Origin of the sequence: Moritella viscosa, assembly GCF_900120065.1 — a bacterium.
Taxonomy (GTDB): Bacteria; Pseudomonadota; Gammaproteobacteria; order Enterobacterales; family Moritellaceae; genus Moritella; species Moritella viscosa.
This window is the reverse complement of record NZ_FPLG01000082.1, coordinates 1-57,671: the sequence shown is the minus strand read 5'-3', so window position 1 is coordinate 57,671 and position 57,671 is coordinate 1. Positions and strand designations below refer to the sequence as shown.

Genomic DNA, 57,671 nt, shown 5'->3' with positions numbered 1-57,671 from the left:
TGCTGTTGGTAATTATACCCAATGGCATAAGCAGCCCAAGCAGCATTGTTCGTGAGTGGGGTCTGGGCACCATATTGTTCAGCTTCGCGAAACAGTTGCATTGATTCTTCGTAATCATTGAGCTTTAACGCAATCTCACCTGCAATAATTTTGAGTGCAAAAGAGCCATTAGCAGTCGGATTATAAGTATTGTCATTAATGCTATCGATGACTTTGTTAATGGTTTCTTGTGCAAGTTGGAAGTTAGCAAGCGTATTCGATTGTGCAAGAATGTGGCTTTTGATTAATAAGCTTTGCTGTTTTAAATGCAGTGGTACGGAATTCGATTTTTCAGCGAGCATTTTATCGAGCGTAACAACGGCTTGACCGATATTATTTGCATAGAAATAGCAGAGTGCTTTTTGTTGTTTGACGAGCGCAAGATCTGAAGGTGTTACCGATTTTTCTCTGATTTTACTCATACGAGAGACTTCAGTGATAATGTCTTGTTTTTGTGTTTGCAAAAATTCATCAATAATTTGAATACATTGATAAGGTTGGCTGTATTGTACAGACTGACTGCGCTTGAGTTCATTCGGTAAGATCAGCTGATCAAACAAACTTGCAGCTGCAGTAGTGCTAAAGAGAAGAAATACAAGAGCATAAACAAAACGTAAAATCATGAGTTTAATATCGAATAGAAAGGCTGCTATCACATTCTTATGATCACATGTCCTTATTAACATTAGCGTTCCTTTGCTAATTCGGGCCTCCACCAGAGTGAGGTCGATGCTGTAATCTTATATCACTACTATATTTTATAGTATTGATTGCAGCCTTCAAATACTAAACTATTTTGCAGGCTTTGTTAATGACTGGATATTTAAAAAATATCCAGTCTCGGCAATATTATTGGCGAATTAAACGGATATTATCTATTTTAGCATCACAATTGGTTCTAAATGGGTTTATATCCAAACCACCTCTGCGGGTATAGCGTGCATAAACAGTTAATTGTTCTGGTTTGCAGAAGCGCATAATGTCTGTGAAAATACGCTCAACGCATTGCTCATGAAACTCATTATGCTGACGAAATGAGATTAAATAGCGTAATAATGCTTCTTGGTCGATTTTATTTCCTTGATAAGCAATATAAACGCTGCCCCAATCGGGTTGATTGGTCACGAGGCAATTTGATTTTAATAAATGACTGTAAACCACTTCGTTAACCACGTCATTGTTATCTGCAGCTGCTTTGAGTAAGTCAGCATTAAACTCATAATTATCGATATCAATATCAAGATGATCAATACAGGTACCTGTTATTTTTGTGATTTGACTTGGCGCTTTATCTAAATCATCAAACATAACCACTTCAACAGGCCCTTGTGCACATGCGGCTAAGTCGCGTTGCAGTGTTTCGGTTACTGCTTCTGTAGAGTTAAAACGGGTTTGGTTAAAGCTGTTTAAGTAGAGCTTGAATGATTTTGACTCGATTAAGTTAACTGATGTCGCGCAGACTTTTACTTCGGCTACGGCTACGATTGGCTTACCTTTGCTATTTAACCAAGACAGTTCATATAAATTCCATAGATCACAACCTGTGAATGGCAGTTGATCGGATAGTGACAGATCATCTCGATTTAATTGTCTTGGTACAGGCTGTAACAAGTTAGGTTGGTATTGAGATATGTATTCCGTTTTTTGCCCTAGGTTTAATTTATCCAGTGCAGTTGAATCTTGGTAACGGTTTGTAATTGTCATGGTTTATTCTCATCGGTTAGCGCGTAATATAGCCAAGCTCCCTCAAGTTGCATATTCAGGTAGTTTGGGAATAGTTAATTTACTTATCAGTGGCGAGATTGTAATAAATTTTACTGCGTAGTGATATGCTATAGCAGATTTAATCATTTTTATGGGGAATATAATGACTGCAGCTGTAACCGATGCATTGATTTCTTTTTATGCGCGCTGTGAACAACTTTGGCAAACACAAGATTATTTACCACAACAGGCGTTTGATCCCGAGTGGGATTCGCCGTGCTTTATTGTGGATTCAAATCATCCCCAACTGCTTGCGGGTAATAAAGCTTGGTTGCCAGTAAAACGTGATGAGATAACATCATTTAGTAATATTGAGTCGGCGTTAAGCATTGAGCTTGATCCGCAGATAGCCGATTTTTTTGGTGCTTATTTCAGTGACCATATGCCTGCAAGTTTTAATGATGAAGTCATTGAATTGGTACAGGTATGGAGTCCAGATGACTTTGAGCGTTTACAAGAAAATACGATTGCACATTTAATGATGAAGAAAACACTAAAACAGTCGCCTACGTTATTTATTGCTAGTTGCGTGGATGACATGCAGATCATTGCACTAGATAACGTCAGTGGTGAAGTAGTGCGTGAAGTGCTGGGGAAAGGCATTTCTGAAGTATTAGCGCCAGACCTAGCGACGTTTATTGGTCAATTAACACCAGTCTTATTCGAACAGTAAACCGCTGTTTCATTTTTATTAAACAGCGCAAGTATTAACTCGCGCTGTTTCTTGGCAATCTTATGTTTTGTTAGTTACTACCAAGGTAAATTGGATAATAAACGGCAAGGCTCACATTTAAAATCAAAGATACCGTGTAATGGAACTTCCAATTGCCATTCACCGTCACAGCTTGGGCAAGGACGCGTTTGTGCTTGCTCTTTTTGCTCTGCTGTATCCGCTAAATGATAAAGATAATAATAGGTTGGGATATTAGTTTGTTGCTCAATATCTTTAGCGAGTTGCCAGCCTGTATTATTTAATGGACTCTTCATATCCGTCAAGGCTTCACTACAGACTTGCTTTAATGTGGTGCCGTGCATTTGTAATTCATCTGTTGAATTCCAATCGATTTGCCAACGTAGCAACGCTTGGTGATCGCCTATCGCTGGTGTAGGTAATTTATACAGCGGGATAGGGGCTAGATGTTCTCCGCAACGTAAAGGTGAGCAAGTACTGAGATAATGGGTATATAATACTTGCCATTCGGGCTGCCGACAAGGGTCGGTATTATCTGAATGTAAATCCATGCCTGTCAGGCGAATCTTAGGGGCGAGTAAACCTGCTTGATTTAAGGCTTGTAAGCGTTTTTCAACAATGCTGGAATGATATCTCGGGTGTAGACTTTCTTCTTCAGGACAGACGACACGGGTGGTAAAGACGCCATCATCCATACTGGTTGGGAACTCGCGGCCGAGTATTTGGCCGTTGTAGCGTAAGGCGTCAATCAGCTGGGTAATCGCACTATCGACAGCATCAATAGTGGTGTCTTGGTAACATTCAAAAGTGAGTTCTGCAGTAAACAAAGTATTCTCTCAATGACGGCTACTGACATTGTTTTATTTATTTTTACTTAAATAACAATCGTCAGTCGCGTGTAGTTCGTGTAATTGCGTTATTGTGTTAATAGGGCTTTTTTTAACGCGACTATTTCAGCTTTTAGTTCGCTCACTTCCTGGCGTAGCGGTGCAATCTCTTCGCGCACCGATGCAATAGCGGTTGCAATCAGCGCTGCGGTTGAATCTGCTACATCTATACTCGTAGATACTGGCGTATTTTTTGGTGGGACGACTGCATTCGGATCAAAGCGCCATGTTTTTAGCGTTTCAATAATATCGCGCATGTTTGCTGGTTGTATTAGTCGTGATTTAACCAGTGCCATTGAGGGCTTCTTTCCTTCGAGAGCAAGCTGGTTTGCGGCATCGACAATGTGTTGTAGGCTCATGGTATTCCTTCTTCCATATTCAGATTATTAACGTAGCATAGTATCAAAGTGATCGATAACTTCGGCCCAGTCTGCATCTTCGTAAATGGCTTCTTTGAGAAACATTGCTTGCGAATCGTTCCAAAATGGTGCTTCAAATAATAATACACCCGTTTGGATTTTATGCTGATGGATAAAACGTTTCATGCTTAACTCATCATTTTCTAAGCCGAGTTGCGCAAATAATAGTTCTAAGGTTTGTGTGGCTAAAAACATCATCTGGCTCCTGTGTTTTTTTCAGTATAGCCAGAGATGAGCAACAGCGTTAGTTTATCACGGTTAATCTATTGCATAAGGGGGGACGACAAAGTGTAAAACCCTTGGCCCTGCCATGATCAATGTTCCTTGATACGCATTTTCGCCGTTGCTGCTAAAGTCAAAATTAAACTTATAACGGAATAAGCTTCCCTTATGTGGGAACCAAGAAATACCCGCTTGTGCTGTTGCTAACCACTGTAATTGCTGTTGCTCACAATACTGTTTAATCAATGCATTGGCTTGTTCTGCTTGTTTACGCAGGTGTATAAAGATTACTACCCCGATAAACCCAACAAAAATGGCTAACAAACTTCCCATATTCAATTCACTCCGTAATTGTGACTGTCTTATTTGGTATTGTTCAGGTGATTAGCTGCGTTTTTGACGAAACAACAATCCGATAGCACTACCAAGCGTATTACTACGCTCAGGGTTACGCAGCATGGCTAATACCTTGCTACGTAGATTTGGTATTGCAACGAGATCTGAAAAGAGATAAATGAACAGTTCTTCGCCTTGTTGCTGTTGTACCGCTGCTTCAAAGAATGCCAATAACCGTACGTCGTCATTAAAGTCGTGCCAGCAACGACCCGCTAACGCGACAATCGTTTGGCTAATATCGTTATGCTTAAATAACGCAGGGTAGAGTGCGGTACGTAGACCTTGTGCTGGAGCGCTTGATAATGCACGTATCAACATAGATAAACGTACATCATCGGGTTTCTCTTGTGCCACTTCTTGGCTTATTAACTGCGCTAAGCCTTCACTTACGATTGTTGGTAAAGCTTCATGTTCCAGCGCCAGACAAAGTGAATATAAAGGTTCAGTTGGCAGTTTTGGTAATGCAGCTGCAAGGTGTTCAGCATTATTATCGCGGTTTAAACGTGTGGCGATATCACAAATACCCTGTACACCGACTTCTTGCCATTGGTCAAAACCAAGCTTATTGGCAAAATAGCGGTGGGCAGTTGAGTAGTATTTACTTTCTGGGCGAATAAAATCACGATTGATGACCGCGTTTAACATCGCCACTTTATCTGTGCTTGGTTTGAATACGTATGGGTTAGTGGCTAGGTGTTCTTGTTCTTCTTCACTCGGGGTTTTTTCTAACATCAGACCAAGCGATTCAACAACCATGTTTAGGAAGGCATTGCGTGTACCTTGGATAAGTAGACCTTGCTCATCAAGTGGGAACTTAAGAAACCAGATGTAGTGCTGATTATTCTCATTTTTGTTCCAAAAGGTAATTGCAAATTGAGCATGGCGTTGCAGTGGCGCTGGATAAGCTAGCTGTGCAGATTCAAATTGCATAAAATCGTCGGTAGAAATTTTACTGATTTTACGACCCATATCATACACTCGAAACTGAGTTTTTGCTTGTAACAGAAATTCCGATAGCGTATTGAGGGTATGCGTATTTGCCATGATCTAATGTGTCCGAGTTAAAAGTGGAACCTAAGTATTAGTGTATTATACGCAAACCCTATCAAGATGCGAATTGAGATTACGATGCGCTTTTGTATCTGCTCGCTGCTGGCGTATAATGTCGCTAAATTTGTTTCATGAGATAATATTATGACGATCTATCTGCAGGCCCAGCAGTTATTAGTGGCGATTGAAGTTGAATTGAAAAACACTGCATTGTGGCATGATGTTACACCAAGTGCGGAAGCCTTCGCGAGTACAACGCCATTTTGTGTTGATACCATGCCTTTTACAGATTGGTTACAGTTTATCTTTTTAGTGAAGATGAAACAGCTAGTGGTGATGCAAATGCCATTACCAAATAAAATGGCTATCCACCCTATGGCGGAAGAAGCTTTTAAAGCAGTACCTGCGGATACACGAGAGTTGTTAGCCCTGATCTTATCGTTTGATCAGTTGTTAAATAAAAATAGCTAAATAAAGCTAGTTAGGTAATGAGCATAATGTTAGATATTTTATATCAAGATGAATACTTGGTCGCGATTGATAAGCCTGCAGGTTTGTTAGTCCATCGCAGTTGGTTAGACAGTCATGAAACTCAGTTTGCCATGCAAATGGTACGAGATCAGATTGGTCAGCATGTTTATACTGTACATCGTTTAGATAGACCCACATCAGGTGTATTGTTATTTGCATTATCAAGCGAAGTAGCAAGACTGATGAGCGAGATATTTCAGGCTCATGCGTTAACTAAACGTTATCTTGCTGTGGTGCGTGGTTGGATTAATGAAGCGGGGACATTAGATTATGCCCTGAAAGTAGAACTCGATAAGATTGCGGATAAACAAGCAACGCAAGATAAAGAAGCACAAGAGGCGGTAACGCATTATAAACCTTTGCATCAGGTGGAAATTCCGTATGCGGTAAGTAAAAACCACCCGACGAGTCGCTATTGTTTAATGGAACTTGAACCACAAACAGGCCGTAAACACCAATTACGTCGTCACATGAAGCATCTATTCCACCCTATTGTAGGCGATACAAGTCATGGCGATGGCCGTCATAATGTGTTTTATCGCGAACACTTTGAATTATCACGCCTGTTACTTATTGCAAAATCATTATCTTTTACCCATCCGGTAACAGCGAAACCAGTGCATATTGAAGCCGCTGTTGGTGACGAAGTATTAGGGTTATTCGAGCAATTTGGTTGGCCAGCACAAGAAGGTGATTATTTACCGCAAGCGGCAGCAAAATAGCGCTTTTTCGATTGTTAACGTACAGACAAACTTAGGTTACACTTTGTTACGTAAGTTTGTCTGTAAAGCTGATATTATTATCGGTTGTTTTTTATTTTATTAATTTTCACTAATATGCCAATACCCATACTTTTCCTGCGTTATAGGCTAAATATCAGCTTTGTAACGCATTTCCTAAAGCAAAAATCGTCTATGTAATCATCTTGGTTGCTTATGTACTGACGCAGTCATTAAAAAGTACGCTCAATTGTACCGTTTTGTACCATTGTGAGTGGCTATTCAAATCTAAACAGCCGATCCGGTAATTGTTATGACTATTGTTTTTGGCAAGCTATAGTTAACGCAACAAAGGAGGCTAACCATGCATCCTCAACAAATTCAAACTGTATCAGTTAACTGTTGCAGTACTATTTAGTTTGTTCACTTAGGAGTGAGAGATGAGTAACGCGTTTGCAAATCTACAGAAAGTAGGTAAGTCATTAATGTTACCTGTATCGGTATTACCGGTCGCAGGTATTTTATTAGGTGTTGGTGCTGCTAAGTTTAGTTGGATGCCAGACGTATTATCTAGCATCATGGAACAAGCTGGTGGTTCTGTATTCGGCCAAATGGCATTACTCTTTGCGATTGGTGTTGCACTTGGTTTTACTAAAAATGATGGTGTAGCTGGTTTAGCCGCAATCGTTGGTTACGGTATTATGACTGCAACGCTAGGTGTTATGGCTGGCGTGATGGGTGTTGAAAGCATCGATACTGGTGTACTTGGTGGTATTCTTGTCGGTGGTTTAGCTGGTTGGGTATTTAACCGCTTCTACACAATTCGATTACCTGAATATTTAGGTTTCTTCGCGGGTAAACGTGCTGTACCAATCATTACGGGTTTTGCTGCTATCGTTCTAGGTCTAATCCTGTCGGTTGTTTGGCCTCCAGTTGGCGGTGCAATCTCTGCATTCTCTGATTGGGCTGCTTACCAAAACCCAGCTATGGCATTTGGTATTTACGGCGTTGTTGAACGTGCTTTAATTCCATTTGGTTTACACCATATTTGGAATGTACCTTTCTTCTTTGAAGCTGGCACATACTGTAAATCGGTTGATGGAACTGCTATCGCAGCTGCGACAGAAACACTTTGTACAGCCGCTAATGGCGAGTGGTTTACGGGTGAAATCTCACGTTATGTAGCTGGTGACCCAACTGCCGGTAACATGGCTGGTGGTTATATGTTTAAAATGTTTGGTCTACCTGCTGCAGCAATCGCGATAGCTCACTCAGCGAAGCCTGAAAACCGAGCTAAAGTAATGGGCATCATGGCATCTGCTGCACTGACTTCATTCTTAACTGGTATCACAGAACCAATTGAGTTCGCATTCCTATTCGTTGCACCTGTACTGTATGTTATCCATGCTTTATTAGCGGGTTCTGCTTTCGTTGTAATGATTTTACTTGGCATTAAACATGGTACGACTTTCTCACACGGTTTCATTGATTTCACTGTGTTATTCAGTCAATCAACAAATGGCTGGTGGTTACCTGTTGTTGGTCTTGTTTACGCTGCGATTTACTACACTGTATTCCGCGTAGTGATTAAGATGTTAGATCTTAAAACACCGGGTCGTGAAGATGAAACTGAAGAAGCAGCTGCTGCGCCAGTATCTACGGATGCAATGGCGGCTGAATTAGTTGCGGCATTCGGTGGTAAAGACAATATCACTAACTTAGATGCATGTATCACTCGTTTACGTATCAGCGTTAATTCTATTGATGACGTTGATCAAGATAAACTGAAAGCGTTAGGTGCTCGTGCTGTCGTTGTTGTAGGCTCAGGTATCCAAGCCATCTTCGGTACTAAGTCTGATAATCTACGTACAGATATGGAAGACTATATCAACACGCTATAACTGAATAAATAGACAGACAGCCTGTTTCAGGCTGCTTAAAGCAAGAATGGCATTTTAACGATGCCATTTTTTTTACTCGAATTTAAGTATAGCGCTGATAACCCATATTTCATCATTCTGGAACGTTACATAAATAACCCGTACTGAGAATTAATTGGGCATAATCTGCGATCTATTCAGAGGTATTTTATGTTTAAGTATATGTCACTAAAAAACAAATTAGCATTATCAGCAAGTCTTGCGATCATATTAGGAGGCATACTGGTTGCTGCTGTTTCTTTTTGGTCCTCTATGCAACGTTTAGATGTCGAAATAGAAGAGCGATTGAAAGGATCTTTTACATCATATAATCAATATGTAGCTGACTGGATTGAATCTAAGGGGACAATTTTAAGCTCATTATCTAATGCTATAGCACCGGAATCGCTTGAGAAACATTTACAACAAATGGCAGTGTCAGGTGGGTTTGACAATGTATTCGCAGCGTTTCCCGATGGTAGCCAAAAGAACGCAAACGGTGTTACGCTGCCGACAGGTAATGATGACCCGAGAAAATGGGGTTGGTACATTAATGCCAAAGCGACGCCTTCAAAAGTGTTTATGGATAATCCAACAGTTGCGGCGGCAACTGGAGCAAATGTTGTCTCTTTAGGGTATTTACAGCAACTACAAGGTCAGTCAGTCGTTATTGGCGCTGATGTTGAAATTAATGATATTTTACAAAACATGGAGCAAGTTGTATTACCTGGCGATGGGTATATGCTTATTAGTAATAATCAAGGTGCCATTTTTGCCCATCAGGACATCAGTTTATTAAATAAAAAAATATCCTCATTAGGTCTAGATTTCGCTGCTATCCAACAGATTATACGTGTCCCCCATGTTGAAAAAATTATGGTGAATGGCAAAGAAAATATTGTTTATGCCGCGCCAATTACAAATAGTGACCTGTTCATTATTATAGTCGTTGATTACAATTCATCGGTAGCGCCACTTTATTCTGCGATTTGGAATCAAGTTATCGCAACAATACTTGTTGTTGTTATTTGTACTTTTTTATTCAATTTCTTGTGTAATATCTTATTTCAACCTCTACTTAGAGTATCAGATGCGCTAGCTTTGATTGCAGAAGGTGGAGGCGATCTTACTCAGCGCATTGAGGTCCAGGCTAACGATGAAGTGGGAAATTTAGCCAATAGCTTTAATTTGTTTGTGAGTAGCCAGCAGCAATTAATTCAACATATTCGTACTCAATCGGAAACGTTGACAACTGAATCCATAGAGAGCGAACGACAAGCAAACCAATCGGTGAGAGAACTTAATCATCAGCAGCAAGAGATTGATATGGTGGCAACTGCGGTGACTGAAATGGCCTCTGCAACGCTAGAAATTGCTTCGCATGCAGAACAGACTGCAAGGGCGGCACAAGATTCTACAGGCAGTACCAACGAAGGTCGTCAGCTAGTACTAAACTCAAAAAATTCGATCAATAATTTAGCCAGTGAAGTTTCTGGTGCGTCTAAAGTGATTGGTGATTTAAATCAGCATGCACAGGAAATATCAACCATACTTGCTACAATTCAGGGTATCGCACAACAAACTAATCTATTGGCATTGAATGCGGCAATTGAAGCGGCTAGAGCTGGTGAACAGGGGCGTGGTTTTGCTGTTGTGGCGGATGAAGTTCGGGTTCTATCACAGCGAACACATTCATCTACAGAGGAAATTAAAGCAACGATTGAAACTTTACAATTAACGACTGCCAAAGCGGTTGGTCTTATGGATAGTAGCTCGAAATTGGCGATTTGTTCTGTAGAAGATGCCGATCAGGCCGCTAATGCATTAGAAGAAATTAATCAGTCTGTTGTGTTGATTAGTGATATGGCTACCCAGATTGCAACCGCTGCTGAAGAGCAAACTCAAGTTACTGGGGAAATATCACAGAATATCGTGTCAATTAAAGATGTGACAGATATTCTTGTGTTGGGCGCTAACCAAAACTTGTTGCAATCACAACAGCTTAATAATCAGGCGAGTGAATTGAATGGCAGAGTATCCACATTTATCGTGGAAGCATGAGATTGATTCGTTCAAATAAAACCCGGCTAATGCCGGGTAAGTCAGCTATTAGTTGTTTGAGTGTAGCTCTGCGTTTAGTTCAACCGCTGATTTGTTAGTTAAACATTCAATCGTACCTGTGATTGAATTACGACGGAATAACAAGTCATCTTTACCGGCTAAATCACGTGCTTTAACTACTTCAACAGCTTGGTTACTTGCATCTAGCATTTGTACTTTAGAACCCGCTGTAATGTATAAGCCTGATTCAATTGTACAGCGGTTACCTAGTGGGATACCTAAACCCGCGTTTGCGCCAAGTAAGCAATTGTCACCCATAGAAATAACTAATTGACCACCGCCACTTAATGTACCCATGATAGACGCTCCGCCACCGATATCAGAACCGTTACCAACCATAACCCCTGCAGAGATACGACCTTCAACCATGCTCACGCCTTCTGTGCCAGCATTAAAGTTAACAAAACCTTCGTGCATGATAGTAGTGCCTTCACCAACGTGTGCACCTAAACGTACACGCGCTGTGTGGGCGATTCGTACGCCTGTTGGTACAACGTAATCCGTCATTTTAGGGAATTTATCAACACAGCTAACAGTCAACACTTCACCGGCAAGGCGTGCTTCAATTTGACGATCTTGAAGCTCAGGTAAATCGATAGGGCCTTGGTTCGTCCATGCGATGTTATGTAATAGACCAAAGATACCGTCAAGTACCGTGCCGTGTGGCTTAACTAGGCGGTGTGAAATTAGTTGTAGCTTTAAATAACCTTCAGCAACAGATGCTGGCTTTTCATCAGTCGCAAGGATCACGACTACTAGAGGCTGTTTACTGTTTGCTGCCGCAGTCGAAAATTTAGCATTAGCTACATCATCATTGGCAGTGAATACCGTTGCAAGTTGTGCTGCTTGTGCAGACGTTACTTCAATTACTTGATTTTGACCTGAGTAATTAATTATTTCACTAATGTCGGCAACCAGTTTGTCACTTGGGTTTAGCAGAGGGTTAGGGAAAAAAGCTTCGATAATTTTACCAGCAGTATTTTTAGTAGCACTACCGAAAGCGAGTGAAAAAGTGGCCATAGCTGAGAAATCTCCATTTAGAATAAGGGCGTGATATGCATACACCACGCCGGATCTGAGTATTTTTTCTATTTATTACAATGTTACCGTTAGTTCTATCACATTTGTCTTTGTTGTTTCAAAGATTATTGTGATTGTTATTTTCAGAGCAATTAGTTATCAGCCAATTCGGTAATCAAATTATGGCGTAATTCCGCTTGCTGTTCCGGGGATAGCGGTTGATTGTTATTACCCGAAATAATGAAGAAATCTTCTGCGCGTTCACCAATAGTTGAAATTTTAGCATTATGCAGGACAATATTTTCTGAGCTCAAAATAGCACTTATCCGAGCAAGTAGCCCTGGGGTATCTAAGGTGATTATCTCGACAAAGGTACGTTTTTTCTTGGTTGCTAAAAACGTCACTTTGGTTTTTACTGAGAACTGTTTAATTTGTCGTGGGATACGCTGTTTTCTTAATACAGGCGCGTTACCCGTCTTTAACACCGTCTCTAATGCTGCTTGCAATGCATAAACCCGATCCGGGGCGAGGGTATCACCGGTTTGATCCAAGATCACGAAACTATCGAGTACGTAACCATTACGACTTGAGGTGATTTTAGCATCATGAATGTTTAAGTTTTTATTCCCTAATGTCGATACAGCAGAAGCGAACAAATGCTTATTATCTTTGGCATAGATAAACACTTCATTACCACCGCGGGTACTATTTTGACTGATTAGCACGAGTGGTTGAGTCGGATCTTCGTGATTGAGAATGCCAGTCGTATGCCAACAGATCTGGTTTGGATCATTACGTAAAAAATATTCGGAACGAAATGTGGTCCACAATGCTTGGATCTGTTCAGTGCTAAAACGGCTATTTTCCAAGAAGGCCAACGCAGTATCTTTATTATTTCTAATTCTGAATTTTGCATCGAGTGGATTTTCTAAACCTCGGCGTAATGCTTGTTGAGTTAAGAAATACAATTCACGTAGCAGTGAACCTTTCCAGTTATTCCATAGACTGTCATTGGTGGCACAAATATCGGCAACAGTGAGGCAGTAAAGGTAATTAAGGTGTTCTTGATCACCAATGGTTCGGGCAAACTCTGTAATGATCTCTGGATCGTGAATATCACGACGTTGTGCGGTTACCGACATTAATAGATGGTATTTGACCAATCGGGAGACCATTTTTCGGTCGGCCTTATTGATCCCGTGTTTCTTGCAGAATGCGCGTGCGTCTATTGCCCCAATTTCAGAGTGATTGCCTTTTTGGCCTTTCCCTATGTCATGAAAAATAGCCGCAATGATCAATAATTCGGGTTTTTCTAAACGTGGGTATATCTCACAGCACAATGGATGGGTTTCTTTGGTCTTGTCCCATTTGTAAGAGTTAATGATTTTCACTAAACGGTGGGTATGCTCATCCACAGTATAGTTATGAAATAAATCAAACTGCATTTGGCCGAGAATGCGACTCCACTGTGGAATATAGGCGGCAATTACCCCATGTTTGTGCATTAATGTGATAGCTAAACCACAAGCATTGGGATGTTTAAATAATTGCATTAACTGTTCACGACACTCGGGAATATCTTCTAACCAAGTCGTTAGTTTACGTCTGGCGTCACGTAATTCACGTATGCTGCCTGCATAAATTCCGGTAATCTGTTCGTTATCCGCAATATGATAAAACAATTCGATAATGGCACTTGGACGACGCGTAAATAGGTCTGTACTGGTGGTATCAATTAAACTACCACGCAGTCGAAAGTCTGCGGTGATATTACGCACATCCATCCCCACGTGTCCGAGAATCGCTTGATTAAATAACTGCAACAGCATTTCATTTAGCTCGGTGACGCGGCGGATAGTCTGGTAAAACTGTTTCATCATGGTTTCGACAGCTTGATTACCTTCACCACGATAACCTAGCGCTTCGGCAACCGTGGTTTGTCTGTCGAATAATAGGCGGTTATCACAGCGTTTTAAACCTAGGTGCAGCGCAAAGCGTACTCGCCATAAGAAATTTTGGCAATCTTCAAGCTCGTGGTATTCCCCTTTGGTTAAAAAACCGTGATTCGTTAACTCTAAGAAACTGTTTGAACCAAAGTGACGACGGGTAATCCATAGAATAGTCTGTAAATCGCGTAATCCTCCGGGACTGCTCTTCAGATCTGGTTCTAAGTTATAAGATGAGCCTTTGAATTGGTGATGACGAGCGAGTTGTTCTTCATGCTTGGCTTGGAAAAAATCTTGGCTTGGCCAAAAAAATTCAGGGTCAATAATGTCTTGTAACTGTGCGTAAGTGTCTTCAGAACCTGTTATCAAACGAGACTCTAATAAATTGGTCGCAATAGTAATATCACTTAAACCTTGCTCTAAACATCCATCAACGGTGCGAACACTGTGCCCAACTTCTAAGCGTAAATCCCATAACATAGTGATGAAGATTGATATTGCCTGTTCTTGTTCTGTGGTTAATGGCAAGGTTGTTGTAATGAGTAAATCAATGTCTGATTTAGGGTGTAATTCACCACGTCCATACCCACCAACAGCAACCAGAGCGAGCTCGGAGTGTTTTGCCAACCCAAATTTTTGCCAAAGACGATTGAGTAATTGGTCCATGTATTCTGCGCGGCAAGATACTAACGCAATAATATCATCACCATCAAAAAAACGTTGCTCAAGCCAAGCCTGAAACTCTTGCATGTGTGATTTACAATGATTAAGTGTTAACTCTTCATCTAAGAGTAATGCGGGGACATATTGAGTAGGATCCATGCGACGCCTTCCTGGAGTTCGATAGAGAGATGGGAGCTGCAGGGCACTGCTCCCATATTAGCTAATATAAAATTAGCGTTATCTATTTTAGTTTTTTAAGATACGCGGAATAGTTTCTTCAGCACGTAATGTCATAATTTCACAACCGTCTTTGGTTACAACAATCGTATGTTCCCATTGCGCAGAGTTTTTATTGTCTTTGGTTAAGACTGTCCAATGGTCATCGGCAACTTCATTATGTTTTTTACCCGCGTTGATCATAGGTTCAATCGTGAAGCACATGCCTTCTTTAAGCACTAGATTTTGATTACTTTCATTGAAACGTGATTTGTAATGTAATACTTGTGGTTCTTCATGGAATTTTTCTCCAATACCGTGACCACAGTATTCTTCTACGATTGAGTATTTACGTGTTGGATTTGCTTTATTGTGCGTCTTGATTTTTTTCTCAATGATCTCGCCAATGCGGCTTAAACGAGTACCCGGTTTGACTTGACGCAAACCTTCGTATAAAGCTTCTTGTGCAATACGACATAGCTGCTTATCACGTGGTGAAACGTCACCCACGAGAAACATTTTTGATGTATCGCCGTGTAAGCCATCTTTGATGACGGTAATATCAAGGTTAATGATGTCACCATCTTCTAACGGGCGGTCATCTGGCACACCGTGGCAAACAACACTGTTAATTGATGTGCAGATCGATTTTGGAAATGCTGTGTCATCATTTTCATCATAACTTGGGTAGAACAGTGGTGCAGATAATGCGTCGTTTGCTAAAGTGAATTCATGGCAACGATCATTTAACTCCTGAGTAGTCACCCCGGCAACTACAAACGGTTCTATCATTTCTAGTACTTGTGCTGCTAATCGACCCGCAACGCGCATTTTTTCGATTTGATCTTCAGTTTTAATGATTACGCTCATTTTTCACTCTTTAATATGTAGGTTTCTTGTTTTATGGCTATTATTGTAACGCTAATGAGTGTAAGAAGCCTAAATTTTTTTTGGGGATTAAGGTCTCTATTTAAGCGTCTGCTATTTATAGGTATTCAGTGATAAATAAATAATTAATTTAATGCAGATAAATATCCGAGTAAGCCGCTATATTAAAGGTTATTCGGTGTATTTATTTACTGGAACAACCGCAAAAAAGACCGCTACAAAATTTGTGCTATTTATCTAAATATGATATAAAGCGCGCAATGAATTTAGTAAATGTCTATAACTTGTTATTTGCTAAATTTCATACACATAAATTTTATATAAATCACACACACATCGTCACATTTGTCGGGGTGCTTTTATTTTGTTTGTTGATTGCTTGCTTTCGCTCGCTTTTAGTTAGAAATAAAGGTCGAAAAAATGGGATGTGTGGAGGCCTAACCCCATACAAATTTAAGGAATTTAAAATGTCTACAGTATCAATGCGCGATATGCTACAAGCCGGTGTTCATTTCGGTCACCAAACTCGTTACTGGAACCCTAAGATGAAGCAATACATCTTCGGTGCTCGTAGTAAAGTACATATCATCAACCTAGAGCAAACTGTTCCTATGTTCAACGACGCACTTGGTTTTATCAAGAACGTTGCAGACAAAAAAGGTAAAGTTCTTTTTGTTGGTACTAAAAAAGCTGCTGGCGAAACAATCAAAGAAGCTGCACTTTCATGTGACCAGTTCTACGTTGATCATCGCTGGTTAGGCGGTATGTTGACTAACTGGAAAACAGTACGTCAATCAATCAAACGTCTTACTACTCTAGAAGCACAATCACAAGACGGTACATTCGAGCAACTTACTAAGAAAGAAGCTCTAATGAACACACGTGAAATGATCAAACTAGAAAAAAGCCTTGGTGGTATTAAAACTATGGGCGGTTTACCAGACGTTATCTTCATTATCGATGCTGACCATGAGCACATCGCTATTAAAGAAGCTAACAACCTAGGTATCCCAGTAGTAGCTATCGTTGATACTAACTCAAACCCAGACAACATTGATTTTGTTGTACCTGGTAACGATGATGCGATCCGTGCTATCAAACTTTACGCTGGCGCAGTAGCTGCAAGTGTAAACGAAGGCCGTAATCAAGACATCGCTGCACAAGCTGAAAGCGACTTCATCGAAGAAGCTAAATAATAAAGCTTTTCGATTTGATCGATGCTCTTATTAACTAAGTGCACTATTTAGTTAACAGGAGCCGTATGGCTCCTGTTTTTTTTCGTATAAGAAATTGAGGAAATTACCCATGGCAATTACTGCTGCAATGGTTAAAGAACTGCGCGAACGTACAGCTGCAGGCATGATGGATTGTAAAAAAGCTTTAGTTGAAGCTGAAGGCGATATGGAACTTGCAATCGAAAACATGCGTAAATCAGGCGCTGTGAAAGCGGCTAAAAAAGCAGGTCGTATTGCTGCTGAAGGCGTTGTTAAAACTAAAGTTGCTAACGGCGTTGCTGTTCTAGTTGAAATCAACTCAGAAACAGATTTCGTAGCAAAAGATGCAAGCTTCCTAGCATTTGCTAATCAAGTTGTTGAAGTTGCTCACGCTGGTGAATTTAACACTGCCGAAGCACTACTAGCCGCTAAATTTGACGCTGAATTAACAGTTGAAGAAGCGCGTGCTAACCTAATTGCTAAAATTGGCGAGAACATCAATGTTCGTCGTTCAGTTGTAGTTAAAGGTGACAACATGGCTGCATACGTACACGGCGGCACTATCGGTGTTGTTACTGTACTTAAAGGTGGTAATGAAGAATTAGCTAAGAAACTTGCTATGCACGTAGCAGCAGCTAAGCCTGAGTTCGTTAAACCTGAAGATGTTCCTGCATCTGTAGTTGAAAAAGAAAAAGCGATCCAAATCGAAATCGCAGTGAACAGTGGCAAACCACAAGAAATCGCTGAGAAAATGGTTGTTGGTCGTATGAAGAAATTCACTGGTGAAGTTAGCCTTACTGGTCAAGCTTTCATCATGGAACCTTCAAAAACTGTTGGTCAACTTCTTAAAGAAGAAGGCGCAGACGTTGAAACATTTATCCGCATCGAAGTGGGTGAAGGTATCGAGAAAGCGGAAGATGATTTCGCCGCTGAAGTTGCAGCTACAGTAGCAGCAGCTAAAAAAGCATAATTTAATTATTGCTTAAGATTTAATACAGACCGCGGCTCAGGCTGCGGTTTTTCCACAATTAGGATAAAGAGCTCATTATGACTACCAACCCGAAACCTGCATATCGTCGTATTTTATTAAAGCTTAGCGGTGAAGCGCTGATGGGAGACGAGAATTTTGGTATTGACCCTAAAGTTCTGGATCGCATGGCACAAGAAATCAAAGAAATTGTTGAGTTAGGTGTTCAAGTTGGTTTGGTTATTGGTGGCGGAAACCTATTCCGTGGTGCAGGTCTGGCTGAAGCGGGTATGAACCGTGTAGTGGGCGATCACATGGGCATGTTAGCGACTGTGATGAATGGCTTAGCAATGCGTGATGCACTTCACCGTGCTTATGTGAATGCTCGTTTAATGTCTGCAATTGAATTACGTGGCGTATGTGACAGCTATAATTGGGCTGAAGCAATTAGCTTATTAAAAACTGGTCGAGTCGTTATTTTCTCGGCGGGTACAGGTAACCCATTCTGTACAACTGATTCAGCTGCGTGTTTACGTGGTATTGAAATTGAAGCTGACATTGTATTGAAAGCAACAAAAGTTGACGGTGTATACTCTGAAGATCCAGTGAAAAATCCTGATGCTGAATTTTACTCTAATCTTGAATATCGTGAAGTTGTAGAAAAAGAACTTAAGATAATGGATTTATCAGCATTTACTATGGCGCGAGACCATAATTTACCTATGCGTGTATTTAATATGACTAAGCCAGGTGCTTTACGTCGTGTTATTATGGGTGAAGCTGAAGGTACATTGATTTCAAATGCAGCAAAGAAATAAAACTGGATCTCAAATTCAGTAAATAAATACAATAGTTTAAAGTTTGGGGGATTATAACAAGACCTCTAAATTGAATTGATTTACACTAAGTAAGTAAATTCTCATAGATAAGACAGTGTTAAGCACTCTCGACAAATTTAAGGAAGACGTTGTGATCAACGAAATTAAAGATGACGCTCAGACTCGTATGAGCAAAAGTATCGAAGCATTGAAAGGTCAACTATCTAAAGTTCGAACTGGCCGTGCACACCCAAGTATCCTAAACGGTATTACCGTTTCTTACTATGGTGCTAACACACCTCTTAACCAAATTGGTAATGTTGGTACTGAAGATTCACGTACACTTAGCATTACTGTATTTGATGCCACTATGGTACAAGCGGTAGAAAAAGCTATCATGATGTCTGATTTGGGTCTTAACCCACAGTCTGCAGGTACAAATATCCGTATTCCATTACCAGCACTTACTGAAGAGCGTCGTAAGAGCTTAATCAAAGTTGTACGTGGAGATGCTGAACAAGGTCGTGTTGCGATCCGTAACATCCGTCGTGATGCAAATGGTGATATTAAAGCATTACTAAAAGAAAAAGAAATTGGTGAAGATGACGATCGTCGTGCACAAGATGAGATTCAAAAATTGACTGATACATATATTAAGCAAGTTGATTCTGTATTAGCAGATAAAGAAAAAGACTTAATGGAAGTGTAATTTATTTACATGCTTTAAAACGCCGTGTTTTGACGCGGCGTTTTAATTTTTGATGGATAGAAATAGTAATGGTAAACTCCAGCGAACTCGAAGCGTTAGTTAATGACTCGAAACCTAAGCACGTTGCAATCATCATGGATGGCAATGGACGTTGGGCTGAGCAGCGAGGCAAAATACGTATTAAGGGCCACCATGAAGGTGTTAAGTCTGTTCGCCAAGTTGTGAGTAGTGCATTAGCTATTGGGGTTGAATCACTCACGTTATTTGCTTTTAGTAGTGAGAATTGGCGTCGACCTGAAGCTGAAGTTAGCATGTTGATGAAATTATTCATGACAGTGTTAACTCGAGAAGTTAAAAAACTACATAAAAATCAAATTCGTCTAAACATTATCGGCGATATATCTGCCTTTAGTCCTGCCATTCAAACCAAGATCGCTGAAGCTCAAGCGTTAACCATAAATAATACTAAGTTAACCCTTAATATTGCAGCCAATTACGGTGGCCAATCAGATATTGCACATGCAGCCAAGAAAATTGCTGCAGCCGTTAAAAGTGGTGCAATGAGTCTTGAACAAATTGATGATAAAATGCTGGGTCAACACGTCGCAATGGCTGACCAGCCTGCCGTGGATCTGATGATCCGTACTGGCGGTGATCATCGAATTAGTAATTTTATATTATGGCAATTGGCTTACGCAGAGTTATATTTCAGTGATATATTATGGCCTGATTTTGACAGCATCGCCTTTGAAGATGCCATTTTTAGCTTTGTAAACCGAGAACGTCGTTTTGGCGGCACTGGCGAACAAGTCAGAGCTATTTTAACAAAGCAGCAATAAACACATATAAGTAAGTACTTAGCTCTCATTCTGAGTACTTTTCAATAGGAGAACAACTTTGCTTAAGCAACGAATTACGACCGCGTTAATTTTAGCGCCATTAGCGCTTGCCGCTATTTTTTTGTTACCCCTGCAATGGTATGCGCTTGCAATCGCCGGTGTTTTTATCTTAGCAACAAAAGAGTGGGCTGTATTGGTTGATAAGAATAACAGTAAATTACCCAATGCTTTGATTGTCGGCTATTCCCTTATTCTTGGTGCATCATTATTAGTTATTCCACCTGATGTTCGTAATATCTGGCAAGTGACTGATGGTGAAATTGTTTTAGTACCATTAGTCAAAGGTATTTTAACCGTCGGTGCTGTGTGGTGGTTAATTTGTGCCGGATTAGTTTTGACGTATCCAAATAGCGCTAAAGTATGGACTAAAAATACACTTGTTAAAGTTGGATTTGGTATCGTTACGCTAGTGCCTTTTTTCTGGGCTATGTTAGCACTACGCTCTTATGATTATGCGCATGACCAGATGTCGGGTGCGTGGTTAGTGATGCTCGTTATGTTCTTAGTGTGGGGCGCGGATTCGGGTGCTTACTTTACTGGTAAAAAATTCGGTAAGAATAAACTAGCACCAAAAGTTAGCCCTGGTAAAACGCGTGAAGGTTTTCTTGGTGGTGTTGCAGTATCAATGATTATTGCGTTAATTGCTGCCGTTGTGATGACTGTATCACCTTCAGGGGAACTTGATGGCTCTAAGCTTGTCGTAGTTCTGTTCACGTGCTTTGTAACGTCAATTTCATCAACATTAGGTGATCTTAATGAGAGTATGTTTAAACGTGAAGCGGGTGTAAAAGACAGTGGTACATTATTACCTGGTCACGGTGGTATCCTTGATCGGATTGATAGCTTAACTGCTGCATTACCGGTATTTGCTGTTATTTATTTAGTTTGGTTTTAAGGGAGCGTTATTGTGATTGGATTAACGATACTGGGTGCAACCGGCTCGATCGGTAAAAGTACCCTTGCAGTTATTCGTCAAAATCCTGAGCGCTTTCGGGTACAGGCTTTAACGGCTAATAGTAATGTTATTGAGATGCTGGCGCAATGTTTAGAGTTTAAACCTTGCTACGCCGTTATGCTTAATGATGTTGCAGCAGGCCAGTTAGCGCAACAACTTAAATCACTTAATTGCTCTACAGAAGTGCTTTCTGGAATGGATGCATTATGTCAGGTTGCCACACTTGACGATGTAGACATGGTGATGGCTGCAATCGTTGGCGCGGCAGGTCTTATGCCAACCTTAGCCGCTGTTCGCGCGGGAAAGCGGATACTGCTAGCAAATAAAGAAGCGTTAGTGATGTCTGGCGCTTTATTTATGGAAGAAGTAAAAGCCAGTGGTGCTGAAATATTGCCAATTGATAGTGAACATAATGCTATTTTTCAAGCAATGCCAACTGCAGTACAAACTAATTTGGGGTTTTGTGATCTGGTTGCTGAGGGGATCAGTAAGATCTTATTAACCGGTTCAGGTGGTCCATTCCGCTATAGTGATATTGCTGATTTATCAGCAGTCACGCCAGCACAAGCCTGTGCACACCCTAATTGGTCAATGGGACAGAAGATTTCAGTTGATTCTGCTACCATGATGAATAAAGGTCTCGAATATATTGAAGCGAAATGGTTATTTAATGCGGATGAAGCACAAATTCAAGTGGTGATTCATCCGCAGTCAGTGATTCACTCAATGGTGCAATATACTGATGGTTCAGTATTAGCACAAATGGGTGAACCGGATATGTGTACGCCAATAGCTCATGCAATGGCTTATCCACAACGAGTGCCTTCTGGTATAAAACCATTAGACTTTTTTGAAATGGGTGAATTAACGTTTTTAAAGCCTGATTATGCGCGTTATCCCTGTTTGAAATTAGCGATTGATGCTTGCTATCAAGGTCAAGCTGCGACAACGACATTAAATGCTGCGAATGAAATCGCGGTTGACGCCTTCTTAACTGGGCAGATTGGTTTCACTGATATTGCTCGTGTAAACGAGACTGTATTAGATGCGATGACCATCTCTGAACCTAATAATATTGATGGTTTGATTGATATTGATGGCATGGCTCGAGCAGCAGCACTACAAACAATTAATAGAGTAACAAAATGATATCGTCTTTATGGAATTTAGGTGCATTTATTATTGCCCTAGGTATTTTGGTTGCTATACATGAATTTGGCCACTTCTGGGTGGCACGTCGATGCGGCGTTAAAGTATTACGTTTTTCGATTGGTTTTGGTAAAACCCTATGGATGCGTACGGGTAAAGATGGCACTGAATATGTAGTTGCAATGATCCCGCTCGGTGGTTTTGTTAAAATGCTCGACGAGCGTGTTGATGACGTACCTGAAGCATTAAAATCTCAATCATTTAATCGTAAACCTGTACTAGCCAGAATAGCAATTGTTGCCGCTGGGCCTTTAGCAAACTTTGCATTAGCCATTGTTGCATTTTGGTTTATGTTCATGATCGGTGTGCCGAGTGTGAAACCTGTGATTGGTGAGGTTGCTCCTCATTCGGTAATGGCACAAGCGGGTGTTACTGACAACGCTATTATTACGGCGATTGACGGCCAAGAAGTAAAAGATTGGAATGATGTAAGCCTTAAAATAATTGAACACATGGGTGAACCATCGATGGCTGTTCAGTTATATCTTGAGGACACTAACTACACTGTGTCTCATCAAATAGATTTACGTGATTGGACATTTGATCCTGAGCGAGAGTCACCGATAAAAAGCGTTGGTTTGACTCCTTATCAACCTGCTGTGAGTCAAGAATTAGCTCAAGTCGTTAAAGGTAGCGCGGGTGAAAGAGGCGGTCTGCTTGCTGGTGATAAAATTATCGCAGTCGGACAACAGCACATTGATAACTGGTTAATGCTAGTAGAAAAAATTCAAAATAGCCCAGATCAAATGTTAGTTGTAACAATACTTAGAAATGGTAAGCAACAAGAATTAAATGTTATACCAAAAGGTAAAGCTGATGCGGATGGAGTATTAAAAGGCTACCTAGGCGTTGCTCCAGTTGTCGCGAGTTATCCTGAAGATTATCTTGTTGATATTCAATATGGTATTCTAGATTCAGTACAACAGTCTGTTGAGCGTACTTGGCAACTGACTGCGCTAACGTTTAAGATGATTGGCCGTTTAGTGACAGGTGATATTTCACTAAATAATTTAAGTGGACCGATTTCCATTGCCAAAAGTGCTGGAGCCAGTGCTGACTATGGTTTGGTCTACTTCTTGGGTTTCCTCGCCTTGATTAGTGTTAATCTGGGTTTAATGAATTTAATGCCACTTCCTGTACTAGACGGTGGTCATTTGGTATTTTACACATTTGAACTTATCACAGGTCGACCAGTATCTGAAAAGATCCAAGAAGTCGGTTTCAAAGTTGGTTCAGTCATAATTATGCTATTAACGGGACTTGCCTTATTTAATGATTTTGCTCGTTTATAAGTCATTGAATTGCATTTAGGGATTATTTAATCAGAATGATAATTAATAAATATTTAGCTGGCGTACTACTTTCAAGTGCTTGCTTATTTACAAGTGCGACAGCGGTAGCCGCTGCTGGCAGTTTCATTGTTAAAGATATTCAAGTTGAAGGCTTACAGCGCGTAACATTAGGTGCTGCATTATTGAATATTCCATTACGTGAAGGGGATAGCATTAGCCGTAGTGATACGGCTCTCGCGGTGAAAAAATTATATGCATCAGGTAACTTTGATGATATTGAATTGTATCGCGATGGTTCGACGCTTGTGTTTAAAGTCACAGAATTGCCAACGATTAGTAGTATTGAGTTTGTTGGTAATGAAGCTATTCCAGAAGAGCAGTTAAAAGACAGCCTTAGTTCATCAGGCATTCGTGTTGGTGAACCTATCGATCGTACTATTATTCGTTCGGTAGAGCAGGGATTACAAGAATTCTATTATGGTGCTGGTCGCTATAGTGCCAAAATTAATACAATTCTTACCCCATTGCCACGCAACCGTATTGATATTAAATTCAGTTTTGTTGAAGGTAAGTCAGCAGAAATTAAACAGCTTAATATCTTAGGTAATACAGTCTATTCAACCTCAGAATTAAAAAATCTGTTTGAGCTGAGTGATCATACGCCATGGTGGAACTTTATGGCTGATCAGCAATATCAAAAGCAGTTACTTGCAGGTGATTTAGAAAAACTGCGTAGTCACTATGTCGATAACGGTTATATTCGTTTTAAGACAGAATCAACGCAAGTATCAATGACGCCTGATAAACAAGGTATTTATATTACCCTTAAAGTAAATGAAGGTGAGCAATATCAACTTGGTAACATTAGCCTAACAGGTAATTTATTAGATAAAGAAGAAGAATTACGCGGTTTATTAGCGCTTAATTCTGGTGAGTTATACAGTGGTGCGAGTGTCACTGCTACGGAAGAAAGCCTAAGTCGTTATTTAAGTCGTTTCGGTTACGCTTATCCAAAAGTATCTACTTATCCAGAAATCAATGATGAAGATCATACGGTTAACCTGACGATTGCGGTTGAGCCGGGTCCTCGTATCTATGTGCGTCGAATTAATTTTGCGGGTAACGATGTCACCAAAGATGAAGTTTTACGTCGTGAAATGCGTCAAATGGAAGGTACTTGGTTATCTAATCGTTTAATTGACCGCTCTAAAACCCGTCTGAATCAGCTTGGTTTCTTCGAAACTGTAAACACCAATACGGTACGTGTACCGGGTGAAATGGATGTGGTTGATGTTAATGTTCAAGTGAAAGAACAACCTGCCGGTTCATTTAAGGCGGGTATCGGTTATGGTTCTGAGTCGGGTTTAAGTTTAAATGCAGGTATTCAGCAGGATAACTTCTTTGGTACAGGTAATAAGGCAGGGATTAGTGTTAGCACGAATGACTACTCTAAAAATGCCAGCTTAAATTATACCGACCCGTACTTTACGGTTGATGGTGTGAGCTTTGGTGGCAAGATTTATTTCACTGATTTTGAAGCAAAGGAAGCGAATATTGTTGATTATAACAACCGTACCTATGGTATCTCTGGCAGCTTAGGTTTCCCAGTTAATGAAAATAATACCTTAAGCTTTAGCTTAGGTTATGAATGGAATAAAATTTCGAAAACTACGACCTATGCGCAAACTCAGAGATTTTGGGACATCTATGAGAAAGATGCCGATAAAGATGGTGGCTTCGTGGTATTCCAAGGTTTTGATGTGTCAGCGTCTTGGCGTCGTCGCACCCTAAACCGCGGTGTGTTTGCAACATCAGGTTCGGAGCAAAAAGCTAACTTTACGATGACTGTACCGGGTTCGGATGTGCAGTATTTTAAAATGAGTTTTGATAATAAATACTATGTACCGTTATCAACAAATCACCGCTGGTCAGTATTAATGCGCGGTCGTGTTGCTTACGGTAATGGTTATGGTAAGACATCAAAAGGCAATGATCATGTGTTACCATTTGATCAAAACTATTATGCAGGTGGCTTCTACTCCGTACGTGGTTTTAACAGTAATACCATCAGTCCAAAAGGTATACAGACTACTCCTTTACCAGCTAGCGGAGATCAAGGTTTTGTAGCAACGAATTCTTCGATTGGCGGTAATGCATTAGCAACCGCTAGTTTAGAGTTGATTTTCCCTACACCATTCTTAAGTGAAGAATATGCTAACCTCGTGCGTACCACGGTATTCGTTGATGCAGGTTCGGTGTGGGATACGGAATTTAATGCCGACAATTATCCTGAGGATAAATGTTCTGGTAATAAGTGTAGCTACTACGGAGATTTTTCTGACCCTACACGTATACGTGCATCTGCGGGCGTTAGCTTGCAGTGGTTGTCTCCAATGGGCCCGTTAGTATTCTCATTAGCAACACCATTGAAAGAATATGAGGGTGATAGAACGGAAGTGTTTACCTTTAATATTGGTACTACTTTCTAAGCTAATTAATATTAATTAAATGCGCACTTTCTGCATTGGAAGTACGTTTTAAGTTGAAACTTCACTAGGAACTAAAATGAAAAAATTTATTAAAGCAACGGCATTAGCACTGGCTCTTGGTGCATCATTTACTGCAAGTGCAGCGGGTTATGCTGTTGTTGATGCAGGTAAGATCTTACAACAATTACCGCAACGTGAAGCGATTGGTAAACGTTTGAATGAAGAGTTTCAAACACGTGCCATTGAGTTGAATAAATTGCAGACAGAATTGATTGAATTAAATGAAAAGCGTCAACGTGATGCGGCATTAATGACACCAGCAGAGCAAACTAAATTGGTGCGAAAGTTAGAAGAATTAGATGCGCAACTGAAATTAAAAGGCAAGGCATTTAAAGAAGATCAGCAACGTCGTGGGCAAGAAGAAAATAACAAATTATTAGTATTATTACAAAATGCAATTGAGACTGTATCTAAGCGTGATGGCTATGATCTTGTAGTAACCAAACAAGCTGTGCTATTTGTCGAACCTAAATTAGATATTTCCGACAAAATAATTCAAGAATTAAGCAAGTAACTGTATTTTGCAACATATAAGTCAGTAGCTATATTTAACTGCACAACAAATGTAGTACAGTAGCACAAAAATTTTATAGAGTAGAAAGGTTTCACATGGCAATGACGTTACAACAAATAGCTACAGCAATTAAAGCTGAACTACATGGCGATGGCAGCATCGAGATTAATGCAATTAACTCGATGCAAAATGCACAGTCAGGTAGTATCACTTTTTTAAGTGATAGCAAATACAGCGCTCAATTAGCTACTGTTGCGGCGTCTGCTGTGATCCTTAAACAGGATGATCTTGCCGCGTGTAATACCAATGCATTGGTAATGAAAAATCCCTACGTTGGTTTTGCATTAGTCGCACAGTTACTTGACACCACACCAGCGCCAGCAACTGATATTGCCCCGAGTGCGGTAATTGCTGACGATGTGGTACTAGGTGACAATGTTGCTATTGGTGCTAACGCAGTTATTGAAACTGGTGTATCACTCGCGGATAACGTGATAATTGGTGCGGGCTGTTTTATTGGTAAAAATACCCGAATTGGTCAGAGCACTAAGTTGTGGGCAAATGTTACTATTTATCATGATATCGAAATTGGCCGTGATTGCTTGCTCCAAAGTGGTACCGTGATTGGTGCTGATGGTTTTGGTTATGCCAATGATGGCGGCAAGTGGATTAAGATCCCGCAATTGGGTCGTGTTATTATTGGTGATCGAGTTGAGATCGGTGCATGTACAACGATCGATCGTGGCGCGTTAGATAATACTATTATTGCTGATGGCGTGATTTTAGATAATCAATGTCAAGTTGGTCATAATGTTGAAATAGGTGAAAATACGGCTATCTCGGGCGGTACTCTGTTAGCAGGAAGCTTAAAACTAGGTAAACAATGCATGATTGGTGGTGGTAGTGTTATCAATGGTCATATGGAAATAACCGATAACGTTAATATCACAGGTATGTCGATGGTAATGCGTCCGATTGATAAAGCGGGTCTTTATTCATCAGGCATTCCAGCACAATCCAATCGTGAATGGCGTCGTCAAACTGCCCGTGTAATGAAAATTGATGATATGCACAAGCGCTTATCTAAATTAGAAAAATCAAGTTAGAAAAACGGAATAAGCTTTCGTTGTGACAGGAATAAAATTTTGAGTGAACAACTAAATAGAATTGAAATACAAGAAATCATGGAATTACTGCCACACAGGTACCCATTTTTACTTGTTGATCGAGTACTCGATTTCGAAGCGGGTAAATCACTACATGCAGTTAAAAATGTATCGGTAAATGAACCACAATTTACGGGACACTTCCCAAAACAGCCTATTTTCCCTGGTGTACTTATTTTAGAAGCATTAGCGCAAGCATCTGGTCTTCTAGGTTATAAGTCATCTGGTGGCCCTAGCGATAATGAACTGTATTATTTCGCTGGTATTGATAAGGCGCGTTTTCGTAAACCTGTAGTACCGGGTGATGTGTTACATTTGCATATTGAATTAATTAAAGAACGCCGTGGAATTGGCCGCTTTGTTGCGATCGCAAAAGTCGATGGTAGCGTTGTATGTGAAGCTGAAATCATGTGCGCAAGACGAGAGGCTAAATAGTGATCCATGAAACAGCTATTGTGCATGAAAGCGCAAAAATTGGTAAAAATGTAAAAATTGGTCCTTGGACTATCGTTGGTGAAAATGTTGAGATTGGTGATGACAGTGTGATTTCGTCTCATGTTGTGATCAACGGTCCTTGTAAAATTGGTAAAGGCAATCGCTTTTTCCAATACGGTTCGATTGGCGAACAGTGCCAAGATCTTAAATATGCAGGTGAAAACACGCGTCTTGAGATTGGTGATAATAACGTGTTCCGTGAAGGCGTTACCATTCACCGCGGTACAGTACAAGACCAAGGTTTGACCAAAATTGGTAGCAATAGCTTGTTTATGGTGAATGCGCATGTTGCGCATGATGTGATCATCGGTGATAACTGTATTTTTGCTAACAACGCGACATTAGCTGGTCACGTACACATTGGTGATTATGTGATTTTTGGTGGTCATGCAGCGATCCACCAATTTGGTAAAGTGGGTTCTCACGCCTTTGTTGCTGGTGGTTCGGTTATCATTAAAGATATTCCTCCGTATGTAATGGCATCGGGTCATCACGCGAAGCCTTTTGGTATTAATTCTGAAGGTCTAAAGCGCCGCGGTTTTGATGCTGACGCGATTAAAGCGGTTAAGCGTGCTTACCGTGTATTATACCGTCAAGGAAATACCCTTACTGAAGCATTAACTGCATTAGAAGCAAGTGCAAAAGAACAACCGAGCGTTGCTTTGTTTACAGAATTTTTAAAAACCAATGAACGTGGTATTATTCGTTAATCGTATTCTTTATAGATAGCTTACAATGACAACGAAACCATTACGTATTGGTATTATCGCCGGAGAAGTCTCCGGCGATATTTTAGCTGCCGCGCTAATCAAAGAAATTAAATCTCGTCATCCAGATGCCATTTTCGAGGGGATTGCTGGACCTCGCATGCAAGCGCTTGGTTTTAACACCTTATTCGAAATGGAAGAGTTATCTGTATTTGGTCTTGTCGAAGTTCTTGGTCGCCTCCCTCGACTGTTTAAAGTTAAACGAGAAGTGCTTGCTCATTTTAAGCAAAACCCACCTGATATCTTTATTGGTGTTGATGCGCCAGATTTTAATATTCCCATTGAACTAAAGCTAAAAGCAAGCAGTATAAAAACCGTACATTATGTCAGCCCTTCAGTTTGGGCATGGCGCCAAAAACGCGTTTTCAAAATTAAAAAAGCCGTGGATATGGTGCTCGCCTTTCTACCATTTGAAAAAGCGTTTTATGATGAATATGATGTACCTTGTCGTTTTGTTGGGCATACTATGGCGGATTCAATCCCACTAGCGGGAGCTGATAAACAAGCCGCAATCACGCAATTAAAACTCGATCCTAAGCAACGTTATGTGGCTATTCTACCGGGTAGTCGTGCAGGCGAAGTTGGGTTACTATCAGCCAGCTTTTTAGAAACTGCGATGTTATTAAAACAGCGATTTAGTGATCTGCAGTTCGTTGTGCCTATGGTGAATGAAGAACGTAAAGAACAGTTTTTAGCTATTAAGCAAGAAATAGCACCTGAGCTTGAGGTGATCGTACTTGATGGACATGCGCGTGAAGCAATGGCTGTTGCAGATGCGGTGCTATTAGCATCTGGTACTGCAGCGCTCGAAACCATGTTGATGAAGCGTGCGATGGTGGTTGGTTATCGTGTTAAGCCGATTACGTATAAGATCATGTTACGTTTGATGAAAGCACCGTTTGTGTCATTACCAAACTTGTTGGCAAAAAAAGAAATTGTCGCTGAGCGTTTACAAGATGACTGCCAACCCGAAATATTGGCAGAGGAAATGGCTAAACTATTAGAAACAGACAATGCTAAACTGATTGCACACTTTACTGAACTGCATAAACAGATCCGTTGTGATGCGGATAAACAAGCCGCGGATGCAGTACTCGAATTGATTAATGACAACGTGAGTACCATAGCTTCTTCTGATGATAGTGAACAAGCCAATGATAAAACTAGTGCAACCTAAAGACAGGTAAATAATATGTATGATGAAGAAATTTACCCTGAGGGGAAACTTGTTGCTGGTGTTGACGAAGTGGGCCGTGGTCCATTAGTGGGTGATGTTGTTACCGCTGCGGTGATATTAGATCCGAATAACCCAATTATAGGGCTAACCGATTCAAAAAAATTAAGTGATAAAAAACGTCAATTACTCTTTCCTGAGATTAAGGAAAAAGCATTAGCGTGGAGTATTGGTCGTTGTAGCCCTAGTGAGATTGATGAACTGAATATCTTACAAGCAACCATGGTAGCAATGCAGCGAGCGGTTGCAGGGCTTACTCTGCAACCAGAACATGTGTTTATTGATGGTAATCGTTGCCCTGCATTACCTATGACTGCAGAAGCCATTGTAAAAGGCGATTTGCGCGTAGCGGAAATAAGTGCGGCGTCAATCTTAGCAAAAGTAGTACGAGATGCTGAAATGGATGAATTGCATGAACGTTACCCTGAATATGGTTTTGCGCAACATAAGGGTTATCCAACCAAAGCGCACATGGAAAAATTAGCGGAACTTGGACCGACAGAAGAGTACCGTAAAAGTTTTAAACCTGTGCAACGGGCGCTGGGTCTATTAAAATAAGATGAGGTGGCCGAGTGCCATTTCACATTATTGTTTCCCGTTTTATTTATCTACTCTCAATTAGCAGAAAGTTTTAATTATGGCAGAACCTCGTTTTATTCACCTGCATTTACACTCTGAATTCTCGATGGTGGACAGCTTAGTACGTATCAAACGTTTAGCGCCCCGTTTACAAGAACTCAATATGCCCGCGATCGCATTAACCGATCAAACCAATATGTGCGCATTAGTTAAGTTTTATGGTGGAATGCAAAGGGCAGGGGTTAAACCCATTCTTGGCGCTGACTTTTGGGTGCAAAGTGAAGAATACCCAGATGAGCAATTTAAGCTAACAGCCTTAGCCAAAGATAACAAAGGCTATAACAACATTACGGTATTGATCTCCAAAGCTTATAGTCGTGGTCATGTTGATGGTCGTGCCATTATTGATAAAGCTTGGTTAGCTGAGCATGCCGAAGGCGTAATATTATTATCTGGTGCGCGTAATGGTGATATAGGTAAAGCCCTATTAAAAGGTAATGATGCATTAGCACTACAGTGCTTACAATTTTACCAAGCACACTTCCCCGATAGTTATTATCTTGAATTAATTCGTACTGGTCGTCCAGACGAAGAAGCTTATCTGCACATGGCTGTCGATTTTGCCACCCAGTATCAGTTACCTGTTGTTGCCACCAATGATGTGGTGTTCTTACATGAAGATGAATTTGATGCTCATGAAATTCGAGTGTCGATTCATGATGGTTATACGTTAGAAGACAAGCGTCGCCCTAGGCTATACAGTAAAGAACAGTACTTACGCAGTGAAGACGAAATGTGTGAGTTATTTGCTGATATTCCAGAAGCGTTGGCTAACTCAGTTGAAATAGCAAAACGTTGTAATGCGACTGTACGCTTAGGAGAATATTTTTTACCTAACTTCCCAACGGGTGAGTTGTCGACAGAAGATTTCTTAGTCAAAGTATCTGAAGATGGCCTAGTTGAACGCCTTGATTTCTTATTTCCCGATCCTGAAGAGCGTGAACGTCAGCGTCCTGCATATGAAGACCGCCTCGATATTGAATTAAAAGTAATTAACGACATGGGCTTCCCTGGTTATTTCCTGATCGTGATGGAGTTCATCCAATGGAGTAAAGATAACAATATTCCAGTTGGACCTGGTCGAGGATCCGGTGCCGGTTCATTAGTGGCTTATGCATTGAAAATTACCGATCTTGATCCACTTGAATACGAATTACTGTTCGAACGTTTCTTGAATCCTGAACGTGTATCTATGCCCGATTTCGATGTCGATTTCTGTATGGACCGTCGTGACGAGGTGATCGATCACGTTGCCGAATTGTATAACCGCGATGCAGTAAGTCAGATCATCACTTTTGGTACTATGGCGGCAAAAGCGGTTATTCGTGACGTAGGTCGTGTACTTGGCCATCCGTTCGGTTTTGTTGATCGTATTTCTAAGTTAATTCCCGGCGATCCGGGTATGACCTTAGGTAAAGCGTGGGATATTGAACCGCGTTTGGATGAAATGTATCAAGGTGATGAAGAAGTCCGCGCGCTGGTTGATATGGCGCGTATTCTGGAAGGTGTAACACGTAACGCCGGTAAACATGCGGGTGGTGTGGTTATTTCACCTACCGTGATCACTGATTTTGCACCACTGTATTGTGATGATACAGGTAATAACCCGGTTACCCAGTTTGACAAAAACGATGTGGAAGAAGCTGGGCTGGTTAAATTCGATTTCTTGGGTCTACGAACCTTGACCATTATTCAGTGGGCACTGGATATGGCAAATCCACATCTACTGAAGCAAGGTAAAGACGCGATCCGTATTGAGTCGATTGATATTACCGATAAAAAGTGTTTTGACCTATTACAGCGCTCAGAAACGACCGCGGTATTCCAGCTAGAATCACGTGGTATGAAGGACCTGATCCGTCGTTTAAAACCCGATAGCTTTGAAGATATGATTGCACTGGTGGCCTTGTTCCGTCCCGGCCCATTACAATCAGGCATGGTAGATAACTTTATTGACCGTAAGCATGGTCGAGAAGAAGTATCTTACCCAGATGCCCAATATCAACATGAATCGTTGAAAGAAATCCTCGATCCGACCTACGGCATTATCTTGTATCAAGAACAAGTAATGCAGATTGCCCAAGTCTTATCTGGTTATACCCTCGGTGGTGCCGACATGCTACGTCGTGCTATGGGTAAGAAAAAACCAGAAGAGATGGAAAAACAGCGTGGTACTTTCAAAGAAGGCGCGATAAATAACGGTGTCGACGGTGACCTGTCGATGAAGATTTTCGATCTAGTAGAAAAGTTCGCGGGTTACGGTTTCAATAAATCACATTCTGCCGCTTACGCTCTGGTATCGTATCAAACGCTGTGGATGAAGACCCATTACCCTTCTTATTTCATGGCGGCGGTTATGTCTGCTGATATGGATAATACCGAGAAAGTGGTGACCTTGGTTGATGAAGTGGAACGCATGGGGTTAACACTATTACCGCCTGATGTGAACAAAGGTTTATTTAAGTTTAATGTCGACGAAGACCAGACCATTATTTATGGTATAGGTGCAATTAAAGGCGTGGGTGAAGGGCCAATTGATGCAATTATTGCCGCCCGAGAAAGTGGTGGTGAGTTCTCTGATCTATTTGATTTCTGTAATCGAGTTGATTTGAAAAAAATCAATAAGCGTATCATGGAAAAACTCATTTACGCAGGAGCATTAGATAAATTAGGTCCTCATCGCGCGGCCTTGCATGCGACATTACCTGAAGCTATGAAAGCCGCTGCACAACACGCGATAGCAGAAGCGCATGGTCAAAGTGACTTGTTTGGTATTTTAACCACTGAACCGGAAGAAATTGAGGGTAAGTTTGCTGACGTACCTGAATGGCCTGATAAAGTATGGCTGGAAGGGGAGCGAGAAACCTTAGGTCTTTATCTTACTGGGCATCCAATTAACCAGTATATTAAAGAAGTTAAACGTTATTCGAGTAATCGTTTGAAAGATGTAAAACCGACTGAACGTGGTAAAGTTGTGACTGCGGTTGGTTTAGTTATTTCTGCACAAGTTAAAGTGACGAAGAAAGGTACCCGCATGGGGATCTTAGAGATTGATGACAAAAGTGGCCGCTTAAGTGTGATGTTCTTCTCAGAAGCGTTTGAACGTTATGAGGAATATATAGCTAAAGATCGTATTTTAGTGATTACTGGAGAGGTCAGCTTTGACGATTTCAATGGTGGGTATAAGATGACCGCCAGAGAAGTTATGGATATTGAAGCTGCGCGAGAGCGTTATGCGCGTGGCCTCACATTACAGTTAAATGCAGACAAAATGAATGATACGTTTATGGGTAAGTTTATGGATACACTTGAACCTTATCGTGCGGGTACTTGTCCCATAAATATATATTATCAACGCGCCGATGCGAGGGCTAAATTAACTTTAGGTGTCGAATGGCGAGTATCGCCCACTGATGAGCTTTTATATGGATTAGAGCTGATGCTAGGGTCGGGAAATGTTGATCTTGAATTTGATTAGTGCTGACGTTATAAGATTGTCGTCATTAGCCATTAGCAATAATATTAGATAAGGAAGCAGCGCCTCATGGCCATAAATTTTTTAGATTTTGAACAGCCGATTGCAGAATTGCAGGCTCAAATAGATGAATTAAAACTTGTGACTAACAATACTGATGATGTTGATCTACAAGATGAAATATTTCGTTTAGAAAAGAAAAATGCAGAACTAACAACAAAAATATTCAGTGATTTGAAACCTTGGGATGTCGCTAAGATGGCTCGTCATCCACAGCGTCCATATACACTTGATTATATCGAACATGTTTTTACTGATTTCGATGAATTGGCAGGTGATCGTGCTTTTTCTGATGATAAAGCAATTGTTGGTGGTACGGCACGTTTAGATGGTATGCCTGTGATGATTATTGGCCAGCAAAAAGGCCGTGATACTAAGGAAAAATTAATACGCAACTTTGGTATGCCGCGTCCAGAAGGTTACCGTAAAGCGTTGCGTTTAATGAAAATGGCAGAAAAATTCAAGATGCCTATCATTACCTTTATTGATACCCCTGGTGCTTACCCTGGTGTCGGTGCTGAAGAGCGTGGTCAAAGTGAAGCGATTGCACGTAATTTAAAAGAAATGGCTGAGCTTACAGTTCCGGTTATTTGTACTGTGATTGGTGAAGGTGGTTCGGGTGGTGCATTAGCGATTGGTGTTGGTGATCGTGTGAATATGCTGCAATACAGTACTTATTCAGTGATCTCTCCTGAAGGTTGTGCGTCAATCTTATGGAAGTCTGCCGATAAAGCCCCTTTAGCAGCTGAAGCAATGGGGATCACTGCTGAGCGACTTAAGAGTTTAGATTTGATTAATACCGTTATCTCAGAACCACTCGGTGGCGCACATAGAGATATGGCTTTAATGGCTTCTAACTTGAAAGAGCGTATTAAAGCGGATCTTGCTGAGCTTACACCGCTTGAGCATGAGACATTGTTAGAACAACGTTATGAGCGTCTAATGTCATTTGGCATGTAAGCGGTTATAACACTAGATTGTTATAAAGATAATCGAATCATATTTATTAAACCGCTGATAGCTTTATTAGCGGTTTTTTTATATCCACCTCTTTTCGGTATATACTGTTTTGGTCTATTCTAACTGTGATGATAACTGTGGTTACTAACGTCGATCTTTTTTCAACATTTCAGCACTCGTTACAATCGTTAACGACAAAACCTATGCAAATTGTACTTGCTTATAGCGGAGGTCTTGATTCTCATGTGTTATTACATTTACTTGCCCGTTATCAGCAATTATATCCTCAGCATGATTACCTTGCGGTGCATGTTCATCACGGTTTAAGCGACAATGCGGATACTTGGTCAGCACATTGTCAGCAAACTGCCGCGGCGTTAGGAATTAATTTTATTGCCGAAAAGGTAGTGCTTGATGTTGGCAGTCGAGAAAGTTTAGAAGCGAAAGCACGCACCGCCCGTTACCAAGCAATCGCGCAGCACTTAAAGAACGCATCATTATTACTACTTGGTCAGCATTTGGATGATCAGCTCGAAACATTTTTATTGCAGCTTAAACGTGGTGCAGGTGTTAAGGGCTTGTCAGCGATGGCTGCGCAGATGCCTTTTTCATTACAAGCAAACTGTCAGATAGTTCGTCCTTTACTGACTCATCCGCAACAAATACTGGTGGATTATGCCAGCCAAGCACAATTATCTTGGGTTGAAGACGAAAGTAATAATGACCAGAGCTATGATCGTAATTTCTTACGTCATCAAATTATTCCCAGTTTGAAACAACGTTGGCCGGGTATCGCTCATGCTGTCCATCGCAGCGCTGAACTCTGTGCCGAGCAACAAGCGTTAACGGATGAAATTGCACAAATGGATCTTGTTACTTGTGAACATTATTTAGTCGGGTTAAAAATTGTTGAATTAGATAAACTATCAAAAATTCGCCGTAATAATGTCATCCGTTTTTGGCTTTCTCGTCAACAGTTACCTATGCCAAGCCGACACCATTTAGATAAATTGTGGCTGGAGGTGGTGAATGCCGCTGATGATGCTAATCCACAACTGAGCTGGCAGGCGGGCGAGTTTCGCCGTTATCAAGGTGTGCTTTATAATCAGCAGAAATATGCAGAGCTAAAAGACGTAGTGATAGTGCTTGAACATCAAAAATCTCAGCGTATTGTGTTACCGGACAATATTGGCTTCTTGTTTTTACAAGACACGACACAAGACAAGAGTGGCGTTGATAGCGGTAATACAATTGATGACGATACCAGTGCGATTTGTTTGAAAGCTCCACTCGCACATGAAAAAGTAACTATTCGTTTTCGCGGTGAGGGTAAATGTCACCCTATTGGACGTAGTGGTTCGCGCAGTATTAAGAAGTTATATCAAGAATATCAGGTGGCACCTTGGTTACGTGATCGTATCCCATTAGTCTATTATGGAGATGTGCTTGTGTGCGCTGTTGGACTCTGGATATGCAAGGGCTATGCAGCGAAGGCTGGCTTGTGTTGGCATGTCACCCGCTAACGAGTGATAGCAGATACTGATAATCATTTATGTTAGAAATAAAAAAGCAGATGAACTAATCTCATCTGCTTTTATTTCTATCCGTATCTTATATTGAACTGGTTATTGAGCTTCAACTTCTTTTTTGACCTGCTGGTGACCTTGTTCTAAGTGTACGAAGTCAATATCGTCATTACCGTTAACCGTATAAGCTTGACCAAATCCTTTCACATAACGACCTATTTGTGGTTCGATACGAAATAGACGGAAATCACTTAAACCGCTTAAGTTAGTTATAATTTCACCAAAACGAGCCTCTAGTGCTGGGATTGCTTGTGACCAAGATTCGCTTTCTCGGGCAATAACTTCTGCATTAGCCTTATATGTAAGACGGTGACGAGCAAAAATTTGTTTCGAATTTAGTTCATCTTCTAATAGCATGAATGATAGATTTTTATTCACCAATAGATTTTGCGTATGCTCTGCAACTTCACTGATTAAAATGTAATAGCCATCCTCTAAGCGCACAAATGGTGCATAGCTGATATGTGGAAATCCATCTGCGCTTAATGTTGATAAAATTAAAGTTTGACGCTCTTCTCTAAACTCTGCAATTTTTGGCTGTAAGCGATTTTCTAAGCGTTCTTGTTTGTTCATCATAATGACCTTAGCGTCTGTGATTGATGTTTAATTAGTTACGATAGCGATAGTTTCGTCGCTTATTGTTTGCGTTGACAGTGCATGAAAACGTGTTATTTGTTCTGGTATAACTTGCCCATCTTTATCACGACCGAGATAAATCTTAAATACGCTATTACCATCATGGTCAAAGAACTGTACATAGTAGCTTAGTTTACCTTGAACTTTACGTGTGAGTAGGGCTATTGCAGATACATTTTCAAGTTTTAAGTGGCCTTGTAAACCAACACTATCGTGCGATAAATTGTAATAACCGTAGGCATTTCTTCCTTTCGGGAAAGGTGCTTTGACTTCAAATACAAAACCAGATACTTCAATAATACAAGTCACTTTTCCCCAGTTAGCAATATCGCTTAATAAGCGTTGTGCTTGTTCTGCAGGCAGCATATTAACTTCTTGCTCTGGTAATGCTTGGATCACCTGTAATTCACTGCAATTAAGCTTAAGCGCGATTTCAATGCTTCTTAATCGAGGTTGGTCAGCCATTAACTGACGAATTTCATTGCGAATTGTATTTTCTTGCATACTGTTTAGCCTTATAGCTACCTATCATTAACCTAATAGTAGTAGGTTAATACAAATGTAATGATAATGCAACCAATTCGCATTTGCATTATCTTGGTTTGTTATTTAAACTGTCGGGAAAATTTTGGTTAAATTAACACTGGGTTGGAATTAAGATGCATAAGGTTTTGATTAGCGTTTGTTGTTTATTATTGTCATTCGGTAGTGTTGCTGGGGAACGTATTATTAGTGCTGGCGCAGGTGTTACTGAGCTATTAATCGCTTTGGATAAACAAGATGATTTGGTTGCGGTCGATTTGACTAGTCGCTACCCAGCCGTATCAAAATTACCTGTTATTGGTTATCACCGTCAATTGTCTGCTGAAGGGGTATTATCATTAGCACCAGATATACTGATTGGTAGTAGTGAAATGGGGCCACAATCAACGCTTGATCAGTTAGTGCAAAGTGGTGTTGAGGTGATGGTGTTACCGACTGAAACAACAACGAAAAACCTACTTGATACTATTACCTTACTTGGTGAAAAATTAGGTAGAAAATCAGAAGCTAAGCAATTAACTACCAAACTTAATCATGATATTAATCAGTTAGAAGCAAATCAACATAAAATTAAAACACCAAAAAAAATGCTGTTCTTATTGTTGAATGACAAAGGTACTTACACTGCAGCAGGCAGCAATACCACTGCACACTCGGTGATGACATTAGCTGGTGCTACTAATCCAGCTGCTGCGCTTAATTCTTATCAAGCGTTATCAGCGGAATCATTTTTGGCCATGGCACCAGAAAGTATTTTGGTAAGTGGCCGTCATTGGAAGAAATACCAGGATATCGATACCTTAATTGCAGAGATGCCATTATTAGCGCAAACACCTGCGGGTCGTAACAATGCTATTTATGTCATTGATGGTCGTGCCCTCGTGGGTGGCTTGGGCATTAATAGTATTGAACAAGCAAAACAGCTACAACGTAAGTTATACCCAGGCTTAGCTGCAAATTTAGATTAATTAAGGGCGTATATGTTTGTTAATAGCCGTTGGCCATTATTGTTACCGAGTTTGGTTTTATTTTGTCTTGCTTCTATGGTGGTGTTATCTGTATCTGTTGGACCAATGGCTATCTCGTTTGCCGACAGTATTAAAGCATTATTGGTGAATTGGGTGAATTGGCAATCGCCAGTAAGTACTCAAAATGCCATTGTTGTGAGCCATATTCGCTTGCCTCGCACACTACTTTGTTTATCCATTGGCGGTATATTGGGACTCACTGGTGCTGTGATGCAAGGTGTGTTTCGTAATCCGTTAGCTGATCCTGGTATTATTGGGGTAAGCAGTGGTGCGGCACTAGGTGCTGGTTTAGGTATTGTTATTTTTGCTGATTTGATGGTTGATTTACCTGATTGGTTACAATTGAGTACTGTGTCTTTTTTTGCATTTACCTTTGCTTTAGCAGTTTGTTTACTGGTCTACAAACTAGGGACAAGTAGCCAAGGCAGTTCTGTGGTGGTGATGTTACTTGCGGGTGTGGCAATCAGTGCAATCGCTGGCGCGGGGATGGGCATGCTCACGTATATTGCTGATGATCAAAGCCTGCGTGATTTGAGTTTGTGGCAAATGGGCTCAATGGCGGGCAGTAATTGGATCAGTATTACTATCAGTAGTATTACCCTCGTATTTTTGTTGGTTATATTTATGTCATCAGCGAAAGCATTGAATATTTTATTGCTGGGGGATGCGGAAGCGATACACCTTGGTATCGATATTGTACGTATAAAACGTCGGTTAATATTTTGCTGCGCAATAGGGCTTGGGGTTGCAGTATCAATCGCTGGTATGATTGGGTTTATTGGTTTGATTATTCCGCATATGGTTCGCTTGTTAGTGGGGCCGAACCATCAGCGTTTATTACCATTATCGGCGATGCTAGGGGCTCTGTTATTATTACTTGCCGATATTTTAGCGCGTACCGTCATGGCACCTAGTGAAGTACCTGTTGGTATTATAACTGCATTATTAGGCAGTCCTTTCTTTATTATTTTATTACTCCAACAGCGTTCTAAATTAGGGATATAGTCTGATGTTAAACGTGACAAAATCGGTACTACATTGTCAGCAGCTTAATTATAATATTGCTGGTAAATGTATTTTTAATGATCTCAATTTGACGTTAGATGAAGGGGAGTTTTTGGCTGTTCTTGGTCCTAATGGTGCTGGTAAAAGTTCATTATTTAAAGCTATCACCGGAGAGTTAAAACCCACATCGGGGACGATTTTTTTAAACGGTGAAGTACGGAACAATATTAATCGGAGTGAGGTAGCCAAGATGCTGGCGGTATTACCACAAAGTGCCAGCTTAAGTTTCTCATTTCAAGTGATCGATGTGGTACTGATGGGTGGATTGCAGGCTGACAGTGGTCAAGCTAAAGTACAAGAACTCGCTGATACAATATTACGTGAACAAGACATCGAGCATTTAAGAACCCGAGCTTACCCGACATTATCGGGTGGTGAAAAGCAGCGTGTACACTTTGCGCGAGTACTGTTGCAGTTAGCTGTGGGTAATAAGAACAAACCGCAGCTATTATTATTGGATGAGCCTACAGCCGCGTTGGATATAAATTATCAACATCAATTATTAAAGAGTGCTAAGCATTTAGCGCAGACGGGAGTGGCTGTGGTTGCGGTATTACATGATCTTAATTTGGCAGCCAAGTATGCTGACCGGATCATCTTATTGAAAGAAGGTAATATCTGTGCCAATGGCAGCGCAGAGCAGGTAGTGACCACTGATAATATCCGTGATGTTTATGGCTATGAAAGTACGGTGATTAATAACGCCGAGTTTTCACACCCAATTGTGATGTGATGTTGTTTGTTTCTATTTTTGGGATGACAACCTACTATCCAATAAGTAATAGGTGTTAGAATGTTATCATGAACCCAAAGTGTAATGAAGACATGACGAATAGTGAGCGTTGTACGAGTCAACATAGTATGAATAAACACTGTTCGAGTAATAAAATAATTAGTCATGAAGAGCAAGCGGCGATTACTCGTGTGATAGCCCACGCGGGGCAATTATTACAGGCGTATAACGCTGAAAGCCGGCTCATTGAACAAACCACTGAGCGCCTTGGCATGGCGTTCGGTTTAGACAGTGTTGAAATAGCACTTACCTCCAAAGCCATTATTCTTACTTCTCGATCTAAAGACCAATGTGTTACTACAACGCGCACCATGAAATCCCATGGTATTGATATGGGGATTGTCTGTGAAGTACAGCGAATTTGTATTCTTGCAGAAAAGCAAATTTATGACGTCGAGAAGGTAAAGCAACGTTTAAATAATTTAGCTGTACCGAAATACAATTCAGTCATAGTTGCGTGTTTTGTGGCGTTATCTTGTGCTTGCTTCAGTCACTTATTTGGTGGCGATAGCATTGTATTTATTGCTACTTGGTTAACAAGTTTTATTTCGATGCGAATTCGCCAATGGCTAACCCTGCTACATCATAATTTACTCACGGTATTTTTTATTACCGCATTCACTGCTACTTTTGTAGGCAGTTTTGCGAGTGCTTTTGATTGGGGGAATAAACCCGAATTGATTATGGTAACTAGCGTATTGCAGCTAGTCCCTGGTTTCCCATTAATTAATGCAGTATCAGATATGGTGAAAGGGCACGTGACTATCGGTATGGCAAGATGGATGACGGCGACCTTGTTAACACTTGCTTCAACACTTGGTATTGTATTGGCTGTGCAGTTAGCGCAATTGGGGGGCTGGTTATGAGTGAGTTATTGCTCATGCTGGTGGATGATGCAGTGTTTGCAGGTATCGCTGCATTTGGTTTTGCGTTGTTATTTAATGTACCTCGGCAAGCATTATTGGCGTGTGTACTATTCGCTGCCAGTGCGCATGCGGCGCGCACGTTACTATTACATGTAAATGTGCCTATTGAGTGGGCATCATTTATTGCCGCTACCTTGATGGGATTGGCTACAGTACCTTGGTCTCGAAAAGTAGTTATTCCCCGACCCGTGGTGACGGTTGCTGCGGTGATCCCAATGATCCCTGGGGTTTACGCTTACAAAACCATGACCGGGTTGATGACGTTACACCATCAAGGCTATAGTATGGAATTACAACAGCAAGTTGTTGAAAATGGTTTACTGACGCTTTTTATTTTAATTGGCTTAAGCTTTGGTCTGGCGATCGCGCCTGTGCTGGTGTACCGTAACAAACCTATAGTTTGATTAAGGAGTTGTTGTGATTGTTTCCATGATTGCCGCATTGGCAAATAACCGTGTAATTGGTTTAGATAATAAGATGCCGTGGCATTTACCTGCTGAGTTACAACTGTTTAAACGTGCGACGTTAGGTAAACCTATCGTGATGGGACGTAATACCTTTGAATCAATTGGTCGCCCATTACCGGGTCGTTTAAACATCGTATTAAGTCGACAAACAGATTATAAGCCTGAAGGTGTTACTGTTGTAGCTACGCTAGATGATGCTATCGTAGCCGCGGGTGATGTTGAAGAGTTAATGATCATCGGGGGAGCTACGATTTATAACCAATGCTTAGCCTCTGCCGACCGTTTATATTTGACGCATATTGAATTAACAACAGAAGGGGATACTTGGTTCCCTGACTATGAGCTGTACAACTGGCAAGAAATTGAGCATGAGAATTATGTGGCAGATGATAAAAACCCGTATGATTACCGTTTTAGTTTACTTGAACGAGTGAAGTAGTTATTAGCTGACGAATAGAATGACGCAGACTGAATTAGAAAATAAAATGCCGCGCTAGTGATAGCGCGGCATTTTTTATCGTTAATTTTTACCATTAACTTAGTTCGTGCTGGTGGCTATTACGCCATTGTATCTAAGCTAGACTCGAATTCGTCGAATTGAGCGTGGATACTTTCATCTTCTTGTTTACCAATCAGTGAAATGATAACAATAGCTAGAGAAGCAAAGATGATGCCCGGTACGATCTCATAGAGGTCAAAAATACCGCCACTTAATTGTTTCCATACAACGACTGTAATTGCACCAATAATAATACCTGCAAGCGCGCCATTACGTGTCATACCACGCCAGTATAGCGAGATGATTAATGCTGGACCAAATGCAGCACCAAAACCAGCCCATGCGTAAGATACTAAGCCAAGTACTGAACTGTCAGGGTTAAGGGCAAGCAATAAGGCAATAATAGATAGACCAACCACACCAAAACGACCAACAGTAACAAGCTCTTCACTTGTTGCTTGTGGACGAATTAGCTGCTTGTAGAAATCTTCAGCTAAAGCAGATGATGATACAAGTAGTTGTGAATCGGCGGTACTCATGATCGCCGCTAAGATTGCAGCAAGTAAAATACCCGCAATAACAGGGTGGAAGATGCTGTTCACTAATAACATGAAGATCGTTTCAGCATCAGCGATAGTGATGTTGTTAGAACTTGCGTAAACCAAACCCACTAGACCTACTAGCATTGCACCAAACATAGACAATGATGTCCAAACAACAGCAATGCGGCGTGCTTTAACAAGGTCTTTATTACTACGTGTTGCTTTGAAACGCGCAAGAATATGTGGCTGACCGAAATAACCTAGGCCCCAAGCAGCTAATGATATGATTGCAATTGCACTCAGGTCTTCGCCTTTGCTGTTTTGCCATATTGTCAGTAGTTCCGGATTAATTTCTGTCATAGCAGATGCCAGATCGCTAAAGCTTCCATCCATCGCGCTGAGTGGCACGACTAATAGTGCAGCTGACATCAATAGACCTTGTACTAAATCAGTCCAAGAGACAGCAAGGAAACCACCGAATAACGTATAGGAAACCACACACACAGTACCCAGAATAACCGCGTATTGATAATCGAGACCAAATACTGTTTCAAATAATTTACCGCCAGCAACTAAGCCTGAACTTGTATAGAACAAGAAGAACATTAGGATAAAGAATGCTGAACAAATTTGAATAGCCTTTGAATTGTCTTTAAAACGACGAGATAGGAATTCAGGTAAGGTTATTGATTTGGTTACGATACTGTAAGTACGTAAACGTTTTGCACAAATCAGCCAGTTAAGCCAAGTACCAATTAATAAACCACCTGCTAACCAGATTGCTTCCATACCAGCAGCGTACGCGTAACCTGGTAAGCCAAGTAGTAACCAACCACTCATATCAGAAGCACCTGCAGATAGGGCCGCAGGCCAAGGGCCTAAATTACGGCCACCTAAAAAGTAGTCTGTTGAACTCTTGGTTTGTCTATAAGCATACACACCGATACCAAGCATAACAGCAAGATAAACAAGGAATGTAGCTGTAATAATGAAATTATTTTCAATCATGTATATAAGCCTTAGTTGTAAAGTTTTTATTTTTTTGTTTTTTATTGTTATAGCTAAGCTTAACCAAACCACGTCAATTTACATGTTTTCGGTAACATTGATATGGGCTAGCTAAAATTAGGGTGCAGTATATACGAACAATTAAGTCATTACTTAACATTAGGGCAACACTGTGATAACCCGCTTATTTTTTAGTATTGCTTTAGTCAATTATGTCGTATGAATTATGCACGGAACTGAAAAAACTGCCTTATCTTCCCAGCGTAACATGGTAAGGCTGTTTCCCCACACGCATCCAGTATCAAGTGTTGTTGCATTTTCATGGCTGCAACTCCCTTCTAATGCAGCCCAATGACCAAAAATAACATGGGCACCATCAAGGTGAGTTCCAGCTACTTCATACCAAGGTATATGCTGTTGGTTATTATTTGTCGTCGGTGAATGCTTGTTGTGAAACTCCAGCTGTCCATCAGGTGCACAAAAACGCATACGGGTAAATGCATTAATAATAAAGCGCAGACGATCGAAACCTTGTAATTCTTCTCGCCAATAATCAGGTTGAGCACCGTACATGTTTTCGAGTAATGCTTGGTAGTCATCGCCACGCAATTTCATATTAACCTCTTCAGCATAATGCTTTGCTTGCTGCTGGGTCCATTGTGGACTGATACCTGCGTGCACCATTATTATGTTGAAGACATCATGATATGCAAGTAGTGGTTGCTGACGTAACCATAATAGCAATTCATCTTTGTCTTCGGCAGCAAAGATCGCTTGAGTTTTATCCCTAGAGTTTAGCTTAGCTAATCCTGCGTCAATTGCGAGTAAATGTAAGTCATGATTGCCAAGTACTGTGACCGCAGCAGGGCCAAGTTGTTTAACAAAACGCAGTGTTTCTAATGATTTAGGGCCGCGGGCAACAAGATCCCCTGTTAACCAAAGTTTATCTTGGCGTGGATCAAAATTAGCTTGCTGTAACAAATGCTGAAGGTCGTCGAAACAACCTTGAATATCACCAACAAAATAAGTTGCCATGTATAAGTTACCTTTCTAGCTAAGCGTGATGAAGTATGCGCGTTAATGTATTTAATTGATCAGTGTAAAAGATTAGGTGTGACTAGACGAAATGGTTCAATAGTAATCACCACTAATTCACTGGCATTGAGTTGTAGTTCGATCTTTCCCTGAACGATACTCAATGGAGAATGGGTAATTATATCATTGCTATAGCAAAAATCTTGCTGTGAAGAGATAAGATAATCATTATTTTGAAAAGGATTATTTAATTCGGTTATAGCACCATCACCATCAGTTAATAATAATTGGATACTTGATACGCTAACAGGCTGGTTTAATGGATTGGTTAATGTAATGCTATAAGCAAAGAAGTACCTGTGTTGTGCTGGTACTGATACTTCTTCGAGATATTCGGTATCAATAATAAGGGTGAATGAATCTGCGACACTTATCATTGATACCGACCGTCTTAATCCGCTGCTTGTAGTGGATTGTCTGTTACGAAGTTTGCCAAGGTAACATAATTTTCTAAGGTTAAGTTCTCTGGACGTAAAGATACATTAATACCTAAAGACTCAATGTCTTCAACCGAAATTACTTTTTTCAAGCTATTACGAATTGTTTTACGACGTTGATTAAAGGCACTTGTCACTACGTGGTTAAGTACTTTTAAGCTTTTCGCTGGATGCGGTAATACAGTATGTGGTTCTAAACGAACAACCGCTGAATCGACTTTTGGTGCAGGTCGAAATGCTTCAGGGCCCACTTCAAGTACTGGTGTTACATTACAGTAGTATTGCGTCATTACTGTTAAGCGGCCATAACTTTTAGTGTTATGGCTAGCGGCTAAACGTTGTACAACTTCTTTTTGTAACATGAAGTGCATATCTTGGATATCTTCATGGAACTCAAATAAGTGGAACATTAACGGCGTTGAAATATTGTAAGGTAAATTACCAAAAATACGCATTTTCGTGTTCGGTTTGATTAACTGATTAAAATCAAAACGCATTGCGTCGGCTTGGTTAATGTCTAACTTTTTAGATAGTACCGGGTGTTGTTCTAGGCGTTCAGCAAGATCTCTATCAAGCTCAACGACTGTCATCTTATCGAGACAAGCTGATACAGGCTCGGTTAATGCGCCTAAACCGGGACCAATTTCAATTAGGTTTTCACCTTTTTGCGGATTAATCGATGCAACAATTTGACCAATTACATATGCATCATGTAAAAAGTTTTGACCAAAACGTTTTTTCGCGGTGTGACCTAAATGGACCTTGTCGTTCATGCGTTTTTCTCTACCATTTCTATTGCTTGGTTTACTGCTGTAAACATACTGCCGGCGTCGGCTGTTCCAGTACCTGCAAGTTCAATTGCAGTACCGTGATCAACTGATGTTCGGATAAAAGGTAAGCCCAGGGTAATATTTACTGAGCTGCCAAAACCAACCGATTTTAATACCGGTAATCCTTGGTCGTGATACATTGCTAATATAACATCGGCATCGTTAAGATACTTAGGTTGGAACAAGGTATCTGCAGGGAGGGGGCCTGTTAAATCCATACCCTCATCGCGAAGTTTCATTAATGTCGGAGAGATAATTTCAATTTCCTCTCGACCTAGATGTCCATCTTCGCCTGCATGCGGATTGAGTCCGCATACATAAATCTTTGGTCGTTCAATACCAAATTTTGTTTTCATTTCGGCATGAATAATACGAATGATATTACTCAATCGTTCTTCTGTAATAGCTTTTGCAACGTAGGCTAATGGGATATGAGTAGTCACTAACGCCACACGTAATCCAGTGGTTGCAAGTAGCATCACTACATCGGCTGTTTCTGATTGCTGAGCAAAAAATTCAGTGTGACCACTAAAAGACACACCTGCTTTATTAATGATGCCTTTATTGACTGGTCCTGTTACAACTGCGCTAAACTCTGCTGACATGTTTTTTTCACATGCGAATTGCAGCGTATCTAATACGTAGCGGCCATTCGTTTCATCAAGCTTACCTGGTTCTGCAGGTACAGCCATTTGCATTGGTGCGATAGTTAGCGTGCCAGCTCGTTGTGGTTGTGCTGGTATACTTGGATTATATTCAATTAGTTCAATCGTTTTGCCAAGTATTTTTGCTCGAGATAAAATGAGTTCTGGATCTGCGCAAAGTACGAGCTCTACCGGCCAGTCTTGCTTCGTTAATTCCAGAACAAGATCTGGACCAATGCCAGCAGGCTCACCCGGAGTGATTGCTATTCGATGAGTCACATTTTCACCTGTTACGATTCATTATCTAAAATACGAATATAAGCTTCTTGTTTTAATTCATTTAACCAAGCTTGGCTTTCTTCAGCTGCACGACGATTATACAACAGTTGCCATGCTTTTTGGCGATTTGCTTTATCTGTCGTATCTTGTGTACGTCTATCAAGTAGTTGCACTATGTGCCAGCCATGACTAGAACGAAATGCAGGGCTAATTTCACCTTTCTTCAAGTCTTTTAGCGCTAATTTAAATGCCGGTACATAGATATTTGGATCTGCCCAGCCTAGTTCACCGCCTTTGACTGCAGAACCTGGATCATCTGAATAGGCTTTCGCGAGTTCAGCAAAGTCCGCATCACCTGATTTAATACGGGCTAAATAACCATTTAATAATGATTTCGCTTTGTCATCACTTAAAATTACCGATGGTTTAACCAAGATATGACGTGCATTGACTTCTTTCGTTAGTACCGTTTCTACACCTCGCATATCAGTAATTTTGATGATATGTAACCCAGCACCACTGCGGATAGGACCTATGATGTCACCTTTTTTGGCATTGGTTACTGCTTCTGCGAATAATGTCGGCATTTCATTGATATTCATCCAGCCCCAATCGCCTCCATCAAGTGCTTTTGGACCTGCAGAGACAGCTAAAGCGAGATTTGAAAATTCTTTTCCTGCATTTAGCTGTGTTTGTATATCGGTAATTTTAGTTTGTAATGCTTCCATCGTCGCGTTATCAGCGTCGTTAGGGACGCGTAGCATGATATGACTTACACGATATTGTAGATTTTTCTGACCCTGCTCGTTGATGATCGCAAGTAAGTTATCAACGTCTTGATCCGAAATAGTGATACGACGACGCATTTGCATGCGCTGCACTTCGTTGGTTAATAGCTGAACACGTAGTTCTTCTTTATAGTCGTTAAAATTACCACCATCAGCAAGAACGTTTTGACGTAGTTGTTCAACGGTTTGGTTATTACTTTTAGCAATATTATTTAACGTATCATCGAGCTGAGCATTGCTAATGCGCATGCCCATTTTTTTTGCCATTTGTAATTGCAGGCTATCAATGATGAGTTTATCTAACGCTTGCTGGGTCAGTATCTTTTGCGATGGTAAAGTCTGGCCGGCTTTTGTCGCTCGTTTTGTTACCGAGCTTGTTAATGCGTTGACATCACTCGCTAAAATAACTTCTTCATTAACAATCGCAATCACTTCATCGAGCTTAGTTAGCTCGGCCTGAGCTTGCCAACTCGTTACAACTATGACTCCGGATAATAGAATCTTAATTACTTTTTTAATCACTTTATGAATTCCTATTCAATATCGACTATAACTGAGACAGCAGTAGGCTGAAAACTATCAATTTTTACCACGGGAAAGTATGAGGATTGTGTAGTTCGCTGAAAACCGAGGTGAAAAAGTATGCGGAAGTATACCTTGTCAGGCTTTCAATGCAATCTTCATGATCTGTTAATCCCTTTTTGACTGATAACGGCGGGTTAATTATCGCCATTATCGTGCCTAAGTGTATTTCTCAATTCGTTTATAAACTATGTTTATTCACGTAACTGGAACGGTTGACCGTATGTAAATAAACTTGAAGTACCTATGTGATTCATATCAGTCCCAATACCACCCAAACCTTTTAGCTCAAACATGAGTGTTGGACCACGATCATACTCTGTTTTATTGGTACTAATATTATGATTCTTTAGGCGATAACCATAATCAAGACGAATTGCCCAACAGCAAGATTCATATTTAATACCAACAAAAGCGTCTTGGGTTATTTTATTTTCAACATCGTAGTAATAACTTGCGCCCATGTCCCATTGATTATTGATTGGTAAGATATATTTTGAACCAACTTGGTTGATTGTCGAATTAACTCGGCTATTTGCATCTTCTAGTATAGAGGCTGTATCTTCAATGTAACGGTAATTAAATTGCACGCGCTGACCAAGATCAAAACGGTATTCAATGGCAGCGTCGGCACGACGTACTAGCGCATCATCGAGAGCATATTCAATACTGTTATTGAAGAATAGATTATCGTTAATTTTAACATCGGTCTCCATTACGATACTTGATGTCGTCACTTCAGTGTTATCAGCCTTTGCCTTCGCTTCAGGAGCTATCCCAACTTGACTATCACCAAAGTAAACGATTTGCCCAAGTGAAAATCGGAATCGCTCACTGCCTATTTTATCGAATACTCGACTTGTTAAACCAACAGTAACTTGATTGGTGTCGGCAATACGATCTAAACCGCTATAAATACGGTCACGGTATAAACCGAGAAAATCTTGTTGAATAGTCGATGAGTCATAAATACCGATATTATCTTGGTTTTTATACGGGATATAGAGGTATTGAACTTGGGGCTCTAAAGTTTGAGTGAATGCATTACCAAACCAAGATGTAGAACGTTCAAAATTTAAACCTGCGTGTAACCTTGCGGTCGGTATCACACGTACCACTTCTTCTTCTAACTCACCTTTGTAGCCATTTACAAAATTGCCATTATCGGAATCACTGAATGTTTGACTGTAGTAAGTCATTGGTAATTTAAATTCGGCAACAGCGAAACCTGCAGGACGTTTATATGGGAAACTAATAGTCGGTTCTATATGGGTTCTGATGCCCTTATACATTTTACTGTTAGAATGAGTAAAATTCGTTATTTCACTATAAACTGACAGTTCAATTGGATTATTATCGAATTGTTGGTAACCCGTAAAGGAGATCTTCGGTAATACTTTATGCGGTGTTGATGCTGTAGAATTACTTAAAATTTGAAAATCACGGACTTCAAATTGTGATGACGTCATATCTGTATTATAAGTCAAGGCTGCAGTTCTAAGTAGTGTATTACTGTCTCGAGCACCAGCTGATGCATTAAGATCAGAAAAGTAATTGTTATCACTTACTTGTGTGTAGCTAGCATTGAAGTTTAAATTGTCATTAAAATTACCGTTGTGGCTCCAATGGTAGAGTGTTCGGTCAGTATTGGTTTTCTTATCGTTAGCAAGATATTCAACGTTTATCTTACCGCTTTGTCCATCAATTAAATAACGGAATTTATTTGTTAAGTAGATACCTCGCTCAGACATGTAAGTCGGAACAATTTCCATGTCGTAATTTGGAGCGATATTCCAATAGATTGGTTGTGAAAAGGTGATGCCATTTTCTAATGAATTTTCAAATGACGGAAACAGTAAACCTGTTCTACGCTTATCTGTGGTTGGATAAGTAAAATATGGCATATAGAAAATGGGCACGTCTTTAAAGTACAGCGTTGCGTTATAAGCTTCCGCAGACTCATCTATATTATCAATGTCGATAGAGGAAGCACGTAATACCCAGCTATTGTCACCAAAGGGACACTCGCTATAAGAAGAGCGTTGCATTAAAATATTATCACCGCTATTGGTAATATAAACTTTCTTTGCTTCACCATTACCGGCTTGGCCATGTAGTAAATAATTTACGTATGTTAGTTCGGCATCTTTAGTGTCTAAGTTTGCTTTTAAAGCGCGACCATTAATTGTCGATGTGCTGTCTTCTAATACAACATTGCCTTCGGCTGTTAAAATATTGGTTAACTGGTATAGAATAATTTCATCAGCGGATAACTCTCGATTACCTTGAGTAAAGTTCACATCACCGGTAAAAATAGCTTTGTTACCTTGGATTACTTTTGCATCATTTGATAATAGTTGGATCTCGTTAGCAGCTTTAGTATCTGCGAGTGGAGGCTTTATCGCAGGCACATAAGGATAGCATTGTTTAAATAAGCTTAATTCAGACGGCGTTGTTGAGTCGTCAAGAATACTTGAAGTACCATCCGCATTAGTAATAATTGTAGCTGCGCTAGCTGAGAATACGACACCGCTGAGTGTTGAAAATAAGGTGAGAAGGCGCATTTTAACAATCCATTTTGTCATCGATAATTTCATTAAAATTAAAAAATAGTTGGATATAATAATCCATATTACAGCGATAGACCATTTAATGGCTGGTTTTATCCCGTAAACCTGTAAAAAGATGATGAGATTGATTGATTTGTTACATTTTAAACAGCCATAATACAATTCTTATATAAATATATGTCATTTTTGCTTGGTAGCTACTTTTATGAATATGTTGTTTTACATTTTATTATCCGCAATTGGTTATAAGTTTGGTGGATTTTTTGGTGCGATTTTTATGATCTGGGTTGGTTCGATATTAAAGCGCCAATTTGGATCTCAACTTGGTATTGATACACGACCTGCGGCACATAAACGTCAGGATATTTTTTTACATACGTCATTTTCGGTGATGGGGCACATGGCAAAAGCGGACGGCCACGTAACCGAAGCTGAAATTCATGTCGCGACGCAGCTAATGGACCGAATGAAACTGACAGGTGAAACTCGTCGTGCAGCTCAAGTATCATTCAATCAGGGTAAGGAAGCTGATTTCCCGTTAGAGCAAACGGTTCGAGATTTTCGCCGTGTCAGTGTGTTACGTCGAGATCTGATTAAAATGTTCCTGGAGATACAAATTCAGGCTGCTTTTGCCGATCTTGAATTGTCCACAGCAGAGCGCGATATCCTTCATCGTATCGGTGCGATCTTGGGTGTGACGACTCAGGATATGGATAATTTATTACGCATGATGGAAGCGGAGTTACGTTCGCACCGCCATGGCAGTAAAGTAAGCCGTGAAGAAGCATTAACTAACGCCTATCAGCAATTAGGTGTGAGGGCTGAGGATGACGACAAAGTAATTAAGCGTGCTTATCGTAAATTAATGAATGAACATCATCCGGATAAATTGGTATCAAAAGGTTTACCAGAAGAAATGATGATTATTGCTAAAGAGAAAGCCCAAGATATCCAAGGTGCTTATGACGTAGTAAAAGAATCGAGAAAAATGCGTTAATACCAGCCGAGCTTAACCAACCAGCCATAAATTATTTGGCTGGTTGCGATCTGAGTCTCTATTTGACCCTGTAAACCGATCACTTCAGTTTGTCTGTACTTATCTGTGTTAATTCGCTTTGCAGCTATCCGTCTTAATTTTGCTTCATTAATTATCGCCAAACTATCCGTTTGCGCATACAAATCTAAAATAGGTGCTTTTAGTTGGTGCATTTGGCTAATGAGTTGAGATGCTAACGTTGGGGTGGCGCTATGTGCACTAAGTAGCACAATCGCATCGACGTAAACATCTTTATTTTTTATCAGTACGTTTATCATTGCTTGGCAATTGGCGCCCTGAATGATAAGTAGGCGCTTACCACTTTTACTTACTATCTTGTCTTGTAAGGTGAGTAATTGCGCTTGTAAACGTTGCTCTGCTTGCTCTGATTTTAAGGTTTGACTTAATGGCGATATAGAATAGGTGTGTAATCCCCTATCACTAAGCTGATAGCGCAGTGTTTGGATAATATTGGGATTATTGGCTGAAGTATAGGTATCGGCAAAAATCCAACTTGTACCTGTGACTTTTGCTGTCGTTTGTTCAAGCCATAGAGTCAGAAAGCGATCTTCTTTATCACCTAACCAAGCAACTTCGCTTGTATTACTGTATTTAGTTAAGTCTTGATCAAATACGCGTTGTTGAGAAATCGGGAAGGCGATTGTTGGCTTATTAGTCTCATTTTTGTCTTCATTTTCTTCAGCATTATTCTCTTCAGCGTATATTTGTAGCGACAAAGTGGATAAAAGTAATAATAAAAGCGCTTTAAGCATTCATGATTCCTAAAATAAAGAATTATTCTAATTAATTGGAAAAGGTGGATTGACCTTAAATGTAATTTTTTTTGATGTTAGGGGATGTTCAATTTCTAACATAGCGGCATGCAGTTGTAAATGTTCTGCACTGGCAATGCCTTGTGTCGATGCATATAACTCATCCCCCAAGATTGGTGTGCCTAATGCTAACATATGCACGCGTAGTTGGTGGGAGCGGCCTGTCACAGGTTTGAGCAATACAGTAGCGCTAGCTTGTTGATTGTTATCGTCATGTGCTTTTTGTTTTGCAATTATCTGCCAATGCGTCAGTGCTGGTTTTCCTTCAACGAAATCAACAAGTTGTCTTGGTCTATTTGGCCAGTCACAGCGTAATGGTAAATCAATGCTGCCAGACTCAGCTGTTGGGATACCTTCTAAACGAGCATAGTAATATTTTGCGGTTGAACGTTGTTGAAATTGTCTGCTGATATGGCTTTGCGCAGATTTAGTCAATGCCATTAAGATCACACCTGAAGTGCACATGTCTAAACGGTGCACAATTGTCGCAGCGGGAAATAATTCTTGCACCCGACTCGCAATACTTTCGGTATGTTCGGGTAATCGCCCAGGAACGCTCAGTAATCCACTTGGTTTATTTAATACAATAATAGCCTCGTCTTGATAAATAATATTTAATCGAGGGTGTTGCGGCGGAGCATAAATAAAATCGGGCATAGGGTATATACAATATAGTGAATAATTTAGAAGGTAAGCTTTAAATTACCGCTTGTTAATAATAAAAAGTAATAACAAAGGGGCTAACCGAAATTAGCACCTTTGTTGTTGGTCATTATAATGTGCTTTTATTTAGCTCGGTGTAACGACTATAAAGCGTACCGCATCTAGTTTAAGCTGAGCATTATTAATGTGTGTTGTGAGTTCTGCTGTTTGTTTTTCAATAAATGCCAGTTCTTCATCACGTACATTAGGGTTAATCTTTTGCAGTGCTTGTAGACGTTCTAATTCTATCGTCATATTTTTTTGCATAACATCAAGCGCAGCGCTGGTAATAGCTTGCTTTTGTGCTTCTGCAACACTCGTCGATTTACCAATAAGATCATGGATAATCGTTTGAGATGCCGAAACCAGTTTCGTTGCTACATGGCGGTTAATCGCATTAAGTTGACGATTGAAACTATCAAAGTCTACTTTTACGGCTAAATTATTACTGTTTTTATCCAGTAACAAACGAATTGGTGTTGCTGGCAAGAAACGATTAATTTGACAATAAGGTGGTGCTGATGTTTCAACCACATAAAGTAGTTCTAATAAAATAGTGCCAGCAGGTAGCGCTGGATTTTTTAACAGTGAAACAGCTGTAGAACCTGTATCAGACGTCATGATTAATTCAATACATGCGCGTATTAATGGGTGTTCCCAAGTAAGGAAATGTACGTCGTCACGCGATAATGCGGTCTCACGATCGAAGGTAACTGTAATGCCGTCTTCAGATAGATGTGGCAAACTTGGTACTAACATCTGATCTGTCGGTTTTAATATCAACATATTCTCGCCACGATCTTCTTGGTTTATACCAATAACATCGAATAAGCGTATCGCAAAAATAGGTAGCGTAGGGCTATCATCATTGGCTTTTAATTGCGCGATAATATCGTCTGATTTACCTAAACCGTTAGAATTTAGTTCCAGTAAACGATCTCGGCCACTTTCCATTTTTGCTTTTAATACATCGTATTGATTGCGTGTATCAGTGATCAATGCATTTGTTGCAGCCACATCAATTTCTTTTGCGGCTAGTTGAGTCAGTAATTCATCTTTTACTTCTGCAAAAATATCGCCACCGATAGGGCAAGTATGCTCAAACGCATTTAGGCCATTCTGATACCAGTTTTGTAATACATCCTGTGCGGTATTCGTAAAGAAAGGTACGTGAATACTGATGTCATTTTTCTGACCGATGCGATCTAAACGACCAATTCGTTGCTCAAGTAAATCTGGGTTTAATGGTAAATCAAATAATACAAGGTGTTGTGCAAATTGGAAGTTACGACCTTCAGAACCAATTTCAGAACAAAGTAAAACTTGTGCCCCTGCTTCTTCTTGAGCGAAGTAAGCGCCCGCTTTATCACGCTCGATAATAGACATACCTTCATGGAATACTGTTCCACGAATACCTTCACTCACGCGTAGCGACTCTTCGATTGACATTGCTGTTTCGGCATTTGCTGCAATGACTAATACTTTTTCATTTTTATTGGCAAGTAAGAAGTTTTGTAACCATTCAACACGTGGGTCAAAACTACACCAAGATGCGTCTTTTCCTTCGAATTCTAAGAAGATTTCTTCTGGGTATAGACCACGACGCGCAGCTTCCGCATAACTTGCTGAGCCATTCATCATTTGTGCGACTTTTAATGACGTTTTATATTGGTCTGGTAGTGCTAAAGGAATTGGCTGATAGTGACGAATCGGGAAACCTTTGATTGCAGAGCGTGTATTACGGAATAATAAACGACCTGTGCCATGGCGATCCAATAATTGATTGATTATTGATTGTTTAGCCTGCTGTGCTTCATTTGAATCTGGCGATGCTTGAATTAAAGTCAACTTGTCTGATATATCAGCTTCACTTAATAGTTTAGTTAATGATGCTGAGGTGTCCGGGGATACGACTGGTGAATCTAATAGTTCTTGTGCTGCTTTTGCAATAATAGAATAATTATTTTCTTCAGTAACGAATGCGGCATAATCATAGAAACGGTTTGGATCTAATAAGCGTAAACGTGCAAAGTGACTTTCATGACCAAGTTGATCCGGTGTTGCTGTTAGTAATAGTACGCCAGGCGACTTTTGCGCTAATGATTCTACAACTTGGTATTCACGACTTGGTTCTGTTTCACTCCATTTAAGGTGATGCGCTTCATCAACAACCAACAAATCCCAATCGGAGCCCACTGCTTGTTCAAAACGACGACGTTTTTTACGTAAGAAGTCCAGACTACATAAGATTAGTTGTTCAGTTTCGAATGGATTATCTGCTTCAGCGAGCGATTCGATGCAACGCTCTTCATCAAAAATACTAAAGTGTAGATTGAAACGACGCATCATTTCCACTAACCATTGGTGTTGTAATGTTTCTGGTACCAGAATTAACACACGATTGGCAAGTCCTGCGGTTAGTTGTTGGTGGATGATCAAACCCGCTTCAATGGTTTTACCTAAACCCACTTCATCGGCAAGTAAAACACGAGGAGCATGACGTTGGCCCACTTCGGTTGCAATATGTAATTGATGTGGTATCAGACTGACACGTGGCCCTTGAATCCCATTTAATGCAGATTGTTGTTGAGAAAACTGGTGCTGTAATGTTTGATGGCGTAATACAAATCGATCCATACGGTCGATTTGGCCTGCAAATAGGCGATCTTGTGGTTTATTAAATTTAATGAAGTTGTTTAGGAATGTTTCACGTAAGGAAACTTCTTCACCAGAGTCTTGATGAATACCTATATAAGTAATGATACCTGAGCTTTCAGTTACTTCAGTAACAGTTAAGCTCCAGTCTTCATGAGAGAGTACCTGATCACCGACATTAAACATGACTCGAGTGATCGGCGCTTCGTTACGAGCATATAAACGGTTCTCACCACTTGCAGGAAATAATAGCGTTAACATTCTGCCTTCTATGGCAACTATTGTTCCTAATCCTAATTCTGATTCCGTATCGCTGATCCAGCGCTGACCAAGTTGGAAGGGCATGTATGTTCAAACTCCAAAACCGTAAAAAGGGCGCATGTTACCTAAACCAGAGAGTTAGGTCACGTATAAAGGTAAATTAAATAATAGTTTAAATTGACCTTGTGAGTAAATTCTACCTATATAAGTAAATAAAATATAAAAATTGAATAAGTAACACTCTAAACTATGATAATGACGTTAATCATTTGTTGAAAAGAGCATGCTTAAGCGAAGTGCTGCTTGTTTTTAATTTGTTTTGTTTGAATTGTGTTCGGTTTTTAAGGTTTATCTTTAAAATAGAATGAAATGTATAAAATCACTTGCCAATGGAGCCCTATTATCTATAATGCATCCCACTGACACGGCAATGGCCGCTCAGTATGCTCTTTA

The 57,671-nt window shown here is 40.4% G+C and carries 52 protein-coding genes (1 of these 52 running past the window's edge); 30 read left to right on the top strand and 22 right to left on the bottom strand.

What is annotated here, in order from left to right; translation table 11 throughout:
* Together BT797_RS10995 and queF are read right to left on the bottom strand one after the other, a co-directional pair.
* Nucleotides 1–725 carry the 5' end (the start) of a tetratricopeptide repeat protein gene (locus BT797_RS10995; RefSeq protein WP_244534175.1) on the bottom strand. 1,558 nt of this gene lie to the left of the window's left edge, so only the first 725 of its 2,283 coding nucleotides appear in the window; it begins with the start codon at nt 723–725; the stop codon falls past the left edge of the window.
* A gap of 163 nt (nt 726–888) precedes the next feature.
* Entirely contained in the window at nt 889–1,743 is an 855-nt protein-coding gene (gene queF / locus BT797_RS10990) for an NADPH-dependent 7-cyano-7-deazaguanine reductase QueF (protein ID WP_045111838.1), read from the bottom strand.
* A 163-nt stretch (nt 1,744–1,906) separates the two neighbouring features.
* On the opposite strand from queF, the gene syd reads away from it, so the two are divergent.
* Entirely contained in the window at nt 1,907–2,476 is a 570-nt protein-coding gene (gene syd / locus BT797_RS10985; RefSeq protein ID WP_045111837.1) for a SecY-interacting protein, read from the top strand.
* A gap of 77 nt (nt 2,477–2,553) precedes the next feature.
* Here syd and BT797_RS10980 read toward each other — a convergent pair whose 3' ends face one another.
* The 5 genes from BT797_RS10980 to BT797_RS10960 all read right to left on the bottom strand — a co-directional run bounded on the left by BT797_RS10980 (nt 2,554) and on the right by BT797_RS10960 (nt 5,462).
* Entirely contained in the window at nt 2,554–3,321 is a 768-nt protein-coding gene (locus BT797_RS10980; protein WP_075472087.1) for a Zn-ribbon-containing protein, read from the bottom strand.
* 89 nt (nt 3,322–3,410) lie between these two features.
* Complete coding sequence (locus BT797_RS10975; RefSeq protein WP_075472085.1) at nt 3,411–3,740, bottom strand: DNA-binding protein; 330 nt, start codon at nt 3,738–3,740, stop codon at nt 3,411–3,413.
* A gap of 27 nt (nt 3,741–3,767) precedes the next feature.
* Nucleotides 3,768–3,998 carry a DUF2789 domain-containing protein gene (locus BT797_RS10970; protein ID WP_045111834.1) on the bottom strand — a complete coding sequence of 77 codons (231 nt, stop codon included), beginning with the start codon at nt 3,996–3,998 and terminating at the stop codon, nt 3,768–3,770.
* A gap of 60 nt (nt 3,999–4,058) precedes the next feature.
* Nucleotides 4,059–4,355 carry a DUF3301 domain-containing protein gene (locus BT797_RS10965; RefSeq protein ID WP_045111833.1) on the bottom strand — a complete coding sequence of 99 codons (297 nt, stop codon included), beginning with the start codon at nt 4,353–4,355 and terminating at the stop codon, nt 4,059–4,061.
* Nucleotides 4,356–4,406: 51 nt separating this feature from the next.
* Nucleotides 4,407–5,462 carry a DUF3549 family protein gene (locus BT797_RS10960; protein ID WP_045111832.1) on the bottom strand — a complete coding sequence of 352 codons (1,056 nt, stop codon included), beginning with the start codon at nt 5,460–5,462 and terminating at the stop codon, nt 4,407–4,409.
* Nucleotides 5,463–5,612: 150 nt separating this feature from the next.
* Here BT797_RS10960 and BT797_RS10955 point away from each other — a divergent pair, with 150 nt between their 5' ends.
* The 4 genes from BT797_RS10955 to BT797_RS10940 all read left to right on the top strand — a co-directional run bounded on the left by BT797_RS10955 (nt 5,613) and on the right by BT797_RS10940 (nt 10,698).
* Nucleotides 5,613–5,939 (top strand): YqcC family protein, encoded by a 327-nt coding sequence (locus BT797_RS10955; protein ID WP_045111831.1) that lies wholly within the window; start codon nt 5,613–5,615, stop codon nt 5,937–5,939.
* 26 nt (nt 5,940–5,965) lie between these two features.
* Nucleotides 5,966–6,721: a tRNA pseudouridine(65) synthase TruC gene (gene truC / locus BT797_RS10950; protein ID WP_045111830.1), complete on the top strand. Its 756-nt coding sequence runs from the start codon at nt 5,966–5,968 to the stop codon at nt 6,719–6,721.
* A gap of 437 nt (nt 6,722–7,158) precedes the next feature.
* Nucleotides 7,159–8,619, top strand: a complete 1,461-nt coding sequence (ptsG, locus tag BT797_RS10945; RefSeq protein ID WP_045111829.1) for a PTS glucose transporter subunit IIBC — start codon at nt 7,159–7,161, stop codon at nt 8,617–8,619.
* 189 nt (nt 8,620–8,808) lie between these two features.
* Nucleotides 8,809–10,698, top strand: a complete 1,890-nt coding sequence (locus BT797_RS10940) for a methyl-accepting chemotaxis protein (RefSeq protein WP_075472083.1) — start codon at nt 8,809–8,811, stop codon at nt 10,696–10,698.
* A gap of 48 nt (nt 10,699–10,746) precedes the next feature.
* Here BT797_RS10940 and dapD read toward each other — a convergent pair whose 3' ends face one another.
* The 3 genes from dapD to map form a co-directional block, all read right to left on the bottom strand.
* Nucleotides 10,747–11,778, bottom strand: a complete 1,032-nt coding sequence (dapD, locus tag BT797_RS10935; protein WP_075472081.1) for a 2,3,4,5-tetrahydropyridine-2,6-dicarboxylate N-succinyltransferase — start codon at nt 11,776–11,778, stop codon at nt 10,747–10,749.
* Nucleotides 11,779–11,930: 152 nt separating this feature from the next.
* Nucleotides 11,931–14,546 carry a bifunctional uridylyltransferase/uridylyl-removing protein GlnD gene (gene glnD / locus BT797_RS10930; RefSeq protein ID WP_075472079.1) on the bottom strand — a complete coding sequence of 872 codons (2,616 nt, stop codon included), beginning with the start codon at nt 14,544–14,546 and terminating at the stop codon, nt 11,931–11,933.
* An 87-nt stretch (nt 14,547–14,633) separates the two neighbouring features.
* Nucleotides 14,634–15,473 carry a type I methionyl aminopeptidase gene (gene map / locus BT797_RS10925; RefSeq protein ID WP_045111825.1) on the bottom strand — a complete coding sequence of 280 codons (840 nt, stop codon included), beginning with the start codon at nt 15,471–15,473 and terminating at the stop codon, nt 14,634–14,636.
* 485 nt (nt 15,474–15,958) lie between these two features.
* On the opposite strand from map, the gene rpsB reads away from it, so the two are divergent.
* From rpsB to tilS, 18 genes are all read left to right on the top strand, one after another.
* A complete protein-coding gene (gene rpsB / locus BT797_RS10920; protein WP_045111824.1) occupies nt 15,959–16,687 on the top strand; it encodes a 30S ribosomal protein S2 in 729 nt (242 codons plus the stop codon).
* A gap of 109 nt (nt 16,688–16,796) precedes the next feature.
* Complete coding sequence (tsf, locus tag BT797_RS10915) at nt 16,797–17,675, top strand: translation elongation factor Ts (RefSeq protein WP_045111823.1); 879 nt, start codon at nt 16,797–16,799, stop codon at nt 17,673–17,675.
* Between the two features lie 77 nt (nt 17,676–17,752).
* On the top strand, nt 17,753–18,490 hold the full coding sequence (gene pyrH / locus BT797_RS10910) for a UMP kinase (RefSeq protein WP_045111822.1): 738 nt from the start codon (nt 17,753–17,755) through the stop codon (nt 18,488–18,490).
* A 151-nt stretch (nt 18,491–18,641) separates the two neighbouring features.
* On the top strand, nt 18,642–19,199 hold the full coding sequence (gene frr / locus BT797_RS10905; protein WP_045111821.1) for a ribosome recycling factor: 558 nt from the start codon (nt 18,642–18,644) through the stop codon (nt 19,197–19,199).
* A 68-nt stretch (nt 19,200–19,267) separates the two neighbouring features.
* On the top strand, nt 19,268–20,038 hold the full coding sequence (uppS, locus tag BT797_RS10900) for a polyprenyl diphosphate synthase (protein WP_045111820.1): 771 nt from the start codon (nt 19,268–19,270) through the stop codon (nt 20,036–20,038).
* Nucleotides 20,039–20,096: 58 nt separating this feature from the next.
* Nucleotides 20,097–20,993, top strand: a complete 897-nt coding sequence (locus BT797_RS10895; protein WP_045111819.1) for a phosphatidate cytidylyltransferase — start codon at nt 20,097–20,099, stop codon at nt 20,991–20,993.
* A 12-nt stretch (nt 20,994–21,005) separates the two neighbouring features.
* Entirely contained in the window at nt 21,006–22,202 is a 1,197-nt protein-coding gene (ispC, locus tag BT797_RS10890) for a 1-deoxy-D-xylulose-5-phosphate reductoisomerase (RefSeq protein WP_075472077.1), read from the top strand.
* Entirely contained in the window at nt 22,199–23,554 is a 1,356-nt protein-coding gene (gene rseP, locus BT797_RS10885) for a sigma E protease regulator RseP (protein ID WP_045111817.1), read from the top strand. Before ispC ends, rseP begins: the two co-directional genes overlap by 4 nt.
* A 35-nt stretch (nt 23,555–23,589) precedes the next feature.
* Entirely contained in the window at nt 23,590–26,043 is a 2,454-nt protein-coding gene (bamA, locus tag BT797_RS10880; protein ID WP_075472076.1) for an outer membrane protein assembly factor BamA, read from the top strand.
* Between the two features lie 76 nt (nt 26,044–26,119).
* Entirely contained in the window at nt 26,120–26,617 is a 498-nt protein-coding gene (locus BT797_RS10875) for an OmpH/Skp family outer membrane protein (protein WP_045111815.1), read from the top strand.
* A 95-nt stretch (nt 26,618–26,712) separates the two neighbouring features.
* Nucleotides 26,713–27,723 (top strand): UDP-3-O-(3-hydroxymyristoyl)glucosamine N-acyltransferase, encoded by a 1,011-nt coding sequence (gene lpxD / locus BT797_RS10870; protein WP_045111814.1) that lies wholly within the window; start codon nt 26,713–26,715, stop codon nt 27,721–27,723.
* Between the two features lie 39 nt (nt 27,724–27,762).
* Nucleotides 27,763–28,218: a 3-hydroxyacyl-ACP dehydratase FabZ gene (fabZ, locus tag BT797_RS10865; RefSeq protein WP_045111813.1), complete on the top strand. Its 456-nt coding sequence runs from the start codon at nt 27,763–27,765 to the stop codon at nt 28,216–28,218.
* Entirely contained in the window at nt 28,218–28,988 is a 771-nt protein-coding gene (lpxA, locus tag BT797_RS10860) for an acyl-ACP--UDP-N-acetylglucosamine O-acyltransferase (RefSeq protein WP_075472074.1), read from the top strand. Before fabZ ends, lpxA begins: the two co-directional genes overlap by 1 nt.
* A gap of 25 nt (nt 28,989–29,013) precedes the next feature.
* Entirely contained in the window at nt 29,014–30,222 is a 1,209-nt protein-coding gene (lpxB, locus tag BT797_RS10855; RefSeq protein WP_075472072.1) for a lipid-A-disaccharide synthase, read from the top strand.
* Nucleotides 30,223–30,237: 15 nt separating this feature from the next.
* Nucleotides 30,238–30,837, top strand: coding sequence for a ribonuclease HII (gene rnhB / locus BT797_RS10850; protein WP_075472070.1), 600 nt, complete (start codon nt 30,238–30,240; stop codon nt 30,835–30,837).
* A 79-nt stretch (nt 30,838–30,916) separates the two neighbouring features.
* Nucleotides 30,917–34,396, top strand: coding sequence for a DNA polymerase III subunit alpha (dnaE, locus tag BT797_RS10845; RefSeq protein WP_075472068.1), 3,480 nt, complete (start codon nt 30,917–30,919; stop codon nt 34,394–34,396).
* Between the two features lie 66 nt (nt 34,397–34,462).
* Entirely contained in the window at nt 34,463–35,413 is a 951-nt protein-coding gene (gene accA / locus BT797_RS10840) for an acetyl-CoA carboxylase carboxyl transferase subunit alpha (RefSeq protein ID WP_045111808.1), read from the top strand.
* Nucleotides 35,414–35,541: 128 nt separating this feature from the next.
* Nucleotides 35,542–36,936 (top strand): tRNA lysidine(34) synthetase TilS, encoded by a 1,395-nt coding sequence (gene tilS, locus BT797_RS10835; RefSeq protein WP_082293695.1) that lies wholly within the window; start codon nt 35,542–35,544, stop codon nt 36,934–36,936.
* 102 nt (nt 36,937–37,038) lie between these two features.
* Here tilS and hutZ read toward each other — a convergent pair whose 3' ends face one another.
* Both hutZ and hutX read right to left on the bottom strand, forming a co-directional pair.
* Entirely contained in the window at nt 37,039–37,572 is a 534-nt protein-coding gene (hutZ, locus tag BT797_RS10830; protein ID WP_045111807.1) for a heme utilization protein HutZ, read from the bottom strand.
* A 30-nt stretch (nt 37,573–37,602) separates the two neighbouring features.
* On the bottom strand, nt 37,603–38,139 hold the full coding sequence (gene hutX / locus BT797_RS10825; RefSeq protein ID WP_075472066.1) for a heme utilization cystosolic carrier protein HutX: 537 nt from the start codon (nt 38,137–38,139) through the stop codon (nt 37,603–37,605).
* A gap of 155 nt (nt 38,140–38,294) precedes the next feature.
* Here hutX and BT797_RS10820 point away from each other — a divergent pair, with 155 nt between their 5' ends.
* The 6 genes from BT797_RS10820 to folA all read left to right on the top strand — a co-directional run bounded on the left by BT797_RS10820 (nt 38,295) and on the right by folA (nt 42,896).
* Nucleotides 38,295–39,146, top strand: coding sequence for a heme/hemin ABC transporter substrate-binding protein (locus tag BT797_RS10820; RefSeq protein WP_075472064.1), 852 nt, complete (start codon nt 38,295–38,297; stop codon nt 39,144–39,146).
* Between the two features lie 12 nt (nt 39,147–39,158).
* The gene (locus tag BT797_RS10815; protein WP_075472063.1) at nt 39,159–40,211 is read left to right on the top strand and encodes a FecCD family ABC transporter permease; all 1,053 of its coding nucleotides are present in this window, start codon (nt 39,159–39,161) and stop codon (nt 40,209–40,211) included.
* A gap of 4 nt (nt 40,212–40,215) precedes the next feature.
* On the top strand, nt 40,216–41,004 hold the full coding sequence (locus BT797_RS10810; protein WP_075472061.1) for a heme ABC transporter ATP-binding protein: 789 nt from the start codon (nt 40,216–40,218) through the stop codon (nt 41,002–41,004).
* Between the two features lie 68 nt (nt 41,005–41,072).
* Nucleotides 41,073–41,930 carry a threonine/serine exporter family protein gene (locus BT797_RS10805; RefSeq protein ID WP_052678393.1) on the top strand — a complete coding sequence of 286 codons (858 nt, stop codon included), beginning with the start codon at nt 41,073–41,075 and terminating at the stop codon, nt 41,928–41,930.
* The gene (locus tag BT797_RS10800) at nt 41,927–42,394 is read left to right on the top strand and encodes a threonine/serine exporter family protein (RefSeq protein ID WP_045111802.1); all 468 of its coding nucleotides are present in this window, start codon (nt 41,927–41,929) and stop codon (nt 42,392–42,394) included. Before BT797_RS10805 ends, BT797_RS10800 begins: the two co-directional genes overlap by 4 nt.
* 13 nt (nt 42,395–42,407) lie before the next feature.
* Nucleotides 42,408–42,896, top strand: a complete 489-nt coding sequence (gene folA, locus BT797_RS10795) for a type 3 dihydrofolate reductase (protein WP_045111801.1) — start codon at nt 42,408–42,410, stop codon at nt 42,894–42,896.
* A gap of 119 nt (nt 42,897–43,015) precedes the next feature.
* On the opposite strand, the gene putP is transcribed toward folA, so the two are convergent.
* From putP to lptD, 7 genes are all read right to left on the bottom strand, one after another.
* Nucleotides 43,016–44,506 carry a sodium/proline symporter PutP gene (gene putP, locus BT797_RS10790; RefSeq protein WP_075472059.1) on the bottom strand — a complete coding sequence of 497 codons (1,491 nt, stop codon included), beginning with the start codon at nt 44,504–44,506 and terminating at the stop codon, nt 43,016–43,018.
* Nucleotides 44,507–44,716: 210 nt separating this feature from the next.
* Nucleotides 44,717–45,541 (bottom strand): symmetrical bis(5'-nucleosyl)-tetraphosphatase, encoded by an 825-nt coding sequence (locus tag BT797_RS10785; protein WP_075472057.1) that lies wholly within the window; start codon nt 45,539–45,541, stop codon nt 44,717–44,719.
* A gap of 59 nt (nt 45,542–45,600) precedes the next feature.
* The gene (locus BT797_RS10780; protein WP_045111798.1) at nt 45,601–45,978 is read right to left on the bottom strand and encodes a Co(2+)/Mg(2+) efflux protein ApaG; all 378 of its coding nucleotides are present in this window, start codon (nt 45,976–45,978) and stop codon (nt 45,601–45,603) included.
* Between the two features lie 14 nt (nt 45,979–45,992).
* Nucleotides 45,993–46,811, bottom strand: coding sequence for a 16S rRNA (adenine(1518)-N(6)/adenine(1519)-N(6))-dimethyltransferase RsmA (gene rsmA / locus BT797_RS10775; protein WP_045111797.1), 819 nt, complete (start codon nt 46,809–46,811; stop codon nt 45,993–45,995).
* The gene (gene pdxA, locus BT797_RS10770; RefSeq protein ID WP_045111796.1) at nt 46,808–47,791 is read right to left on the bottom strand and encodes a 4-hydroxythreonine-4-phosphate dehydrogenase PdxA; all 984 of its coding nucleotides are present in this window, start codon (nt 47,789–47,791) and stop codon (nt 46,808–46,810) included. The genes rsmA and pdxA overlap by 4 nt, the downstream gene beginning before the upstream one ends.
* Nucleotides 47,792–47,802: 11 nt before the next feature.
* Complete coding sequence (gene surA, locus BT797_RS10765) at nt 47,803–49,101, bottom strand: peptidylprolyl isomerase SurA (RefSeq protein ID WP_075472056.1); 1,299 nt, start codon at nt 49,099–49,101, stop codon at nt 47,803–47,805.
* A 254-nt stretch (nt 49,102–49,355) separates the two neighbouring features.
* Nucleotides 49,356–51,746: an LPS assembly protein LptD gene (gene lptD / locus BT797_RS10760; protein ID WP_244534173.1), complete on the bottom strand. Its 2,391-nt coding sequence runs from the start codon at nt 51,744–51,746 to the stop codon at nt 49,356–49,358.
* A gap of 190 nt (nt 51,747–51,936) precedes the next feature.
* On the opposite strand from lptD, the gene djlA reads away from it, so the two are divergent.
* Nucleotides 51,937–52,728, top strand: coding sequence for a co-chaperone DjlA (gene djlA, locus BT797_RS10755; protein WP_045111793.1), 792 nt, complete (start codon nt 51,937–51,939; stop codon nt 52,726–52,728).
* On the opposite strand, the gene BT797_RS10750 is transcribed toward djlA, so the two are convergent.
* The 3 genes from BT797_RS10750 to rapA all read right to left on the bottom strand — a co-directional run bounded on the left by BT797_RS10750 (nt 52,725) and on the right by rapA (nt 57,302).
* Nucleotides 52,725–53,540, bottom strand: a complete 816-nt coding sequence (locus tag BT797_RS10750) for a DUF3530 family protein (protein ID WP_075472054.1) — start codon at nt 53,538–53,540, stop codon at nt 52,725–52,727. The two genes, djlA and BT797_RS10750, sit on opposite strands and share 4 nt — an antisense overlap.
* 27 nt (nt 53,541–53,567) lie before the next feature.
* Nucleotides 53,568–54,257 carry a pseudouridine synthase gene (locus tag BT797_RS10745; RefSeq protein ID WP_075472052.1) on the bottom strand — a complete coding sequence of 230 codons (690 nt, stop codon included), beginning with the start codon at nt 54,255–54,257 and terminating at the stop codon, nt 53,568–53,570.
* Nucleotides 54,258–54,389: 132 nt separating this feature from the next.
* The gene (gene rapA, locus BT797_RS10740; protein ID WP_075472050.1) at nt 54,390–57,302 is read right to left on the bottom strand and encodes an RNA polymerase-associated protein RapA; all 2,913 of its coding nucleotides are present in this window, start codon (nt 57,300–57,302) and stop codon (nt 54,390–54,392) included.
* Between the last annotated feature and the right edge of the window lie 369 nt (nt 57,303–57,671).

Excerpts from the sequence above, each read along its gene's own strand:
- queF (WP_045111838.1), bottom strand. The coding sequence starts at position 1,743 with ATGACAATTACAAACCGTTACCAAGATTCAACTGCACTGGATAAATTA.
- syd (WP_045111837.1), top strand. The coding sequence starts at position 1,907 with ATGACTGCAGCTGTAACCGATGCATTGATTTCTTTTTATGCGCGCTGT.
- BT797_RS10975 (WP_075472085.1), bottom strand. The coding sequence starts at position 3,740 with ATGAGCCTACAACACATTGTCGATGCCGCAAACCAGCTTGCTCTCGAA.
- BT797_RS10970 (WP_045111834.1), bottom strand. The coding sequence starts at position 3,998 with ATGATGTTTTTAGCCACACAAACCTTAGAACTATTATTTGCGCAACTC.
- BT797_RS10965 (WP_045111833.1), bottom strand. The coding sequence starts at position 4,355 with ATGGGAAGTTTGTTAGCCATTTTTGTTGGGTTTATCGGGGTAGTAATC.
- BT797_RS10960 (WP_045111832.1), bottom strand. The coding sequence starts at position 5,462 with ATGGCAAATACGCATACCCTCAATACGCTATCGGAATTTCTGTTACAA.
- BT797_RS10955 (WP_045111831.1), top strand. The coding sequence starts at position 5,613 with ATGACGATCTATCTGCAGGCCCAGCAGTTATTAGTGGCGATTGAAGTT.
- truC (WP_045111830.1), top strand. The coding sequence starts at position 5,966 with ATGTTAGATATTTTATATCAAGATGAATACTTGGTCGCGATTGATAAG.
- ptsG (WP_045111829.1), top strand. The coding sequence starts at position 7,159 with ATGAGTAACGCGTTTGCAAATCTACAGAAAGTAGGTAAGTCATTAATG.
- BT797_RS10940 (WP_075472083.1), top strand. The coding sequence starts at position 8,809 with ATGTTTAAGTATATGTCACTAAAAAACAAATTAGCATTATCAGCAAGT.
- dapD (WP_075472081.1), bottom strand. The coding sequence starts at position 11,778 with ATGGCCACTTTTTCACTCGCTTTCGGTAGTGCTACTAAAAATACTGCT.
- glnD (WP_075472079.1), bottom strand. The coding sequence starts at position 14,546 with ATGGATCCTACTCAATATGTCCCCGCATTACTCTTAGATGAAGAGTTA.
- map (WP_045111825.1), bottom strand. The coding sequence starts at position 15,473 with ATGAGCGTAATCATTAAAACTGAAGATCAAATCGAAAAAATGCGCGTT.
- rpsB (WP_045111824.1), top strand. The coding sequence starts at position 15,959 with ATGTCTACAGTATCAATGCGCGATATGCTACAAGCCGGTGTTCATTTC.
- tsf (WP_045111823.1), top strand. The coding sequence starts at position 16,797 with ATGGCAATTACTGCTGCAATGGTTAAAGAACTGCGCGAACGTACAGCT.
- pyrH (WP_045111822.1), top strand. The coding sequence starts at position 17,753 with ATGACTACCAACCCGAAACCTGCATATCGTCGTATTTTATTAAAGCTT.
- uppS (WP_045111820.1), top strand. The coding sequence starts at position 19,268 with ATGGTAAACTCCAGCGAACTCGAAGCGTTAGTTAATGACTCGAAACCT.
- rseP (WP_045111817.1), top strand. The coding sequence starts at position 22,199 with ATGATATCGTCTTTATGGAATTTAGGTGCATTTATTATTGCCCTAGGT.
- bamA (WP_075472076.1), top strand. The coding sequence starts at position 23,590 with ATGATAATTAATAAATATTTAGCTGGCGTACTACTTTCAAGTGCTTGC.
- BT797_RS10875 (WP_045111815.1), top strand. The coding sequence starts at position 26,120 with ATGAAAAAATTTATTAAAGCAACGGCATTAGCACTGGCTCTTGGTGCA.
- lpxD (WP_045111814.1), top strand. The coding sequence starts at position 26,713 with ATGGCAATGACGTTACAACAAATAGCTACAGCAATTAAAGCTGAACTA.
- lpxB (WP_075472072.1), top strand. The coding sequence starts at position 29,014 with ATGACAACGAAACCATTACGTATTGGTATTATCGCCGGAGAAGTCTCC.
- rnhB (WP_075472070.1), top strand. The coding sequence starts at position 30,238 with ATGTATGATGAAGAAATTTACCCTGAGGGGAAACTTGTTGCTGGTGTT.
- dnaE (WP_075472068.1), top strand. The coding sequence starts at position 30,917 with ATGGCAGAACCTCGTTTTATTCACCTGCATTTACACTCTGAATTCTCG.
- accA (WP_045111808.1), top strand. The coding sequence starts at position 34,463 with ATGGCCATAAATTTTTTAGATTTTGAACAGCCGATTGCAGAATTGCAG.
- tilS (WP_082293695.1), top strand. The coding sequence starts at position 35,542 with ATGATAACTGTGGTTACTAACGTCGATCTTTTTTCAACATTTCAGCAC.
- hutZ (WP_045111807.1), bottom strand. The coding sequence starts at position 37,572 with ATGAACAAACAAGAACGCTTAGAAAATCGCTTACAGCCAAAAATTGCA.
- hutX (WP_075472066.1), bottom strand. The coding sequence starts at position 38,139 with ATGCAAGAAAATACAATTCGCAATGAAATTCGTCAGTTAATGGCTGAC.
- BT797_RS10820 (WP_075472064.1), top strand. The coding sequence starts at position 38,295 with ATGCATAAGGTTTTGATTAGCGTTTGTTGTTTATTATTGTCATTCGGT.
- BT797_RS10815 (WP_075472063.1), top strand. The coding sequence starts at position 39,159 with ATGTTTGTTAATAGCCGTTGGCCATTATTGTTACCGAGTTTGGTTTTA.
- BT797_RS10810 (WP_075472061.1), top strand. The coding sequence starts at position 40,216 with ATGTTAAACGTGACAAAATCGGTACTACATTGTCAGCAGCTTAATTAT.
- BT797_RS10805 (WP_052678393.1), top strand. The coding sequence starts at position 41,073 with ATGAACCCAAAGTGTAATGAAGACATGACGAATAGTGAGCGTTGTACG.
- BT797_RS10800 (WP_045111802.1), top strand. The coding sequence starts at position 41,927 with ATGAGTGAGTTATTGCTCATGCTGGTGGATGATGCAGTGTTTGCAGGT.
- putP (WP_075472059.1), bottom strand. The coding sequence starts at position 44,506 with ATGATTGAAAATAATTTCATTATTACAGCTACATTCCTTGTTTATCTT.
- BT797_RS10785 (WP_075472057.1), bottom strand. The coding sequence starts at position 45,541 with ATGGCAACTTATTTTGTTGGTGATATTCAAGGTTGTTTCGACGACCTT.
- BT797_RS10780 (WP_045111798.1), bottom strand. The coding sequence starts at position 45,978 with ATGATAAGTGTCGCAGATTCATTCACCCTTATTATTGATACCGAATAT.
- rsmA (WP_045111797.1), bottom strand. The coding sequence starts at position 46,811 with ATGAACGACAAGGTCCATTTAGGTCACACCGCGAAAAAACGTTTTGGT.
- lptD (WP_244534173.1), bottom strand. The coding sequence starts at position 51,746 with ATGACAAAATGGATTGTTAAAATGCGCCTTCTCACCTTATTTTCAACA.
- djlA (WP_045111793.1), top strand. The coding sequence starts at position 51,937 with ATGAATATGTTGTTTTACATTTTATTATCCGCAATTGGTTATAAGTTT.
- BT797_RS10750 (WP_075472054.1), bottom strand. The coding sequence starts at position 53,540 with ATGCTTAAAGCGCTTTTATTATTACTTTTATCCACTTTGTCGCTACAA.
- BT797_RS10745 (WP_075472052.1), bottom strand. The coding sequence starts at position 54,257 with ATGCCCGATTTTATTTATGCTCCGCCGCAACACCCTCGATTAAATATT.
- rapA (WP_075472050.1), bottom strand. The coding sequence starts at position 57,302 with ATGCCCTTCCAACTTGGTCAGCGCTGGATCAGCGATACGGAATCAGAA.